The organism is Dyadobacter jiangsuensis (assembly GCF_003014695.1).
GTDB lineage: Bacteria > Bacteroidota > Bacteroidia > Cytophagales > Spirosomataceae > Dyadobacter > Dyadobacter jiangsuensis.
In genome coordinates this window covers 57,672-115,342 of the sequence record NZ_PYAS01000013.1, presented here as the reverse complement: position 1 = coordinate 115,342, position 57,671 = coordinate 57,672, and the positions used below count along the sequence as shown (strand labels likewise).

Here is a 57,671-nt window from a genome sequence, read left to right as displayed (position 1 = left end):
CCGGAATGTCTCGTTAGCATCCCCGATGATCTGGGTATTCAAACTGTTGTTTTCGCTGAAAGGACCTTTGCCCGTCCATGCCGTGCCGATATCACCGAAACCAACAATCTGGAAGTTTCGCAGGAAGCTGGACGTGATGGCACCGCGGTAGAGGTATTTCACCAGCGGGATTCTCAATTCCGCATTCAGCAACATATAACTTGTACCCGACAGCCTGTTAAGTTTAAAACCACGCAGGTTCGTAGCAAAATCAGCGAAGAAAATGTCGCGGTTGTCGCGCTGGAAATTCAGTGGGTTATCTCCGCTGCGGTTCTCCTTCCGGTTGCCTAGCCAGTTTTCCATGCCGCCCAGGATATTCTGCTTAGGCGCGCGCCCGCCTGAATGGCTAGCCGCCGCACGCACTGCCAGGATCAGATCGCGGTGGATTTTCTGATAGTGCCGGAAGTCGAGGCTCACGCGATTGAAACTCTCGTTTCCATTGCTCAAACCCTGGTAGAGGTCGTAACGCAGCTTGAAACGCGTTCCTTCCATCATATTCATACCGTTCACACGGGTGTTATCAAACACAAACTCGCTGCGCACGCCTCCGTAATTCGACGACAGGTCCGGATTAGGCAGCAGCACGTCGATCATTCTCGTAGACGTGAACATCGGCGATACCGAGAAACGGCTCGTGGTTGAGAAAGGATAAGACGCCGTGAACATCAGTTGGTTGAACCGATATTTCTGAATCAGGCCCTCCGAGTCATTGTACAATGTTTTTCTGTCCACTCGCAAGCCGAAATCGATGCGGTAGGTATTGTTGTTGTATTCGGCAAACAAATCGCTGTTGCGGAAGTTGGACGAAATGAAAAGCCCGGCCTTGATGACATGGTTTTCGAGCAGGTCGTTCATCGAAATGGATTGCGCGTAGCCAAATCCCCGAATCGGATCAATGCGCCAGTCAGAACTTGCATCATTGGTAATAAACAACCCTTTATAATTGTATGGCCCTTTGATCGCGATATTTTCACGAACCGCCTTTGTGCGCGAGGCTACGCCAGGCGTTGTAGGGAAGTTTCCACGGTTTCTTCTCGATTCAAAGGATTTCAAAACATCTTCATCGAACTCATAGTTATCCGTATCCACCTCGCCGTCTTTCAAGGCCAGTTTCTTCGGCTGATCTCCCTGCGCGGCTTTCGCAGCCGAATCTGTTTTTACCGCATTGGTTGCAGCGCCGTTGGCAGAAGCTCCTGCGCTGGCAACGCTCAATGATGGCGGGTTAACCGTAGCATTAATATCAAATCCATTTTTAAACGCAGCGGTGTAGTAGCCGTCATTCAAATAGGTATAGGCCAGCGCTCCGCCCGGCGCTTTCAGATTCACGTCAGCATTACGGATGTTTTGAATGTAGTTGGTCAGCTGCGAGCTGGATTGAGATGCGCGGTTATACTTATAAAGATTATTGACGCCCTTTCCATTGGACAGGTAAACCACGTCGTTCTCGTCGGCATACACCGGTGTTATCTTGGTTTTGCCTTCCGACTCCACCAACTTGACAATGTTTTCTGAGCGCGGCGTTCCGTCGTGTTCGAAAAGCGTATAGGAAGGCGCAATGGATTTGAAGTTTCCTTTATCTCCTCTGCCCAGTGAATCTACTGGCCGGTTGGAAGAGAAAACCACCCGGCGGGAAGAGCCCTGTATAAAACGTGGGGAAAGGTCATCATAAAGGTCATTGGTGAGCGGCAATGCAGAAGCCCGGGCTACGCTGATAAGGAAAATGTCGTTTTGGCCAGCCTTATCAGCACTGACAGCGAGCATCGAACCGTCATGCGACACGTCCATATCGACAATCTGATCCAGTCCGCGGATATTGCGTTTTGTTTTAATCTTGATCTTTTTAGTACCTACATTTTCATAGCGGTACAGGTTCTTTTTGTCGTTTTCGTTAGCCAGAATTGTCAGCTCATTGTTTCTCGACCATCCCAAAAGCGGCGGCTGCGTTTTCATACGTCCACCGATAATATCCAGTTTGCCCTGGCGTACGACCTTTTTGGAACCCGATTCACTATCAAACAAATACACCCGGTAACGCCCGTTTTTGATCTCGCTTACCGCCGTGAATTTCTTATCCGGCGATACTTTGATCACCGCACTGGCATCGGTCACATTGAATTCGTTGAGCTTGTACTTCCAGGTAGGATTAGGATCCGAATAGAATTGCTCGGCATTCTTGGTCTGGTTCAGGTAATAGGCCCGCCAGTCGCGAAGGAATCTGTTGTAGGATTGCACACCAAGCGTACTGGTGATACTGGTTTGCTCGGTGCGGATAATGCGGGTGAGGTTGAGAATGTCGGAGATTTTATCCTTCCCATAACGCTCGGCAATGTAATTCCAGATTGAATGCCCGATCAGCGTCGCGTCGTCGCCCGTCATGAGCGTAGGCTTACGGATGTTGCGGTTTTTGAAGAAATCGCGCATGTAATCGTTCAGCTCCGGCGACCAGCCCTCCGCTATATAAGCTGCCGTTCCCGACATAAACCACTCCGGCAGCGTAAGCAGCAAGGAGCTTTGCAGCGCCTCTTTCATATTACCGCCATACAGCATATCATACACAAAAAGAAGGCTGATATCCCGCACGAGCTTTTTACGAAAACCGATCTGATCACCCGTATAAGCCACCTCCACACGCGACTGCGAGAGGTTAAGTTTCTGGTCCGAAAGGTTATCCAACACCGAAAGCCCCATGTTGCTCTGTTCGAGCTCCGCGGGTGAGTTGTACAAGAATATTTTTACACGATTATAAGGCGTCCAGCCCAGCACGTCGGTGATTTTATCAAATTCACTTTCTGCATATTGCGCCGTCAGTCTGGCAAGATTCGTGCCGCCCTGGTAGTGATAGATTTCAAAGTTGGTGGTCCGGAAGATCTTCCAGTTGAACTTCTTATACTGGACCCGGTTCTTTCCAAAAGTCTCCTGTGAAGGATAGCGCTGTGCTATTGAGTCGTTGAATAATCCAAAAACTGCTAAAAGACCGATCGAAAAGGTTAAAGTGTAAATATATCTTTTGCTCATATTGCTTAGGCTGACGTCAACGGAAATATAACGAAAAATACCTTTTTATATTCACTAGCGGGTTCAATTCTTTGCCGTAAATCAGGTGGTTACAAAACTCTTTTGCCAGGAAAGGCGCAAGCGTCACTCCCTTTGTACCTAACCCGTTGAAAATAGACACATTAGAAAATTCAGGGTGAATACCGATCAGCGGCCGCCGGTCGCGCACGGATGGGCGTATACCCGCCTGAGCGCCCGTTAATGTGTAACCGGTGCTTAGCAGGCCCTGCAATTTAGCTTCCAGTTCCTCCGTCGCGGCGCCCGTCACCTCCCAGTCGAGCGGGTTCCACGAGTAGGTAGCCCCCACTTTCATCCTATTTTCAGCCACCGGCAATGCGAATATCCCCTGGTTAATGATGTACGATTTCAACGGAACCTCCGTCGCAATTTCCAGGATTTGTCCTTTTACCGGGGTAAAAGGCAGCCAGTTGAACCAGCTGTTCTCCAATGCAAAAAAACCCTGGCAAAAAACGACCGTTTTGAACCGCTTGCCCTGCCATTCGATACCCTCTTCTATCCGCAAAAGATCGGCTGCATCGAATGCGGCCTCTACATATAAATGTTGTTGTTGAAAATACGAGCGGCTGGCGTCCAGCAACGCGGGCAGATCAATCCAACCCGATTGCACCACTTCCAAACCGCCGAAGTCCGCATTTACATAAGGTATATCACGCCCAGGATCGGGGCTACTGGCTATGTAGGGACTAATGCCGGGATCGGCTGTTTGTGCGAGGTAGGTATTTTGCTCCTCGATCGACCGGAAAGGCCGGTAAATCGGAGTGAGATGCATGAATTTACGGTCCAGTTTTTCTTCCAGGTTTCCGTAAAAAGTTCTGGCATAAGGAAAAAGGTCATCAGCCAGCCAGGTCTTAACCAGCTTTTTACCCGTCAACGGGTTAAAAATACCAGCCGCAACGCGTGACGAAGAAGGCATGGATGAGTCGCCGACGATTTGGAAGCTCTTCCCCGCATCGTGCAGGTGCCAGGCCATGGACGTGCCGCCTATCCCCTGGCCTATTATCAGGTATTCGTAGTCAAATGGGGGCATATCAGCTATTATCGGCAGCACGGCGTCTGAGCGACAGCCCGATTTGCTCGTCGGCCAGGCGCACCACCACTTCTACCTGCTCGTCGAGGGTCATGAATGAGTTGTCAATATAAATGGCATCCTCAGCCTGCCTGAGCGGGCTCTCGGTGCGGGTAGTGTCAATGTAATCGCGTGTTTTGAGATTTTCCAGGATCTCTCCCAGATCCACAATGTCGCCTTTTTCCATTAATTCCAACTGGCGGCGATGCGCCCGGATCAACGGATCGGCAGTCATGAATATCTTCAATTCCGCCTGCGGAAATACGACGGTACCAATGTCCCGGCCGTCCATGACAATACCCTTGGTTTTACCCATTCGTTGCTGCTGCGCTACCAACGCATGCCGTACTTCGGCAATGGCACTCACCTCACTTACCCGCTCGGAAACATACATTTTACGGATTTCGTCCTCGACATTCAACCCGTTCAGATACGTATCGTTGCGACCAAGCTCGGGGTGCCGGCGGAAGGAAATATGCACCTTCGACAAGGCATTTTCCACTTCCTTCGGATTGGTAAGACTAATATGATTCTGGATAAAGTACAGTGTAACAGCCCTGTACATCGCACCGGTGTCGATGTAAGGGTAATTCAATTGCTTGGCAACCAGTTTCGCCGTCGTGGATTTGCCACAACTCGAATAACCGTCGATCGCAACGATAATCTTGGGCATATTGGAAAGTGTAATTTTACAAAGCGTAAAAATACATTTTTAAAGCTCATTCCCCGGCTAGCTTCACAAACAAATGTTCGTCCAGAACCCAGTCGTTTTTGATAATGGCCTTGCGGTGAATCGCTTCCAACTTGTAACCGGCTTTTTCCAGCACGCGCATCGAAGCCGGGTTGGTCTCAAATACCCCTGCAAAGAGCCGTGTGATGGTTGTATTAGCAAAAACCCAGTCGGTCATTTGCATTACTGCGGCGGTAGCGATGTTGAGCCCCCAGTAAGGTTCGCCTAGCCAGTAGCCGATCTCGGCGTTGTTTCGGTGAATATCGTCCTGGCGCAGCACGCCTATTCCACCCACAAACTCTTCATTGTAATAAATCGCGCGGTGAAAGCGCTCGCCATTTTGCCGGGCATTGCAGAAATCGATCCAGTAATGAGCGTCTGAGAGCGTGTAAGGCGACGGAAAATTGTCCCTTACCTGTGCCACAACATTTTTGTTGTTGGCCAGCTGCGCCATCCTTTCGGCAATATTTCTGGTAAATGCTCCGAGCGTTACCTGTTGATCCATATGAAACTATTCGCCTTCGAGCAGGAAGATCACCATGCTGCGCGCCCCGTGCGCGCCGATCACCAGCGATTGCTCAATATCAGCAGTTTTTGACGGGCCTGCAATAAAACAGCCCCAGCCCAATGTGTCCTGCAAGCGTACGTAGGCCTCATGCATATTGTCCACGAGCGCATTACGCGGGATCACGAAAGCGAGGTTTTGAGTAATAAACGGCAGCACCCTGTGCGGCAGATACTGGTCCGAAACCCAAACGGCCCCATTTTCAGCCACACCAAACTCGGCTTGCACAATGGCTATTTCAACGGTTTCCAGCTCATGCGGATCAGAAACGTTGAGACTGAAATCTGCCCACGCACTCAATGCCGGAATCGTCGTAGCCCGGTTGACCACCTTTCCGTAAAGCTCTTCCGCCTTTTGCGCGAGTTCTTCCAGATTTTTCACCACGATTACTTCGGTGTAAATCAGAGAAAGCATTTCGCGGAACTTGTCTTCCGTATTCTCAAAATTGCTGGCAAATGTCGTTACAGCGGGCAATGCGACTTCCTCGGGTTTGTTCTGCCGGATCTTCGCCAATATGTTATCTCGTGAGCTCATCGTCTAATTTTTTCTGTTGCGGACATACCAGTCGCGGAAACTTTCCTTCGGCGGCTCAGGCATATCGCGCTGTTTGTACCATGGGTTCAATGCATTGTTGACCATGAATGGCATGGCCCGCATAACCGTCCGCCCCAGCCTGCCCGACCATTGGTAAAACCGCGGCGCGGCAAGCACCGTCGACATCGCGCGGATGCCGATTTCTTTGCTTTTAGGCACATAACCTTCTTTGGCCAGCACCTGCCGCCATTTGTAAAGTTGGTCGTGAATATCAATTTTCACCGGGCACACATTCGAGCAGCTACCGCATAAAGTACTGGCAAATGGCAAGTCGGCATTCTTGGTCATGTCCAGGTTCGGCGCGAGAATAGAGCCGATCGGCCCTGCGACAGCATTATGGTAGCTATGCCCGCCGCTTCTACGGTAAACCGGGCAGGTATTCATGCAAGCCCCGCAGCGGATGCATTTCAATGAATTCCTGAAATCTTTTCTTCCCAACTGCGTACTCCTTCCATTATCTACGATTACAATATGCATTTCCTGCCCCTCGCGCGGCTTTTTGAAATGGCTGCTGTAAGTGGTGATCGGCTGGCCGGTGGCACTTCGTGCGAGCAAGCGTAGGAACACACCCAAGTGTTCCTGTTTCGGAATAATCTTCTCAAAACCCATGCAGGCAATGTGAATGTCGGCCAAATGCGCGCCCATATCGGCATTACCTTCGTTGGTCGAGACTACAAAACTGCCCGTTTCGGCCACGGCGAAGTTCACGCCCGTCAATGCGGCGCGGCGGGTGAGAAACTTGTCGCGCAAATGCTGGCGTGCTGCCTCGGTAAGGTATTGCGGGTCGGTAGCGCCTGCATCGGTACCCAAGTGTTCGTGAAAAAGGTCGCCGATATCCTTCTTTTTCAGGTGGATAGCGGGGAGTACAATATGGCTCGGCGGCTCGTTGCGGAGCTGCACAATACGTTCGCCGAGGTCGGTATCGATCACTTCGATGCCGTTCTTTTGCAGGAACTCGTTCATATGGCATTCCTCGGTGAGCATCGACTTGCTTTTGACCATCTTGTCGATCTTATGCTTCTTCAAAAGCCCGAGTACGATCTCGTTGTGCTCGGCCGCATTGGCCGCCCAATGCACCTGCACGCCGTTTTCCTTTGCTTTTTGTTCAAAAGAAATCAGCAGCTCGTCGAGGTGCGAGAGCACATAATGCTTGATACCCGACGCAGCTTCGCGCAGCTGCTCCCATTCGGGCAGTTGTTTGGATGATTTATCGCGCTTCTGACGGACGAACCACAGGGTTTCGTCGTGCCAGTTTACGTAAGGTTCGTCTCTGTTGAACACTTCGGAGGCGTCCGCGTGCTCCATTACTGTTTTGGACATAGCTGCCTTAACAATTAGATAATGGTATTTAAAGAAGAATAAGATTTGTACTTTTCACATTCGTTGCATTATTTCAAGTTTGCAGTTTGTTTAATAAACAACTTTTTACAAATCGAAAAAATGCTATTTTCTTGTATTGCAATATCTTATACTTTTGAATCAACAAAGTTTTTCGATCGGGGCATCGGAGTCTGAACTAAGTTCAGTTTAACTTTTTTTAGACATTAAATTATAACTCCTATGAAAACCAAAAACACTCTTATTATCGCAGCCATTACAGGTTTGCTTCTATCAGGATCGGCATTTGCAGCAAATGCCCAGGACAACTTCGCTACCGCAGATAAAACTGAAAATGCTTCTACCAAGCTGACCGTTCTGCAGGTTAAACCATTGCAATTCCGCGTTTCTTATAATAATCCAATTTCAAAGAATGTAGTCGTACGTATTCTGGACAATGAGAAGAATGTGCTTTTCTCAGAAAACCGTAAAGTTGAAAACAACTACCTGAAATACTTCGATTTATCAACCTTGATGGACGGTACTTACACGTTCGAAATCACGGATGGTAAAGAGAAGACTGCACAATCGTTTGATATTTTGACTACAACCAGCCGCGTTGTTTCTTCAATCAACTAATAACGGGGCGCTTCTCAGATTCCATCCCAGCGCATAAACTTTGTATACACCGGGGCTCAATGTACGGGCTCCGGTTTTTGTTTTTTAATTCCCGCATTCAGGATCTCCGCGATGTGCATCACCTGCACATTGGAATTGCCGCGTTTGAGAATGCCACCCAAATGCATCAGACAGCTCATATCCGAGCCGGTAATGTATTCCGCATGATGGCGGATGTGATCGGCTACGCGGTCTTTTCCCATCTTCACCGACACTGCTTCTTCGCTCACACAAAACGTCCCGCCGAAACCGCAGCATTCGTCCGTACGGTCGAGGTCGATCAGCTCGATGCCTTTCACTTGCTTTAAAAGCGATACCGGCTTCGAGTAGGGCGCCGCATTCAGCTCCGACATTTGGGACAAATGCAGCCCACGCTGCCCGTGGCAACCCTGGTGTAAGCCCACGCGATGCGGGAACTCGGCTTCGATCCTGTCTATCTTCAAAACATCGGTCAGAAATTCGACCAATTCGTACACCTTCTTTCTAAGGACTTTCGATTCGTCGGCCTTGTTATCAGCCTTCAAATGATCCTTGATATGCAGCACACAGCTCCCCGACGGCGATACGATGTAGTCGCAATCCTTGAAAATATCATAAAAGAGATTGTCGCACGAGCGTGACAAATGTTCGAATCCGGAGTTGGCCATCGGCTGACCGCAGCAGGTCTGGTTCAGCGGGAATGTTACCGTACAGCCCAGTTTTTCAAGCAATTCGAGCGTTGCGATCCCTACCTGCGGATAAAACTGATCCACATAGCACGGAATAAATAATCCGATCTTCCAATTTGAGTAATTCATTTTCTACCAAAATTCAATGGTGGCCTGAATGGGATAGTGATCAGAAACGTCCGGATAATTTCGGATCACCTTGTAGTTTTTGACGCGAACCTTGTTGTTGAGCAAGGCAAAAATATAATCGAGCCGGTCGCCCGGTAAACCTTCGTTCCAGGTCTGCATCTGCGATCCACGGGCAGCGTCCTGCCAGTTTCTGCGGAACGAAAAGTAAGGCTGTTCATTCGGTCGGGCGCCCATATCCATGCCCAAAAGCACGGGCTGGACGCTGTTGACGAGCATTTGATTGATATATGCGGCCTGTAACGCACGGTCCATAACGGATGCATATTCGAGCCGGGAGTTGCAAAACCGGAAGGTAACCGACCTCGACAGTTTGATCAATCCACATTGCAGTACTTTCGGGTCGGCACCCGCCGTCCTCGGTAAATGGATGGTCTGTGTTTTTTCAAACGGCCAGTTCGAGAGTATACCCACCCCCTGCGTCCCGTTTTCATTGGTATCCGCCACGGCGTAGGCATAGTACATGCCTGTCTGCGCGGCGATCTGCCTGAGTTGGAACTGCACCTTTCCCTTATCTGTCAGGCTGTCGACCGCCTGTAAAGCCACAAGGTCCGGGTCATTCTCCTTGATTATCCTTAAAATATCTCTCAGATTCGACTCCTCCTGGTTATTCAGCCCATGGCGGATGTTGAAACTCATCAGCTTCACTTCCACAGCCTGGCGGGGCTGCGACGAAAGCAATGCAAATGATAAAATAAGGATGGATAATGCGTAAAATAGTCTACTCAACCTGTTCGAATGCTAGTTCATACTACGACCTTTATTCTTAGAGGGCAAATATCTGTTCCATTAACACCCACTTTTCGCCTGGTTTCGCGGTGGGCAATGCTTGTTGGTATTTCCACATGAGCTGCTCCCATTCCTGTACTTTCGGATTGTCGGCGTCCATCTGGGCTTTTGTTTCAAAACTAAAATCATCCTCGGTTTCCATGATCATGAACAACCGGTTTCCGATGCGGTAAATATCCATCACGGTAATACCGGCACTGGTTATGCTCTTATGAATTTCCGGCTGGATCTTTTTGTGGTACCCCTCGTATTCCGCGATCATCTGCGGGTCGTCCACCAGGTCCACCGCAAGGCAATATCTTTTCATAATACTATTTAAATGTCGAGGTTATAAAAACGCCTCGCGTTGTTTCCCATTACGTCGCGTACTTCATCGTCAGAGAACATGCTCAGATAGTCGGTCAGAATTCCCTTCGCGCCTTCGTACTCGCCCGCGACCAGGCACACCGGCCAGTCGGATCCGTACATAATGCGTTCCGTACCGAACGCTTCGAAAACGACGTCGAGATAAGGCCGGAAATCGGCTTTCTCCCAATGCATCCAGTTGGCTTCGGTAACCATGCCCGATACCTTGCAATGTACATTCGGCAGCTCTGCGAGCCGGCGAATGTCGTCGGCCCATGGTTGCAGCTCCTGCGCTTTGATGAGCGGCTTGGCAATATGGTCCAGCACGAAATGTACATTCGGCAGCTTTACCGCAAAGTTGAATGCTTCTTTCAACTGGTTTTGGTAAATGAGAATGTCGTAAGTAAAATCAAACGCGACGAGCTGCCCCACTCCTCTGACAAACTCGGGTTGCAGCAAAAAGCCTTCGGGTTGCCCCTGTGCCACGTGCCGGAAACCTTTCAGTTTTTCAAACTGCGAATACCTTTCGAGTTGATCATACAAGTTCTCAGCCCGGAGGTCAACCCAGCCTACCACACCGGCCACGAAATCGTTCGCCTCGGCCAGATGCAGGAGAAATTCTGTTTCCGGATCGGTTTGCGAGGCCTGCACGGCTACACATCCGTCGACTTTGTTCGCTTTCAGGACGGGCGACAGATCCTCCGGCAGAAAATTCCGCCGGATAACCTGCATATCAGGCGTGATCCACGAATCACGTTCCTCATCAAATATCCAGAAATGCTGGTGCGCGTCTATTGTCATATACTTCTTACTATACTGGTAACTTGGTTCGGGTTTGTCAGGGGTTGTCATTCATTGTTAAGAGTTGTCAGGTGTGGTCATTCGTTGTCATTCATTGTCAAGAGTTGTCAGAAATTGTCATTACAATACCGGCTGTCTATACCTGACAACACCTGACAACGAATGACTACTAATGACAACACTTGACCACAAATGACCATCCTTGACTATTAACGACCATAAACGCCGCAGAATCCCTTACACCGTCGCCTTCCAGGCAATCGCTTCCTGCTTTTGTGAACCCAGTTTTTCAATACCCAATTCTACCACATCACCAGCTTTGAGGTAAACAGGCGGCTTCATGCCCAATCCCACGCCTGCCGGTGTACCGGTGGTAATCACATCTCCCGGAAGCAGCGTCATGAACTGGCTCAGGTAGCTTACCAGGAAAGGAATCTGAAAAATCATATCTGACGTGTTGCTGTCCTGGATTTTCCTACCATTCAGGCTTAACCACAGGTCCAGAGCGTTCGCATTGCCCACTTCGTCGGCAGTTACCATGTAAGGTCCCAGTGGCGCGAAGGTATCATTGCTTTTACCTTTCACCCATTGTCCGCCGCGCTCCATTTGGAACGCCCGTTCCGAATAGTCGTTGTGAACTGCATAACCAGCCACGTAATCCAATGCATTGGCCTCGTCCACATAGCTTGCTTTTTTACCGATTACCACCGCCAGCTCCACTTCCCAGTCGGTTTTCTCCGAATTTCTAGGGATAATCACCTGGTCGAATGGACCGCACAATGCAGTGGTTGATTTGAAGAAAATGATCGGCTCTTTCGGCAGCTCCGTCGCTCCCGATTCGTAGGCATGTTTGGCATAGTTCATACCAATACAAACAATCTTGGAAGGACGTGCCACGCAGGAACCATAACGGAAACCTTCCTCCACTTTCGGTGCGGAAGCCGCATTAGTGTCCAGCCAGGCCGCCAAACGCGCGATACCGTCGGTCGCAAAGAATTTTTCGTTATAATCTTCACCAAATGCCGAAACATCCAGTTTCGTACCGTCGGCCAATTCTACGCCCGGCTTTTCATTTTCAAATGCACCAAATCGAAAAAGTTTCATAATATATAGTCTGGCGTCGGGTAATGGGCCGTCGGCCTGATTAGGTTATAGGGTTATATTAATTATTCAATTTTTCAAAACCGCCGTCGATCAGATAATCGCAACCGGTGATAAATCCTGCTTCGTCTGAGCACAGGTATAATGCCAATGCACCGATTTCCTCCGGCTTCGCCATACGGCCAATAGGCTGGGTTTTGGACAGTTTTTCAAACATTTCCTGCTCTTTTCCCGGGTAGTTTTTGGAAATAAAACCATCCACGAACGGTGTATGCACACGGGCCGGCGAGATGCTGTTGCAGCGGATACCGTCGGCCAGGTAATCGCGGGCCACCGACAATGTCATGGAGTAAACCGCACCTTTTGCAGTAGAATAAGCAAAGCGGTCGGGTATTCCTACTGTTGCCGCAATGGAAGCCATGTTCAGAATCACCCCTCCGCCATTGGTTTTCAGGTGCGGAATGGTGGCCATCAGGCAGTTGTAAACGCCTTTGACATTGATATTAATCACCCTGTCAAAATCGATTTCAGCGGTAGTGTCCGCCTTACCTATGTGCGCGATCCCCGCATTGTTGACCAGGATATTGATTGCATGCTTCGCCGCAATGGCGTTGATCGCGTTCACTACATCTGCTTGTTTGGAGATGTCCAGTGCGTGTGCCTCCGCCTGTCCGCCTTCCGCCGTGATTTCACTCACTACCTGGTTGGCCAGATCGATATTAAGTTCCAGAATGTGCACATAAGCTCCCTGTTTTGCGAAAGTTTTGGAGATCGCTAGTCCGATCCCGCTCGCTCCGCCGGTTACCAGTGCTGTTTTTCCTGCTAGATTAAACATAGATAGTTACTTCTTTAATATTAGCTTCTTTGATAGCTGTCTTTATGCTTTTGAACAAAGGCTTTTGCTTTTCTTTTGCTCTGGATCCGGGGGTTAAAAACCCCCGGCAATAGATTTTGCTTCTTTCTAAGAAATTTTTGCTACTCTAGTACCGTCGGTTTTAACCGACGGAAAAGAGTTAGCGGTTACGCCGGTTCGGGCTATTATAGCGAAACGCCGCGTTTCCAGGGGATAAAATCGTCCTGACCGAGTTGCTGCGCTTTGGTGAGTTCGCCGCTGGCTACCTTGATAACATAATCCAGAAGTGCTTCTGCATTCTGCTCAATGGATTGCGTACCATCTACTACCGGCCCGCAATCGAAGTCGATCACGTCGGGCATGCGCTGGGCGAGCGCGGAGTTGGTGGCCACTTTCGCTACCGGGCAGATCGGGTTACCCGTCGGGGTGCCGAGGCCGGTGGTGAACAGGATAATGTTCGCACCTGCGGCGGTTTGACCCGTAGTTGCTTCCACGTCGTTGCCAGGCGTGCACACCAGGTGCAAACCTGACTCCGTTGCACGTTCGGTGTAGTTCAAAACGTCGGAAACGTAGGCATTACCACCTTTTTTTGCTGCTCCGGCTGATTTGATGGCGTCGGTGATGAGGCCGTCCTTGATATTACCCGGTGAAGGGTTGAATGCAAATGCGGAACCTACTGCCTCAGCTTTGCCGGCGTAGTCGCGCATTAGTTTTTCGAATTTCGCGGCTTTTTCTTCGGTCACACAGCGGTTGAGCAACTCCTGCTCTACCCCATTCAGTTCAGGGAATTCCGCAAGAAGCGTTTGTCCGCCCAAACCAACGACCAGATCGGACAAATGACCCAATACCGGGTTGGCTGAAATACCCGAGAATCCATCCGATCCACCGCATTTCAGACCTACTGAAAGTTTGGAAAGCGGCGCATCCGAACGTTCGAATTCATTGATTTTGGTCAAGCCCATGAAAGTTTCCTTGATAGCACCCGACATAAGCGAGTACTCGGTGCCCTTCTGATGCTCGAATGCAAAGAACGGCTTATTGAAATGCGGGTCGCGCTTGCGGATTTCGTCTTCCAGCGTTTTCAGCTCCGAGTTCTGACAACCCAGGCTCAGTACCGTAATACCTGCCACATTCGGGTGCACGGCATAAGCTGCGAATAGCGAGCACAATGTATTCGCATCCAGACGCGTACCACCGCATCCGCCTTCGTGCGTGAGGAACTTAACGCCATCCACATTCTTGAACGGTCGTTCCGGTTTCCTTTTTGCAGCTGGCGCGTCTACGAAAGTTTCCAGGTTTTTGATCGTGCGCATATCGCCCTGCTGATACAAATGCAGGAACTCGCGTACCTGGTCGCGGTACATATCGGTTTGCGCATAGCCAAGCTCGCGCTCGAATGCGTCCTTCATGATCAGTACGTTGCGGTTTTCGCAGAACACCAACGGTACCACGAGCCAGTAGTTATAAGTCCCTACGCGGCCGTCTTGGCGGTGGTAACCTTTGAAAGTCCGGTTTTGCCAGTGGCTTACATCCGGCTGGGTATAAGAATACGGCTGGCGATTAGCAGTACTGTAATCGTGCGCGTCATGTTTCAGGTTGAATGTCGTAATCGGCTCACCTTTTTTGATCGGCTGGGTAGCCCGGCCTACGAGCACGCCGTACATGATGATGGCGCCGCCGGTTTCGATATCCTCTGTGACAAATTTATGCTTGGCCGAAACGCCGTATTGAAGATTGTAGAGATTCCCCTCGTACGTCACGTCCGAGCCCGCGGGCTGGTCGCGCAATGCCACGATAACATTATCGGAAGGGTGAACTTTCAGAAATTGGGACGCCATATTAATGTTCAGGTGAATGGTAATCTGGTATATTCCACTGGTTTTCAATGATGCCAAATAGAATATATCAGCAAAACAACAGAATTATTTGAATACAATGAACTCAGACATTAGCAAATTTTTCAACTATATTGGCATATATTTCTCTTTAACGGTTTTAATCATGTAATTATTTGTGAAACCGCAGCTACTTAAAGTCCCAAAGGGCTTACAAAAGTCTTTCAGTATCCGCCGCGACGTGGTACTGTACTTTTACAACCGATGGCATTACCACCCTGAATTAGAGCTCATTCACATCGAACAGGGCTCCGGTACGCAATTCGTAGGCGACAATATCCGGAGTTTTCAGAGCGGCGACCTGCTGCTGATCGGCCCCAACCTTCCACATTACTGGCGCTGCGACGAAAAGTACTTCCAGCGCGGCAGCCAGCTTTATGCACAGGCTACCGTCGTGCATTTTTCGGAAGAAATTTTTGGTAAAAACTTCCTGGCGCTACCCGAAAACAAGTCCATCCACGATTTGCTCGTGAAAGCGCGGCTTGGGATGAAGATACTCGGCGAAGGCACCGATAAAGTGAAAACGCTTTTGCACGAGCTACTCAACCAGACCAACGGCAACCCGATTATTTCCTTAATGCAAATACTCGAAACGCTGGCTCACTGCGAGGAGATCAATATCCTCTCCAATACACAGTATCAGAACGAGTACGACCAATACGATACCGACCGTATCAACCATATTTACCAGTATTCGATCTCCAACTTCCAGAAGAAGATTTCGATCGAGGAAATCGCCGAGGTAGCCAACATCAGCCCGCATTCATTTTGCCGGTATTTCAAAAGCCGCAGCCGCAAGACCTACTCGCAATTTTTGCTTGAACTCCGGATCGGTCATGCCTGCAAACTGCTTTCCGAAAGCCGCATTCCCGTGGCGCAGGTTTGCTTCGAAAGCGGTTTCAACAATTTTGCCAACTTCAACAAATACTTCAAACTCCACACCGGCAAAAGCCCGATGCAGTACCAGAAGGAATTTCGCAAGATTCCCATCTCCGGCCATTTGCCCGCATTTAACACAACCTTATGAAAGCCAACCTGATCAATATCTTCGAGAAGACCATCCGGGAAGCCGAAATCCGCATTTCGGAAAAGCGTATTTCCCAAATCGATATCATCGGCCCCGAGAACCCTTCCCTACCCTATATACTGCCCGGCTTCACTGATGCACACGTGCACGTGGAGAGCTCGATGCTCACACCCGCCCAGTTTGCGAGGCTCGCGGTGGTACATGGGACGATCGCGACGGTGTCCGACCCTCACGAAATCGCGAATGTGCTGGGTGTGCAAGGCGTAGATTTCATGATTGAAGACGGGAAACGCGTGCCGTTCAAATTCTGCTTCGGCGCTCCTTCGTGCGTTCCTGCTACGATTTTTGAAACGGCCGGTGCCATCGTGGATGCAGATCAGGTAGGCGAACTGCTGGCCAGCAATGATATCGGTTATCTCGCGGAAGTGATGAATTTCCCGGGGGTACTCAATGAAGATCCCGACATGATGGCGAAAATCAATTGGGCAAAACGCTATAATAAGGTAATAGACGGCCATGCGCCAGGCCTTCGCGGGGAGACAGCAAAACAATATGCGGGCTACGGCATCAGCACCGATCACGAATGCTTCACTTACGTGGAGGCGCGCGAGAAAATCGATTATGGGGTAAAAATCCTGATCCGGGAGGGCAGTGCGGCCCGGAATTTCGAGGCGTTGATTCCGTTGATAGACGAGTTTCCGGACCGTATTATGTTCTGCTCCGACGACAAGCATCCCGACAATCTCGTTGAGGGACATATTAATGTGCTTGTCAAACGGGCGCTCGCGCTCGGATACGACTTCTGGAATGTATTGCAAGCCGCGTGCATTAACCCCGTAACTCATTATAGACTGGATGTAGGATTGCTACGCAAAGGTGACGCCGCTGATTTTATATTAATTGATAATGCAAATGCATTCAATATCCTCGAAACCTGGATCGATGGCGAACTGGTAGCGAAGGACGGAACCTCACTAATCCCCGATTTACGCAGCGCGCATCCCAACCGTTTTGAATGCGGGCTCAAAATTGCTTCGGATTTCAAATATCCGGCAAAAAATTCTGAAACGAGGATCAGGGTGATCGAGGCAATGGATGGTCAATTGGTTACAAATGAGTGGATAACGGACGCAAAAATTGTTGGCGGTGCAGTAGTACCTGACCTTGAAAAAGACGTATTGAAGGTGGTGGTCGTAAACCGCTATTCGCCTGCGCCGCCTGCCATCGCATTCATCCGCAATTTCGGATTGAAGCAGGGCGCGTTGGCCTCGTCGGTCGCGCATGATTCGCACAATATAATAGGTATAGGGTGTGACGACGAAAGTATTGCGCGGGCTGTGAATCTGGTCGTTGAAGCGCGGGGCGGATTGTCAGCTGTGGGAGCAGGATCGGAGCATTTGATCGGGCTTCCGATCGCCGGGTTGATGACCGACCGGAATGGATATGAAGTGGCCGAAAGTTACACGAACATCGATCGTTTTGTAAAAAACACGCTCGGGTCAACATTAAAATCACCGTTTATGTCGCTGTCTTTCATGGCATTACTGGTGATCCCCTCGCTAAAACTAAGCGATAAGGGCCTTTTTGACGGGGAAAATTTCAAGTTTACCGCGCTAACGTTATAAAAAGCAGCGATTTTCAGGAAATAGTATCATTAACCTTTGAAATATAATTTTATGATGAAAATATTTTTAAAATATGTTTTTTTATAAATATATTTACAAGTGTAATAATGACATTATTCACAATCATTCCTAACCCCAATTCCAAATCCTTTCCAAACAATGGCTCACCTACGCTACAAGCAAGAAGAAGAACTCTGTTTTTGGGATCAGTTCAGAAAAGGCGATGAAAATGCCTACGCATGCCTCTACCGCTCTTACGTTCACATTCTTTACCAGTACTGTTCGCAATTCACGATCGACAAGCCGCTCATCAAGGATTGTATCCACGATTTGTTTGTAGAGTTATGGAGAAACCGCATGACGCTCGGTGACACCACCTCGGTTCGCTTTTACCTGATGGCCTCCATCAAACGCAAATTGGTCCGCCATTTGAATGCACAACAAAAGCATACCAGCAATGAAGATATCCCGGTTGAGTACTGGCATATCAACACCCCGTCCCACGAGAACCACCTGATTTCGGAAGAAGAGTTCGAATCTACCAACCAGCACCTGAATGTGGCCATCAACGGCCTGCCACGCCGCCAGCGCGAGGCGATCTTCCTCAAATTCTACATGAACCTTAATAACCACGAGATCGCAGATTTGATGAAAATAAATATACAATCGGTGTATAACCTGGTTTTTGGTGCGTTGGGTAACCTGAAAAAGCAGATGACGCTCGACAGACTGACTTTTTGATAGGGGTCTGTTTAAACGTTTAAATACATTCATAGAAAGCGTGGCGAACAATGCCGCGCTTTTTTTGTGTTAAATTTGCCTTACATTGACAAGCTAAATTGCGACACTTCACCCATGAACACCATTACCACGCCCCTCGCCGAACGCCTTCGCCCGCGGACCCTCGACGATTTCGTAGGGCAGGAAAAGTTACTCGGCCCTAAAGGACCATTGCGGAGGGCCATTTTGCAGAATGCGATTCCCTCGATGATTTTCTGGGGACCTCCCGGTGTGGGGAAAACTACCCTCGCTTTACTCATTGCCGAAACCACCAAACGGCAATTCTACAACCTGAGCGCGATCAGCTCCGGTGTAAAAGATCTGCGTGAAGTACTTGCCCGTCCTTCCGGCTTGTTTCCGGCAATTCTTTTTATCGACGAAATCCATCGCTATAATAAGAGTCAGCAGGACGCATTGCTCGGCGCGGTAGAAAAAGGTCAGGTTACCCTGATTGGTGCTACGACCGAAAACCCGTCATTTGAAATCAACTCCGCATTGCTCTCGCGCTGCCAGGTTTATATTCTCGAAGCATTCGGAGAAAAAGAATTGAAGGATCTCATTGCCCGTGCGCTGGAAAAAGATCCGTGGCTGAAAGAAAAGAATATCAAATTCAAGTCCTATGATGCATTAATGCGCCTTTCCGGCGGTGACGGCAGGAAGCTGCTGAACTTGCTGGAGTTGGTGGTACTCGGCAAAGGTGACGCCAAAAAAATTGAAATCACCGACGAGTGGGTGACCGAGGTCGCCCAACAGAATATTGCTCGTTACGACAAGTCGGGCGAGCAGCATTACGATATTATTTCGGCATTCATCAAGTCTCTCCGCGGTAGCGATCCTAACGGTGCGGTCTATTGGATGGCGCGAATGATCGTCGCGGGTGAGGACCCGTCGTTCATTGCCCGCAGGATGCTCATTATGGCCTCTGAGGACATCGGGACTGCTAACCCGACAGCTATGATCATGGCTAACGCCTGTATGCAGGCTGTGAATGTGATCGGCTATCCCGAATGCCGCATTATTCTTTCCCAAACGGCCGTTTACCTTGCCACATCCCCGAAAAGCAATGCAAGCTACATGGCGATCGGCGAGGCGATCGAGGCTGCTACGCGCACGGCGCACCTGCCCGTGCCCCTGCACTTGCGTAATGCGCCTACGAAGCTGATGAAGCAAATCGGTTATGGAAAAGACTACAAGTATTCGCACGATTTTGAAGGAAATTTCGCGAAACAGGATTTTCTTCCCGACGAGTTGAAAGGGACGAGATTCTTCGAACCGGGCAGAAATGCACGGGAGGAAGAGATCAGGAAAAAGTTGCAATACTGGTGGGGCGATTGGTATGGCTATTGACCGTCGCGTTTCCTACGCTTCTCTTCGAATTTCTCGAAGGACAAGTCCGGCGTGGATACGTCCGGCGTGGATACGTCCCGCGCGGATACGTCCCGTCCGTGTGGATTTTTTAGGTCACTTTCCAGTTTTTGAGCCAGCTTTTTGAGGTTTTCCTCTGTTTCCTTGCGCTTCACGTAATCGGCAAGCGACTCCTCGCTCCCATTTTTATAGTTATCCGGGCGAGTTGAATCGGGGTGTGATTGTTCCATATGTTGAGTCGAAATGAATATTGACCGGCAGATGTACAGAATAACTGAACAATGCAATTGTAAAAGAGCAAACTTTCCGGAACATTGCAATGTAAAGCAGACACAAAATGTGCCTATTACCATTAACTTGCTAAAAATGTCGAACCAGCTTTATATGATCCCCGAAAGCATTTCCCTCATTGAAAGACAACTCCTGATCAATCAATGCAAAATCCTCTCCGCTATTGGAAACGAAAAAGAGCGTGAGTTGTATGAAAAACGAATTGAAATACTGGAAAAGGGCTATACAGGCCTGTATCCCAAGGTGTTTAACAACTTGTACGAAGAAGTCCCGTTGAGCGTCTACAACGAAATTTCCGATATCATGAAGATGTACAGCCGCATCAATGATTCCATTCGTTTGTTGCCCGAAGCCGATAAAGAAGCGCTGGATCTGGCATCTCTGGAATTCGAAGGGTTCGATCAGGATAGCGGCATGCATTACTATATGATGTCATATCTTGTTGACCGAATGGATGAGCATGGTGAGTACAAAGGCCGCGAATTAAAGTCGCACAAAAGCAATTCACTGATCAAATACAACCGCATGCTTTCGGTGTATTTCGACTATGAAAATGTAAAAAAGCAGCAGTATTCTGTGTCTGATTTGCAAAACTTTATCGATCAGGTCAAAACGATAGTGCTTGATACTCAGGCATGATCAGCCACTCCTAACCGTATAGTAAATACATGCTGCACTACGGCTACAAAAAATATTATTTCGTAAACAAAAAACAATGTTTTGAATAAAGAAATCATTAAGTTTGTATCGAAAACCCGTCAAAAGGTTTTCAATAACGTTGAGTAAAATCAAACATCCCGGTTACTTTGTAACTGGGATGTTTTCTTATACTCCTATCTTAATGTAGCTGCATTTTACGAAGTCTGTTGGCATTGCGTTTGAGGAACAAACGGTCGCTTACGGAATAGTGGGTATGGGCGCTTCTCTTTTTCAGTTCAACGACCAGCCAGAACCCACCAGCTGCCGCACCTGCCAGGGCGATCATCGCCAGGATCGGTGCCAGATTGTAGAGGTTTTGAAGTAACTGTGCCATGGTATCCGCTGTTAGTCAGGTTCAGCGGATAAACTTAAATAATCGTACCAACCGGTTTTCACCGCAAATGCTACATTCTCGCACTGAGCACTTTCACGTCACATCCCACCACCGAATTGTTGACATAACCCACACTCAGCCCTGATACTTTTGCTGATTTTTTAGCAGGAACAGGCGTTTTGATCGTAATAACCTTGGACGTTACGACGGCTTGCACGTCGTTGAGGTATTTAAACTCCACTTCTACACTTTTTACCGGTGAGGCGGATGTGTTTTCAATCACCATATTGTGGATTGCAAGCCCTCCTACCTGATGCCATTCGTTGTTTGTGACGTGTATCTGAGCAGCCAACTCCTCCGACCCGCCAATGCCCGCCTGCAACGAATCGCCCGAAGTCAGCACTTTTGTTTCTGTTTTGACCTGCTCCTTCGGTTTCAGAAAATCGAGTTGCTTGTAGTAGTATAGAATGTAAATAAAGACACAAACCGGAATAATCGCACTGGCCCATTTCAACACCGGAATCAGGACCTTTTTGAACTTGCTCTTTTTACCTCTTTTGCTAGGCATATAACTAACGTTGATAATTGGGGTACTTCAAAGCTCAAATATACCGCTCTACGGTTTCAAAAAAAGTAGTAGTCGTCCCCTTTTTGAAATCCTTATAAAAAACAAACCGCTGACTTATCGGCCAGCGGTTTGTTTGTGTATCGTGTGAGACAGGACAATTACTGTCTTACAAATCTCTGTGAACTTACAGTTCCGTCGGTATGCGTAACCTGTACCACATACGCGCCTGCTACAAGGTTGCGGGCATTGAGTCCCGAAAGCAATGCATTCGAGGCTTCTAATACTACCTTTCCGGCAGCATTTACCACCTTCACCTGGCTTACTTTGCTCCAATCTCCAACGTTGAACGTCAGATTTTGCGAAGCGCTCACCGGGTTAGGATAAACCAGTGCAATACCATTGAAATTCAGGTGTTCGATATGGCTGTAAGCGAATGTCTCGTCGCGGTCGACCATTTTCAGGCGGTAGTAGTTATCGCCTCTCAAAGGAGTCGCGTCCGCGAAAGAATAATATTGGTTCACTTTGCTTTCGTTGTGTGAAGACAAAGAGCCGATTTTCACCCAGTTTTTGCCATTCTGGCTGCGCTCGATATCGAAGCGGTCGCTGTTGGTTTCCTCCGAGGTAGTCCAGGACAGAGAAGATGTCTGACCTTCGGACAAGGCTTTGAAGCTAACCAATGTTACAGGCAAAGCCTTCTCGATCACAAGACGGAAGACAGTAGTATCGGTCTGCCCGAAACTATTGGTGGTCTCAATATCGAAATCGTAAGTTCCATCCTGGCCCGTAACCGGCGTTCCTGACAATGTTCCATTCGAGTTCAAAGTGATCGTGTTCGGCAGCGACCCAGCGAGTACACGGGCATTTTGCGTAACATTAGACAACGCAAAAGTGTAGTTTGCTGGCACACCGCAATTCAGGCTGAATCCTGGCTGACCGTTTCCAGCCACAGCAGTAGTAATGCTAACGTTCAAAGGATCACCCACTCTGGTTGGAGGAAATACACCGCCGGTCATAACAACCGGAGGACGCGAGCCTAATTCGTGGATTCGAAGCCCAGTGAACAGGTTCGCATTCAAAATAGTCACAGATGTTACCTTGATACGGTCGTAAGCGGAGCCGGGCACAAATCTGATAGTTGCCAGTCCGTCATTGCCAAATAGGGTCAGAAGATCCAGATCAACTAGCAGATTTTCTACCGTTTGCGGCGTACCTACCGCTGTCTCACCCAGATAGGCCTGGAAAACGATATTTTCCAAAACACCAAGGTTGAGCAATGCAGATGGTTTGGAGATCGTAGCGACTACCTCATTAGTTCCAGGAGAAGTTTTACCCAGAAATACTGTTTGTGAAACCGTTGAAGCCAGGGCTACTGCTCCGTTCTGAAGCAGTGAAAAGTTACCTGCGCTTACGTCTCCGTCAATTGCACGTTCAGGATTTTGCAATGCTTCCGTCAGAGTTAGCGCAATGCCTGCTGCGTGGGGATTCACGCCTGCGAAAGCAAATGAAGCTGCGTCACAGGGAGCGAGCACCAGATTCTCATAGCTCGCTGCATAATCGATTGTCATAGTGATGCGGCCCAACGCAACTCCTAATAACTGACTTGTTGAATTATCAAAATTCAATCCCACCGTCACACTGGTATAGGAGTTCGTGGGCGTAATCGCGATGAACAATTCTCCTGCTGCATTACGCACCAGTTCCTGCTTGGTAACCCCTCCATTTGAAGAAACCGAAATCGTCTGGTTTTCGAGTAATCCCAGCGCATTGAGCAATGAGCTCAGATCCAGGTTCAAACCTGTTTGTGTCAGGCTATTAATACGCACGTAAGTAGTTTTGCCCGCCGGGATTGACGACCCAAAGTTCAGTACCAATGCCGCATCACTCGAATGCGTTACACTCACTCCAGGTAATACGTTGACAACCAGACCAGCAGCAGATATCGTTGCCACTGTACTATTGGATGCTCCGATGGCATTGTCCTTATCGTTAACATAGGATGTTGCGAGTGCTTCCGAATTCACGTCTGTGCTGGTACTCGTAACGTATTGCTGAGCAACTGCACCGTTTGCCATCATGGAAAGCAGAAATACGCCCGCTTTCCATCGGGCTGAGCTCGACGCCAACTTTCTGGTTAAATAGCCGATAGAACTTTTCATAGTGATAGAAATTTTAGAATAGAAATAAACCGTTATGTGATTAATTGAACAGAAATTCAAGCGATTAGATAAAGAAAACCTCATCCCGACAAAACCGGTAGCATGGTATAATCCAATGTGGTGCCCCACCTGCACGCGCACGCAGATTCCTATACGCACGAGCGCCAGATAGTCTTTCTTGTGAAGGTGTCGTCTAACGAATAACCGGAGTGCCGGTCAAAAGAGATGAGCAAGTAATTTTTGTAAGCGTACTATGAAATGGTTTAAGAGTTGATGACTTTAAGAATATGGGTGAAAACAAGTACGTCCATTTAGTTATACTATTTTCTCAAACTAGATAGTACTTATTTGCAAATGTATTTATAAATGGATCAAAACAAACCCACATATTTTTAGTATGATTGTACCCCCAAAAATTTGGGGGTATAGAACTAATTTTATCCACGCGAGCGTTAAAAACTCACCGAAAGTTACTTCCGGCAAATAACTACTACACTCCAATCGCTGGCCTATTTGCATTATATTCGAGTATTTTGTGTAGCTGAATTGATTATATCTTAAAACGACAAATATTTCGAGGCATTCGCTCTTGCCACTATAAATATCAAATGATCGAATTGTACAAAATCCGGGTATCAAATTAGGTTGTATAATACTCAAAAGTAATTCTATGAATATAGTTTTAGTAGATGAACACCTTCTTCTCGCTGATGCCCTTCAAAATTTGTTGAAGCTGATACCTGAGGTGGAAACGGTTGAAGCATACACGGATGGCAAAGACTTTCTAACCCAAAGAAGCGGCACGCCGCCTGATATCCTGGTTATGGATCTCGCCCTCAACGGTCAGAATGGCCTCGAATTGCTCGACGTGTGCCGATCGACGTTACCAAGGGAATTGAAAGTGATAGTGCTGTCGACGGTCACTGATGCGCAAACCGTCAAACACACCATCCGTCGTGGAGCGAACAGTTTTTTGTCAAAATCAACGCTTTTTGAGGAATTCCGGGAATCTATTTTTCAGGTGCGGGCAGGAAAACAGTACATTGGAAAAACCATTCGGGATGCCCTGATCAACAGTGTTTTCACGGAGGAAGAAGTGGTTATGCATCTCTCTCCAAGGGAAAAAGAAGTGCTTCAAAAGGTCTGCGGGGGGCACACGATCAAGGAAATTGCCTACGAGCTAAAACTAAGCGCCCATACGGTGCAATATTATCACCGCAGCGTTATGGACAAGCTGAAAGTACGCCGCACCACCGATCTCATCGTATATGCGATGCAGCACGGGCTATACATCCCGGAGGCCAGGTAGCAAGTCATGCCGCCCAGCCTCCGGTTACATTTTATTGTCGGGCCGCAAGATGGCCGTAGAAATCAGGAAGCGGGTTTAATGTAGTATTCTTCCGCTGATGCCAATAAGGGTAGATCGGCGACTTTTCACTCGCTGCATCGAGACGTTTCACCTGTTCCAGCGTGAGGTTCCAACCCACTGCATCAAGGTTTTGCTTCAATTGTTCCTCATTCCGCGCACCGATCACAATATTGCTGACAGTCGGGCGCTGCAACAGCCAGTTCAGTGCCACTTGCGCAACGGTCTTTTCCGTTTCAGCAGCTACTTCATCGAGCACGTCGATCAGGTTAAAGAAAAAGTCCTCCGGTATGGCAGGCCCTTCCCCGCCTCCCTGAGCAATACGCCCTTCCGGCGGAAGCGGTTGATTTCTGCGGTATTTTCCTCCCAGGCGTCCGGCCGACAGGGGGCTCCACACGATCGTCCCCACCTTCTGATCGACACCCAACGGCATCAGTTCCCACTCCAGCTCCCTGCTCAGCAATGAATAATGCGCCTGATGTGCAATGTATTTCGCCCAACCATACCGCTCTGAAACCGATAGTGATTTCATCAGGTGCCAGCCGGAAAAGTTTGAGCAAGCGATGTAGCGCACTTTTCCGGCGCGAATCAGGTCGTTCAATGCACTGAGGGTTTCCTCTACGGGCGTCGTGCCGTCGAAGCCGTGCATATGGTAAACATCAATGTAGTCCGTTTGAAGCCTGCGCAGACTATCCTCGCAAGCCTTGATCAGGTGAAAACGCCCTGAACCTGACTGGTTCGGCTTATCCCCCATTCTGAATGTCGCTTTTGTGGAAAGGATAATCTTATCGCGCAGCCCTATGATCGCTTTACCCAGGATTTCCTCGGATAAACCTTGCGAATAGACATTGGCCGTATCGAAAAAATTAATTCCGGCATCCATACACAGCCCCACCAACTTCGTTGCTTCATCGACCTGCGTATTGCCCCACGCCTTGAAGAAATCTCCCGTACCGCCGAAAGTACCGGTACCAAAGCTAAGCACCGGCACCTTCAAGCCCGATCCTCCCAGTTGTCTGTATTCCATTTGCGTTGTTGTTAAAATGATAAAACGCGGCCGGCATGGCGCGACCTGCTCGACCGAAATAAAGGATAAAATCCTCAAACATCAAGTCAAAAAGCCCTTTTGTGCACATCAGGACATAAAAAAAGGCCGGACGCGTCCGGCCTTTTGCCTCAATCGTACAATCAGGAATCCGCCAGTCTCCCAGGAACTGTGGCGATCTTGGCTGTTCGTTTAGTTAGGTTGGTTATCCACTATGAATTGCGCGTATGCTCTTTTAATCTCTCTCAAAAAAATATCTTCCCTGAACCTCAGGGAAGATATCTACATTATTTACTCAACGTTCCTCTATTACCTAACCTTTAACTGATGCAACAGGATGTCTGATTTGCCGTTGCCTCAGCCCCCAGTCCAATAATATGATTCAAATATCAGCATAGGATCCGGACCTCACGAAATTTGATGTGCAAAAGGCCTTTTTGGATGAATATTCGGAAAAAAGGGCCTGTTTTGATGCCCGAAACGCCCTTCTTATTATCTTTAAAAGATATTTTTTATAGCAATTTGAATTTCCTGACTTAATAACCTAACCATGAACCGTAGAGAAGCTGTTCAAAGAATAACCTTCCTGTTGGGCGGCGCGATTTCAGCACCGCTTATGGCCGGTATCGCAGGCGAGCGTCTGAATTTCGGCCCATCCCTCGAAGTGTCCGATCAGCAGGAAGCCCTGCTTGCGGAAGTTGCGGATGTGATCATCCCTACCACCGGCACACCGGGCGCCAAAGCCGCCGGCGCCGAGAAGTTTATTGTTCGCGTGATGCGTGACTGCTACCCGATGGAAGATCAGAAAAAATTCTACGATGGTCTTGCCAAAGTGGATGCGCTTGCCAAAGAAACCTACTCGAAAGACTTCGCAGCGCTGGACGCCGCTCAGAAAAACGACATTATCAAAAAGACCACCGTTTCCGACAAGCCTTTCTTCCTGCAAATGAAGGGGCTCACCGTTACCGGCTATTTTACATCCGAAATCGGTGCGACACAAGCACTCGATTACCTGCCGATTCCAGGCCGGTTCGAAGGTAGCTGGCCCATGCCCAAAGGACAAAAAAGCTGGGCACTTTAATCCGGAGACATTTATTTGGAAAGCGACAGCAGGCAACGCATGACCTCCTGGCTACTTCCTGACATTCCAAACTCTATTAGAAATGGCGAACCTTAATATTGACGCAAAAAAAGACATCACCTACGACGCCATCGTGATCGGCTCCGGAGTTTCCGGCGGCTGGGCGGCGAAAGAACTAACCGAAAAGGGCCTGAAAGTGCTCATGCTCGAAAAAGGCAAGAACCTGGAACACGTTACGGGCTATGAAAATGCACTGAAAGCCCCCTGGGAAACACAATACAACGGCCGCCTCACGGTCAAACAAAAGGAAACGCACCCGTTCCTCTCGCGCGATTATCCGTACAACGAAATGACCGAAAAGTACTGGATGAATGACATGGACCAGCCGTACGAAGAAAAAAAGCGCTTCGACTGGTACAGGCCGAACATCGTCGGCGGGAAATCCATCATGTGGGGACGGCAGTCGTACCGCCTGAGCGACCTCGACTTCGAAGCCAACCTGAAAGACGGCATCGCAGTCGACTGGCCGATCCGTTACAAAGACATTGCCCCCTGGTATTCCTACGTGGAAAAACACGTGGGTATTTCAGGCGAAAAACTAGGTTTGCCGCAGTTGCCCGACAGCGACTTCATTGCGCCGATGGAAATGTACCATGTTGAAAAAGAAGTGCGCAAACGTCTCGAGAAGGAATTCCCAGGCCGGGTGATGACGATCGGACGCGTTGCTAACCTTTCACAACCAACCAAGATTCAGCTCGATGGCGGCCGCGGCCCGTGCCAATACCGCAACCGCTGCTCCTATGGCTGCCCTTATGGTGCCTATTTCAGTACCCAATCGTCGACTCTGCCACCCGCGATGAAAACCGGACGCCTTACGCTGCGCCCCGATTCAGTCGTTCGCGAGATTATCTATGACGGTAAAAAACAGGGCGGTCGCGCTACGGGCGTACGCGTGGTCGACTCTGTTACCTTGCAGGAGCGCGAGTTTTTTGCCAATATCATCTTCGTTTGTGCGAGTGCATTGGCATCCACTGCATTGCTCCTCAACTCTACTTCCGACCGTTTCCCGAACGGAATGGGTAACGATTCGGGCGAGCTGGGCCACAACCTGATGGACCACCACTTCCGCACAGGCGCGAGCGGTACCTGGGAGGGCGATCTCGACAAATATTACTTCGGCCGCCGTGCAAACGGCATATATGTACCGCGTTACCGCAACGTCGGCAGCGATAAGCGTGATTACCTGCGCGGGTTCGGCTACCAGGGTGGCGGTGGTCGCCAGGGATGGCAACGCAATATTGCCGAACTGGCATTCGGTGCCGACTTCAAAGAGGAGCTTACGACTCCGGGCAACTGGACGATGGGCTTCGGAGGCTTCGGCGAAACATTGCCATACCACGAAAACCGGATGTACCTGAACAAGGACAAAAAAGACAAATTCGGGATTCCTGCGGTTGTTTTCGATGCCGACCTTCGCGAAAACGAGAAAAAAATGCGCAAGGACATGATGAACGATGCAGCCGAAATGCTGGAAAAATCGGGCCTCAAAAACGTCCGTACTTACGACAACGGTTCATATCTGGGTATGGCTATCCACGAAATGGGTACCGCCCGCATGGGACGCGATCCTAAAACTTCGGTTTTGAATGGTAACAACCAGCTCCACTCGGTGAAAAACGTATTCGTTACCGACGGTGCGGCTATGACCTCCGCCTCGTGCGTAAACCCGTCGCTTACCTACATGGCGCTTACGGCGCGAGCGGTGGATTTCGCGGTGAAAGAATCCAAAAAGAAAAACATCTGATGGTGTGTTCAGAGGCCAGGTTTTTACTACCTGGCCTCTTTTTTTACATCCATTCTAAGGCAGTCCAGTTTTGAGAGCTGCTATTTTTTGCAATATTTTGCAATTTTCTGCAAAATCATATTTCTTTGTAGAAAATCCACGCTTACATTAATGGAAGAGAAACTGAGAATCAGCGCAGCCCGGAGAGCAACTTTACTGATATTTCTAGTATGCGGCATCGGCCTATCTAGCTGGGCACCGATGGTCCCTTTTGCCAAAATCAAACTAGGACTGAACGACGCCGACTTGGGTGTAGTCCTCCTGGCATTAGGAGCAGGGGCAATTCTGACGATGCCGCTCACCGGTTTGCTGATCAATAAATACGGTAGCCGTACGGTAGCTATCGTTTCGGCATTGGTGATTGCGTCTCTCCTTCCATTGCTGCTAATGGCGAGCTCTCCTTACCAGCTTGCCGCCGCATTGTTCGTATTTGGTGCGGGAATCGGTTCTATCGACGTTTCCATGAATGCGCAAGCCGTAGTCGTCCAGGAGCGGCACGGCAGCCATATTATGTCGTCCTTCCACGGAATGTTCAGCCTCGGCGGACTTATGGGCTCCATTGGGCTTGGCTTTTTAATCAAAGCAGGGCTCTCGCCGACATACGCAGCCGTTGCCATTTCCGCTTTACTTGTATTTATTACAGTAACCCAGTCGCGGTACCTGCTGCCCCATTCCGAAGAAGCCAAACTGGACGGAACCAGCTTCGTCCTGCCCAAAGGACCGGTGGTACTGCTGGGCATTATGTGTTTCATTCTTTTCCTTGCGGAAGGCTCCCTGCTCGATTGGAGTGCCGTTTTCCTGCAATTTTCGCGCGGTTTCGATCCCTCATTCTCCGGGCTTGGCTATGCCGCATTCTCTGTGGCGATGGCCATTATGCGCCTCACCGGTGACGGCATTATCCACCGACTAGGCCCTGCAAAAGTAGTCTTTTACGGCACCTTGCTGGCTGGTGCGGGCTTCATTGTAGCAGTTACGATTCCCTCCGCCATTGCCGCATTAGCCGGGTTTGTGATGGTAGGATTAGGTGCGGCCAACGTTGTACCGATCTTCTTCACCGCCGCCGGACGCATTCCCAATGTTCCCCCGTCCATCGCCCTGTCGGCCGTTACCATTCTCGGTTATTCCGGTCAGCTTGCCGGTCCAGCGCTGATTGGCGTACTCGCTGAAATCACTTCGCTATCCTGGGCGCTCGGGCTGGTGGGTGTACTCCTGTTTTTCGTCGCGTTCGGCTATAAGCACCGGGATTAGAATGCCTCTCCGGTGAACAGGTAAAAGCCCGGGCCGTCCTTGGTAAAGCCGACGTCCAGCCGGAGGTAAATATCCTTTTTGGGAAACAACAAATACCGCAGCCCCACGCCCCCGGACAGCCTCGCACGTGCGGGCGTGAGCGAACCGATTTTAGGCCCGACCACTGCCGCACCCGCAAACACCGCTCCGCCAAACCGCTTGCTAAACCCGAACGGCAACCAGCGATGCTCTACCTGCGTCGCCAGCATGTTATTGTCGCGGTAGCGGCCGTAGTAATAGCCCCGCATGATCATTTCCCCACCCATCAGCGCCATCTGATTAAACGGTACATTACCTGTAAGAAAGTTGCCGTAAACCTGCCAGGCCAGCACATTGCGCTTCGTCAGCGGGTGCGAGCTGCGGATATCCAGGTTAATTCCCTGGAAATTATGATGGCTGCCTACCGATTGGTTGTATTTCAAAAACGACAATTCGCCGAAAAAGCCTTTGCGCACATTGAGTACATTATGGCGGTTATCGTAAACCAGTGCCAAGCCTAGCCCAATGTTACGCGTACCATCGCTACCCAGCGGCTCGTCGTAAACGTGGCCTTCCGGCTGACGGAATTCCGCGTTGTACAATTGTTGATAGTCGATTTCCGGGCCAATGAAGAGATTTTTCCGGATCTTCCGCAACACGCGCTGCCGGAAAAGCAGGTAGTTGGCATCGATCAATGCCGGTTCCTTGTCCGGCGTGGTGTGCCCTATTCCATAGTACAGCAATGGAAAACGCTGAAAACGCGTCCTGCCAAGGAAGAACCACTTGTCTTTGTCCCCATAAATCGCATTATCGAGCCAGATGCCGTATTGCCCTTCCAGCGTAATGAACGTAAATGCCGCCACCTCACTCAGGCGATTGAGGGTGTCGCCTTTGGCCTGAAACAGCAGGAGCGACGATAAGCCGACTTCCACGCTCGTCTCCGGGGCATAGCCCAACGTAGGGTACACGCGAAAGCTGGATTTCCCTTCCCCGGTCGTGTCGGAAATCGTCTTTTGTACAAATCGTTTGAACCATCCCTCCTGCGCGGATACGGGCAGGGCGGGCGTAGCTATCGAAAGGATCAGGATGAAGAGGTAATTCCTGTTCAATGCACTGCTGTTTAGGTGAGCGTATATTTCATAGCATTTATATAAAAATCAATCCGCAGGCATCAAGTAGATGCGATGTAGCCCGGCTCTTTTCCACCAAATCATTCATTTTGGTATGAAAAGCCACATTCTACTCCTTTACTTTCTCTTCAATGTAAGTTCTCTCCTGGCACAAAACAAGGCCGACCTCTGGTGGAAAAGGAACAATCTTAGGGTGATTCAGATGAACTTGCCCGCCTACGAGGCCGCGACTATCAACGCCGATTCCATTGTAGCCGACCTCGTCGCCTGCTCTGCCAACACGCTGTTGATCAACGCGGGAGGCATTATGGCCTTTTACCCAACCCAACTGGATTTTCACTACCGGAACCCTTATTTGAAAGACAATAATGTCCTCGCCGATATTGTACGCAAATGCCACGATAATCGCATTAAGGTAATTGTCCGCTTCGATTTCAGCCGGGTACACGAGCGCATTTTCAAACAGCATCCCGACTGGTGCTACATTTCCCCGAAAGGCGAACGCATCATCAATACCGATATGTATGTGGTCTCCATTAATGCTCCCTATGTGCAGGAAAAGGCATTCAAGATTATTGAAGAGGTGATCAACACCTTCCCGATCGACGGCATTTTCCTGAATATGCCCGGCTATCAGGTCAATAACCCCTACGAAGGTAAATACCATGGCATCGATCAGAACGAATATGATAAAAAGCGCTTTGCCGAATTCAGTGGCGGTAAGGCGCTACCCACCGAAGAGAATAAGGCTGATCCGCTTTTCCAGCAATACCTCGGATTCAAAAAAACGACTGTGGAAGATTGGTCGGAAAGGCTGCACAAGCTGGTGAAGTCGAAAAATGAGCAGATCGCGATCTGTACCTATTCCGATAGGTTTGTGGACATTATCCGCCACGAATCGCAGAGCATGACGACTCTCCCCTATTGGCCTTACACTGCCTCCGACAATGTCGGCAATGCGGTGAATTCGTTTCCGGACCACATTATCAGCAATGCGAGCATCCAGCAAATCTCCTTCCAGTCGCGGTACAATGCTGTCGAGCCGGAGGAAACCCGGATAAGACTTTACGAGAACATCGCCAACGGATCGGGCCTGGACATGAGCATGATGGGCGACATGCGCGGATACGAGGACGAACGCAGCTTTCCCGTTTTCAGGAAAGTATATGGTTTTCATAAAAAGAATGAGGCCTATTTCGGCAAATACCAATCGGTTGCTCAAATAGCTGTTGTAGCCCCCGGCGCCTGGCCGAATGGCGAGCCCATGCAGGAATACCGCGGCATCCAGTTGATGCTCCGTGAGGCACACATTCCATTCGATATCGTGGAGGACGGTCAGATCGCCAATCTGGAACAGAAAGTGAAGGGCTATAAGCTGATCATCCTGCCGGAAATCACTTACCTGAAACCGGAGGCCATTCGAATACTGAAAGAAGCCAGCCAGCGAGGTACCCACCTGATCGCCACCAACCGGGCATTGTTTGATAGTCCCGAAACCTTACAAGCGCTTTTCGGCGCAAAAATCGAGAAAAAGGACAACGACGGTGCCGGAAATTACCTCGTCCCCGACGACCGGAGTATTTTCAAAAGCTTCAAGGGGCAAAACATGCTTTTCTGGAAATTCAATCTCGGCTTATATGACCTCTCGGGCGCCGACCGGAAATTGCTTCCTGTTTTAGCGAAAGGCCGCCCGGGCCCGCCCGAAATCATCGGTGGTCATGATGCTACCGGATACTATGCACTGGGTATCAAAAATCATCCGAACAGTAAAGCAGCACTTTTCCCGATTAACCTGGGTAGGATATACTACATGCACGGCTACCAGGAGCATAAGAACCTTTTGCTGGATATGATCGACCACATGCTACCCGAAATCGCACAGAATTTCGAGACAAATGCACCAGCGCGGGTCGAAACGGTGCTGAAAAGGTTCACCCGCAATACCCCCGAAAATCAGGCAAAAAACACCCCTGACGGGCAGATTTTGCATTTAATCAACCTCACCGGTTTCAGCGGAAACACCTATTTCGAACCACTGCCTGTCAACGATTTGCGTTTCAGGATCAGGCTGGCGAAAAAACCGCAAAAAGTGTTTACATTGACGAATCACAAGCCTTTGAATTTCACCTGGAAGGATGGTACGATCATGTTCTCGCTCGCACGCCTGGCGGAGTTCGAAAGTATTGTGATGGAATGATAAACTAAATCAAACGCTACCCCATGAAACCAAGACTCGTACTGCGCATTGCTGCGCTGTGTATCCTCATTCACCTGATCGGGCATTTTTTCGGCCATTTCTCATGGAAGGAAACCCCTGATCCAGTCAAACAGGAGGTGATCCGGCAAATGACCGGCCCAAAATTCGAGTTCATGGGCGTTATGCGTAGCATGGGTGATTACTTCGAAGGTTACGGCCTCATACTCTTCGTCGTATATGGTATGTCGATCATGCTGATACTGTCTGCGGCGCGGTATGCCGACAGCAATCACGACATCGTCAGAACAGTGCTTACACCTATCGGGATCGGCTACGTTGCCATGGGAATTATCGAGTTCGTGTATTTCTTCCCGTTCGCCGGATCCATAAGTCTGGCCGCAGGGCTATTGGTGGTTCTGGCTATTTTCCTGAACGGCTAACTACAATTTGGGAGCGTCGGGCTTATGGGGCGCTTCTCCCGGATTAATGCCGCGGGTTTTCAGCTTGCGGCCATAAGTTTTACCATTGATCTTGACGTACAACACATCGGAATCACCTCCGCCGAATGTTAATTTGCCTGTCGCGCCATTAGGTGTAGGCAAAATAGCATTCACGCGGCCGGTCTGATCGAGGATTTGCACACCTGAATTCGTGGCTACATAAATCCGTCCATCGCGGTCACAGACAATGCCGGAGGCTCCTGCCCTGTTTTCAGCATCGGTCACATGCAGCCAGCCGAAACGTTGCCGGTATGCCAGCTTCCGGTTGGGTTGAACCTGTGAGGAATAGACCCAATGAGAAGTCGAGTCGATGGTGTAAACCAATGTTTGATCCGGGGAAAGAGCCGCGCCTACGGCTTTCAGCGTTTTCAGAGAATTCGCGCTGGAAGGCGTCGGCTTCCCCTTCATTGGAAATGCCTCCGCTGCCTCGGTCCAGCCCTCGCCCGGAATCAGCAGAGCCACTAGAAATGCATTTTGCGACTGCCCTTTCTTGACCGGCTCAGGCCAACCCTTCCACAAATAGCGCATTGCTTCCGGAAACAGCGACGTTCCCTGCTTACCATTATGACCGCCCTCGCCCCATTGATGCTTCACCTCATAACCGGCGAATGTCAGCGCCCGCAGCATGGTCTGATTAGCCATCCACCAGTCCCCGGCGTAGATATTCAGATCGTTGGCACCATCCTGCATGTAGATACGGATGGGTTTGGGCTCAAACTTTCTGAGCAATGTCGGATAACGGTCCGCGCCGCGCAGGCCCACATAAGTCCCAATCGCACTAAATACGCGTGAAAAAGCATCAGGGCGCTCCCAGGCGGCGGTAAAGGCGCACACCGCCCCACTGCTCGATCCGCCAATCGCGCGGTCGTTTCCATTTTTGGAAAGGTGGATTTGCCGGCCGTCGCTCGTTTTCTGTTTTTCGACTTCCGGCAGGATTTCTTCGAGAATGAATCGTGCATAAGCATCACCCAGGCCGTCGTATTCAAAGCTGCGGTTGAAACGATCGTTCGCCGTATTGGGATCGGCTGCTTTCACTCGCCCGTGCATCACAAAAACGCCGATTGTAACCGGCATTTCCTTCTCATGAATGAGGTTATCGAACACCGTTGGAGCCTTCCATTGAATACCGTCCTGATTCACATACACGCATGCGGGTGTATCAGGCTTGTATTGCGCAGGCACATACACCCAGTACTCGCGCCACGTACCCGGGAATATTTTGGATTGATCAAACACGAATTTCAAAACTTCGCCCTTAGGCACCCCGGAGTGCTCTTCGGAAGCAGGATCTACCAGATAGTTTTCCTCCGGGGCCTGGGCATTGACCCAAAAAGGCGTAAAAAAGCAGAACAGGAGCAGAAAATGCCTCATGCGGGTGTGTATTTAAATTGGAAAATATTTACAAATAGCTCAGCCACCACGTCCGCTTCCGCGCCCGGTACTCGCCGTACCATTTGCAAGGCCAGTACAGCGCCACCACGATCAATATCCAGATCAGGTAGGTTTGTCCAAGCGGATAACCGAATTCGTTCGGCCGGAATTTGAAGAAAAGACTGTCGTCGGTTGCCTGCTGCCACGTGTAGCCCGACAAGAAAACAATCGCCATCGTCATGATATGGATCACGTAAAAATGCACGAGAAAGAAAAAGAACGGCACTCTGCCATAAACCGTGCAAATGCGGCTGAATGCATTGTCTGTCTGTTCGGTAAGGGCCAACAGGATGAGTATCGGCCCCTGCGTCATGAAAGTAAAAAACAGCGAAGGCGGGTATTTGGTTACGTTCAGAAAAGACATGAAAGTCTTGATGCCGGTATCTTGCGTCGACCAGGGTGCAGGATCTCCATATCCGTTAATCAGCCTTAACACCACAAACAGCGCCGTGAGTACCGAGCCGATCAGGATAAGCAGCTTCCTGCGCCGCATGGGATCCGCATTGCGGTTGTACAACATCCCCAGCCCGTACCCCGACATCATGATGCCGGCCCAGGGAAATATCACGTACAGGAACACAATTGCTCCACCGTCGGGCCGCGGAAGGAATGTTCCCCTACCGGTAAAGAATATGCGCAGCAAGATGTCGGCCGTCGAGTTTTCCTGCAACTTCACATAATCCAGCAGGTTGTGGCCGAGTACCAATGCGAGGCCAAGTATCAGAACGGTTTTTGGCGACGCAAACCGCACAGCGATACCGAGCACGATCATCGCTCCCCCCAGCGCCCAGAATACCGCAAAAAAGAGTGTTTTGTAATAAATATCAAACGTAAATGCGAACGTCATAAACACCATTTCTACCAGGATGAGCCAGAATCCGCGCTTGATCAGGAAAGCCGACTTCTCCGCGGCCGTCTTGTTCAAACCCGATAAATAGGCCGACAGCCCCGAGAGCATCATGAACGAAGGCGCGCAGTAATGCGTGATCCAGCGTGTGAGAAACAATGCAGGCGTAGTGGTAGCAAGGTCGGTAGGGTCGCCGGTGGCGCCAGCGATATGGAAAAAGTCGCGCACATGGTCGAGGGCCATGATAATGATGATCAGGCCGCGGACAGTGTCGATCGACCGGATACGATTGGTGAGGGTGCTGGTGGCTGTGCTATACATGACTAATGCGAGTTGATGACAACTGTGCTAAGAAGCCACATAAATTACTGATTTACTGCCTATATACCTTCAACAAAAGGCAACAAAAATCCCGGCATTTTTCAACAAAGCGCTGAGAAATGCCGGGACCGTAAAAGCGGGATTTCCGTTACAGCAGAGCCGCTCCGAAAACGCCCGCGCTATCCCCCAATTTAGGTTTCACGATGGGCGTTGTTACAATTCCCTTGTTGAAAATATACTTGCGGATACGCTCGAATCCGGCGGTATAAAGCAGGTCGATATTGCCCACGCCACCACCGATCACGATCAGGTTCGGGTCGATTACGTTAATGAGCGTCGAAATGGCCCGGCCATAGTATTCGAGCAGACGCTCGATCGTTGCTTTGGCGTGCTCGTCGTTACCGGCGTGGTATCTTTCCAGCACGGTTTTCATCGATACCTTCTCTCCGCACAGTCTTTCATAATGACGTTCCAATGCAGGCCCGGCAATCACCTGTTCCACACAGCCTGATTTACCACAATAGCATGGGTCGCCGCCCTCTTCGAGGATATTGTGGCCCCATTCACCGCCTATACCGTGATGTCCGCCGATGATCTTGTTGTTCACCACCAATCCGCCGCCTACTCCGGTACCCATAATGACCCCGAACACCACCTCTGCGCCGTGGTAATCTTTACCGGCACCCATCAATGCCTCTGCCAATGCAAAGCAGTTTGCATCGTTCGCCAACTCGCACGGCACGCCCAGTATTTTTTCAAGATCAGCCTTCAAAGGCATTCCGTTCAGGCAGGTGGTATTGGAGTTTTTCATTAGTTGCGAATCCGGTTCGAGCACGCCCGGCGTCGCGAATCCAATTTTGCGCGGACGCTCGCCTACCTGGTCCGCCACCATGTCGATCAGCTTCTTGATCTGCGACAGAATATGGTCATAACCGTTCACCGATTCCGTCGGCACGCGCATCCGTACCACTACTTCCAGATTCCTTTCGGGATCCAGCACTGCACATTCTATTTTAGTACCTCCTAAGTCGATTCCCCAGAGTTTCATTGTTGCGTTTTATTTGACCGCCGACCGATGACCGCCGACGGCCGAGTTATGTCTATGATGTGTTGCTATTATTTGAATCTGATGTTGAAATGCCGCCGCAGATCCGCGCGCCGCAATCGGCGGTCAGCGGTCGGCCGACGGTGGTCACTAGTGCGATTTGTAAAACTTATATCCGAACAGGAAGATCACAGCATAACAGATGATTGGCAGATAGTAGGCATGCGCCACGTTGGTTTCTGCCACGGCGCCCATCAGGAATGGGAAGAATGCCCCTCCCGCTACACCCATCGCGATAAACGACGAGCCTTGCTGTGTATGCGCTCCAAGGTTTTTCAAACCAAGGCTGAAAATCGTCGGGAACATGATACTGAAGAAGAAGTTAAGCATCATGAGTGCGATGAACGACGGCCATCCCCACGCCTGTGCCACGATGAGGCACATCACGATATTACTGAATGCAAAAATGGCCAGCAATGTATTCGGAGCGATGAAACGCATCAGGAAGGTCCCTACGAAACGTCCTGCAAGCATCAGTGCCATGAAACCGATCATGTAGTTGGCTGCCACCGCATCGGAGAAGCCCATTTTCTCATGACCGTAGTTGATGAAGAACGCCCAGGTTCCCCCTTGTGCAGCCACATTGAAGAACTGTGCAGCCACAGCCCACACGAAATGGCGGTGCTGAAACAACGATTTACCAGGCTCCGAATCCACGTTCACTGCGTCCGGGTCAATATCCGCCGCATGCGGATCGATGAGCGCGGGAACCTTTACAAATGAAAAAGCAAGGGCAATCAAGGCGATCACCGAACCGATCGCGATATAGAGATTCTTCACGGAAGTAAGATCAGTGCTGCCTTCCACGTGGTTACGGAAAAGGAAATAACCACCGATAGCAGGCCCAAGAATCGCTCCCAATGCATTGAATGCCTGCGCGAAGTTGATACGCTGGTCGCTCGTACGCTGATCACCCAATGAAGCCACAAAGGGGTGCGCTACGGTTTCAAGCGTTGCCAGACCGCATCCCAGGATGAACAGCGCAATGCCGAAGAAAGGAAAAGAAGCGGTGCTGGCAGCCGGAACGAACAGGAATGCACCGAGTGCAAACAGCGACAGGCCGAGCAATACGCCGTTTTTATAACCAAACCGTTTCATGAACAAACCCGCAGGAATACCCATGATGAAATAGGCCCCGAAAATCGCGAACTGCACGAATGCGGATTGTGTCTTACTCAGACTGAGTACTTTCTGAAAGTGCTTGTTGAGCACGTCGCCCATCGTAATGGCAATCCCCCAGAACATGAACAGGGATGTAACAAAGACCAGGGTAACAAGGTATTTTTTGTCAGTAAACTTGGGCGGGGAGGCGTGAACGGTGCCGGCAGACGAATGGTTGCTCATTTAGCTGAATAGTAAAATTAAATATTAGGTTCGGTCTATTTTTGCAAATGTAAATCAGAGAAATTTAAAAACTGTATCCAGTCGAACATTTTAACGTCGTGCCCGCCTGGCCGGATATGAAAGCCGATTTGGCCCGATACGGGCTGATTCAGCGCGGGAAACGGCACATCCGGGAAGCCGCTCGTCCCTAAAAACCGGTACACTGCATCCGCCGCCCGCGCGGTGGCGAACTCACCCTGCGGATCGGCATTCTTGTCGTCCTCGGCTGTGGCCAGGTAAACCGGTCGCGGAGCGATGAGCGAAAGGACAAAATGCTGATCGAACGGCAGCTCGGTATCTTTCCCTTTGTATTTACCCAAACTCCGGGCATACCAGTGCGGGAATACCGTGCATAGCCGGTTAATATCCTCTCCGATGCCTCGCCGGAACTGCTTGCCGCCACCCGCTCCCGATTCATTGCTCAGTACGGCGGCGAACCGCCTGTCCGTTGCACCGGCCCAGAGCGCGGCCTTGCCTAATCGCGAAAATCCGAACACCGCCACCCGTTTCGCATCGATATTCCGATCGGTTTCGAGGTAGTCCATTCCCCGGCTCAATGCCCACGCCCAGGCAGCAACAGTGCCGAAATTGTCCTCGCGCTGCTGCAACTCCGGGTACAATGTGTGTACGCCCGTTTGAAATGCAAACTCCTTCCGATCCGAAGCGGTCTCTTCACGGTAAAGCGTCACGAGCGCATATCCGCGCACGAGAATGCTGTCCACTGCCCACTGCGAGGCATTCACGCCCCGGCAGGCATCACCTGCCTTGCCATCGGCCGAGCAAGGGAACATGCCGCTCTTTTCTACCCAGGCGGTCGTCAGTTTAATACCGGGATCCGCATGAATGGCCTGATTGCCGATGAAATTAATCCCGATAATGGCCGGTACCGGATGTTTGACCTGATTGGGGATGTAAATGAGCAGATCAAACTGCGCTTCCTTACCTTTTTCGGTGATATGAACGGTCACCTGTTTGCGCGTCGCTTTGCCGCCTAATGCATCCTTATCCAGGTCAAAAACTTCGAAACGCATGTTTTTGGGCCTTTCAGGCGCCTTGCCGTACATTTCATGCGTCATGATTTCAAGGATTTCCTTCCTCCTGCGCTCCCACTCCCTGACCGATTTGACCTTTTGGCCGCTGTTAAACGTAAATGGATCAGGCAACGCCCGATTACCCTCCTGGGCAGATAATATTTTGGGCAAAACAATCAGGCAGACTGCCAGCGCGAGAACAGAAACCCTCATAATAAGCAGGTTGTATTATTTTTTACTGAAATAGGTATTCATAAAAAGGAGCTGATGCTGCACGGCATTCTCCCAGTACGGCCAGTTGTGTGCGCCCGGGCGGGAAATGTAATCGTGCGGAATTTTGCGGTATTCGAGTTGCTTGTGCAGGTTTTCGTTTACACCATAGAAGAAGTCCTCCGTACCGCAATCGATAATGAGCGAAAGCGAGTTAGGAGTTAACAAATGGAGCATGTTGATCACGGTGTTCTTCTCCCATCTTTCGGGCTGTTCGGCATAGCTGCCCAGTCGCTTGGCCATATCCCAGTTATTCGGAAAAGGACGGATATCCACGCCGCCGCTCATGCTTCCGGCGGTGCCATACACATCCTGGTGCTTCAATGCGAGGTACAAAGCTCCATGACCACCCATACTCAGCCCGGTAATGCCGCGCCCTTTGCGGTCTTTGATAGTCTTATAATTTTTATCGACATAGGAAACCAGCTCTTTGGAAACATAAGTCTCAAACTGCGATTGCGGATCCACCGGGCTATCCCAATACCAGCTGCTGAAACCGCCGTCGGGACATACGATGATCATATTGTAATGGTCGGCGGCTTGTTGGATACCCGGCGCCTTGGTGATCCAGTTGGCGTGGTTACCGCTGTAACCATGCAGCAGATAGACTACCGGGAACTCCTTACCGGAATTATATCCAGCCGGCCGCACCACGACCACCTTGAGATTTTTCTTCATCACTGCGCTATTCACCTCCACGGTGTCGACCTGCGCCGCGCTAACCTGACCTAATGCAAACAGAACAAATGCTAAGAGTGACAGAAATGCTTTTTTCATTTTGTAGAGTTAAAAGGGAATTGAGAGAATGACGACAACAGATAGGCTGCCACCGCAAGTTTTGAGAAAATTTTCTACAACTGCATGGCGCAAGGGCCTTAAACCCCGCAAATATTGTAGAAACCGGGGAAATATCCCGTTTTAGCGCCTTGGAAAGTGGCTGGCATTTAAATTGATATAATCCAGTTATCTCTAAAATAACTCTAACTCAAATATTTTATAACAATGGGAAATCTCCTGTATACCATAGCCGTGATCCTCGTGATCCTTTGGCTGATCGGCTATTTCGGCTTTGCGAGTTTTGGATTAGGAAATATCATTCATATTCTGCTGGTGATCGCCGTGATAGCGATTATCCTCCGCGTAATACGGGGCGACAGGGTCGTCTAACGCAGCATCCATTCAGCACAATGAGCCCGGGACGTTAGTTTTCTATCGTTCCGGGCTTTTGTTTGCGGCAATATGGTTACAAAACCCTAACTTGAGGTAGCCTTTGCACGATAACCCCATAATCTATGCAGTTAATTTTACTCAAAAGCCGCACGCTATTGTTACTAATCATGCTGGCAGCTGTTTCCGGCCGCCTGCTGGCGCAGACCTACGTCGGGAATGTGGAATTCACCAGCCAGAGCGCGCTGAATTCCTGGGAGTCGCAGTGGAAAACGGTAACCGGCAATATTTACATAACGAGCCTCGCGAGCGATGTCGTCACCAGCCTCGCTCCCTTGCAAAATATTACCAGTGTGGGGGGCGCCATCATCATTGCCGAAAACCATTCGCTAACCTCGCTGAACGGCCTCGGCCGACTCGAAAGTGCCGGTATGGTAGAAATATCGTTCAATGGAGCGTTGAATAATCTAGGCGCCCTGGGCGCGCTCAAGACGGTCACCGGCACGGTGAATATTGTCGGCAATGAATCGCTCACTACGCTCACGGGGCTAGCCACCAGCCTCACGATCGGCGGCGACCTTACCATTCGCAACAACCCGATCCTGTCAGTATGTAATGCCACACCTATTTGCAATTATCAGCGCACGCATCCGGCCGGTACTTACCTCAACGTATCGGGCAATGCGGGTATGTGTTACGATGAAGCATTCCTATATTCTGCCTGCAACGGCCCGTTACCGGTAGTTCTGACCGAATTTGACGCGATAGGTGAAGGATCTTCCGTGCGCCTGAGCTGGGCTACGGCGACCGAAATTAATGCATCCCATTTCGACATTGAGCGCAGCACCGACGGGCGCGTTTGGCAACAAGCGGGGATCTTGCAGGCCAAAGGCGAAAGTCTGCAAAAAGAAGCGTACTCTTTTTCGGACAATTACCCTTTCACAGGGGAAAACCTTTACCGTCTCCGCATGACCGACCGCGACGCCACCTACTCGTATAGTCGTATACGGAGCGTGTACGTACGCGAGGCACCAGCGCCCGCCTACCCGAACCCGTTTTCGGCAACGCTCTCGCTTTCGTCCCACCATACGGGCACGACGGACAACATCGAACTCACCGACGCTCGGGGGAAAGTGGTTTATCATTCCGATGGCCCCGCACCGGCGAATATCACTACTTCACAATGGCAAACGGGTACTTACTTACTCAGAATCACAGACAAGCAAGGGCTCTCCCGCCAGTTCAGAGTTGTTAAAGCCGAGTGATTTATAGCAAATCTTTAATCCTTACCCACACATTTTCGGCCAGTATCTTGTGCCCTTCGGCCGTGGGATGAATGCCGTCGGCCTGGTTGAGCTTCGATTCGCCCCCTACGCCTTCTAGCAGGAAAGGAATAAGGGTTACCTCATTCTTTTTCGCCAGATCAGCGTATACATCCCTGAATTCGGTGGCATACTTCTGGCCCATGTTCGGGGGAATCTGCATACCGGCCAGCACGCGCTTGGCGTCGGGGTATTTGGCTTTCACCTTATCCAGAATTTCTTGCAGGTTTTTTCGCGTTTCGGACACAGGGATGCCGCGCAAGCCATCGTTACCGCCCAGTTCCAGCACAAACACATCGAGCGGTTGTTTGAGCAGCCAGTCAATGCGGCTATTACCTCCGGAAGTGGTTTCACCGCTCACCCCTGCATTCACGACCTTGTAATTCAGACCCAGTGAATCGATCCGCTTTTGAATGAGCCCGGCAAAGCCCTGCGAAGGATCATCCAGGCCATACCCGGCCGTGAGACTGTTGCCAAAAAACACGATGATCTTCTTCTTAGCAGCCGGCGTTTTTACAGCAGTGTGAGTAGTATCTGCTTTCTGGCCGGACTCTTCTTTTTTTCCCCCGCCACAGGAAAACAGCGAGGCGGTCAGAAGGGATAATGCTAAAAATGTATTGAAACGACGCATATCATTCATAATCTTCATTCAAAAGGAATGGATTTTATAGTTTAAAAAGGTATACCCGGCCATTCATTCTCAAATAAAAACCGTTTAAACTATATTTATGAGAAACAATAACTGAAAAGAGCCAAATTAGGTCTTTCGCGCTCGGACTACGCGCCCCGGAGTACCACGCAAACATAAAAGAAAAACGATTGATGAATACCATACTCGATCTGCACGACGTCAGTAAAATATATAAAAGCGGTGACCGCACCCTCAAAGTCCTCGACAATATCAGTTTTTCCATCGAAACAGGCTCCACAGTCTCGATCGTTGGCCCTTCCGGCAGCGGTAAAACGACGCTCCTCGGCCTCTGTGCCGGGCTCGACCGCTCAACAGCCGGCACGGTAGAACTGCACGGAACCAGGCTCAACGGCCTCAACGAAGACCAACTGGCCGCTGTTCGTAACCAGTATGTGGGTTTCATTTTTCAAAACTTCCAGCTCCTGCCGACCCTCACTGCATTAGAAAATGTGATGGTTCCTATGGAGCTGCGGGGTGAAAAGAATATCAAATCCCGCGCGCTCGACCTGCTTGATAAAGTGGGCCTCGCCGAACGCGGCCACCACTACCCTACCCAGCTCTCCGGCGGCGAACAGCAGCGCGTATCGCTGGCACGAGCATTCTCCAACCAGCCGCAAATCCTGTTTGCTGACGAACCGACCGGTAACCTCGACGCGGAAACCAGTGAGAAAGTCGTCAAACTGCTTTTCGACCTCAACCGCGAGGCGGGTACCACGCTCGTGGTCGTCACGCACGACCTCGAACTCGCTGCCAAAACCCAGCGCATTATCCGCATCAAAGGCGGCAAAATAGTGGAGGCCAGCTAACCGTGAATTTCCGATGAACTCCAATACTTTCAACCTTTCGTGGTTATTGCAAATGGCCTGGCGCGACAGCCGTAGAAACCGCGCCCGGCTGGCCTTATTTATATCGTCCATTATCCTCGGTATTGCCGCGCTCGTGGCCATTTACTCGCTCGGCGACAACCTCCGCGACAATATCGACAACCAGGCCGCTACGCTGATCGGTGCGGACCTGTCGATTTACAGTGGCAAAAAAATCGAGGGAAAAGCCTTGGCGTTCGTCGATTCGCTGGGTAAAGTACGCTCCGAGGAACGCGCATTCGCCTCCATGGTGTATTTCAACAAAGGCGGTGGAAGCCGATTGACGCAGGTGAAGGCGCTCTCCGGCGATTTCCCCTATTACGGCAAGCTGGAAACCATTCCGGTTTCCGCCGAAAAGACTTTCCGGAACCGCCAGGAGGCGCTGGTTGATCAAACCCTGATGCTGCAATACCGCGCACAAGTCGGAGATTCGATCCGGATTGGTGAAGTCACTTTCGCCATTGCAGGAGTGCTTGAAAAAGCGCCCGGCGCGACCGGAGTTACTGCCTCTGTAGCGCCCGTTGTATACATTCCGATGCGCTTTCTGGATCAGACAGGCCTTATGCAAAAAGGCAGCCGGGTCGGTTACAGGTATTACTTCAAATATCCCGCGAAAACGGATGTCGAAAAGATGGTCAACACGCTCGAACCGAAATTCGAGAAATACGACCTTGATTTCAATACCGTCCAAAGCCAGAAAGAAGATACCGGCCGGTCCTTCCGCGATCTCACACGCTTTCTCTCGCTGGTAGGATTCGTGGCACTCCTGCTCGGGTGCATAGGCGTAGCGAGCGCCATTCATATCTATGTGCGTGAGAAACTGAACTCCATTGCGATACTCCGCTGCCTGGGCGTAAAAGCATCGCAGGCATTTCTGATTTATCTGATTCAAATCGCGGGTATCGGGCTCATCGGCACCGTGCTCGGCACCATACTGGGAACGGTCATCCAGCAGTTTTTACCTGTGGTATTGAAAGATCTCCTTCCATTTGATCTTACTACCGACATCTCATGGCCTGCCATCGGGCAAGGGTTGGCGATCGGTGTGCTCATTTCCATACTTTTCGCATTGCCGCCGCTGGTATCCATCCGCAAAGTGTCCCCACTGAATGTACTGCGCTCTGCTTCGGACGCGTCCCATCCCGAACGCGACGCCGTAAGCTGGGCATTGTACGGGCTGATTGTCCTGTTCATTTTCGGGTTTTCATTCCTGCAAATGCAAACCTGGGTGCAGGCACTGGTATTTACTGCCAGCATTCTCGCTTCATTCCTGATCCTATTTGGTATCGCCAGCCTGCTGATGTGGCTTGTACGCAAGTTTTTCCCTACTTCATGGAGCTACCTCTGGCGCCAGGGCCTGGCGAATTTGTACCGTCCCAACAACCAAACCACCATTCTGATCGTGTCGGTAGGCCTCGGTACTTCGCTGATCTGCACGCTCTTTTTCATTCAAACTATCCTGCTCACCCGCGTGAAGCTTTCGAGCAGCGGCAACCAGCCAAATATGGTGCTTTTCGACATTCAGAGCCATCAGAAAGACGGCGTGCTGGCAATTGCAAAAGCCCAGCATGTACCTATCAACCAGAGCGTCCCCATTGTGAATATGCGCCTGGAAGAAGTCAATGGCAAAACCGCCGCCGATTTCGAAGGCGATACCACCGCCGAGCAGTCACGTCGCATTTTCGGCCGCGAGTACCGCGTCACTTTCCGGGACTCCACTACTTCTTCCGAAAAAATCACCAAAGGCAAATGGCAGGGGAAATACGATAAATCCTCCGAGCTGATTCCTATTTCCGTGGAAGGCGGGTTCGCAGAGAGAAGCCGCCTGGAACTTGGCGACACGCTGGTTTTCAATGTGCAGGGCACCATTATGCCCACCGTTATTGCCAGCTTCCGGGAAGTCAACTGGAGTGAGGTCCGTACCAATTTCCTCGTCGTATTCCCCACAGGCGTGCTCGAAGATGCGCCGCAATTCCACGCCATGCTCACGCACGTACCCAACCCGACCGTCTCCGCACGGTTCCAGCAGGCGTTGGTAAGGCAATACCCCAACATTTCGATCATCGATCTTGCCCTGGTGCTGCGTGTGCTGGACGATATTTTCAAGAAAATCGGCTTCGTGATCCGCTTTATGGCCGGTTTCAGCATTCTTACCGGGCTGATCGTCCTCATTGCGTCCGTCATGATCAGTAAATACCAGCGCATTCAGGAAAGCGTCCTCCTCCGGACATTAGGTGCGAGCCGGAGGCAGATATTCGTCATTACCTCGCTCGAATACTTCTTCCTGGGTGCGCTGGCAGCATTCACCGGCATCCTCATCGCCCTCGTCGGAAGCTTCTGCCTTGCAAAATTCAACTTCGAATCCGAATTCAAACCCGAGCTCGGCCCCGTGGTATTGATATTCCTTTTTGTCTCTTTGCTAACCGTAATCATCGGTTTGCTCAACAGCCGCGGCATCCTGTCCCGACCGCCTTTGGAGGTATTGCGGCAAGATGTTTAAGTGTTTAATTTTCGGTATATTTATATTGAAAATTAAACTACACACACTTGGAATTTGACATTAATGGCAACTTGACGACTTACGAGATTATTTACACCGACTGGGCTACATTTAAAGCTGAATTTGTGGACGCTTTTCCCCGATCAAGTACGAGGCAGGTGATTTTCCAGAGTTTTTCTGTATACATGGAAAAACTGGTCACTATCATTGGCACGGATTTCCATCAATGGATAGACGGGAGCTTTGTTACCAGGAAACTTAATCCCAATGACATTGATTTTGTGACATTTGCAAATGCAAAAACTTTTAGCCGAAACGAGCATGCGCTTAGCAATTTGAGAGAATACAGTCGAGAACAAAGTCTCCACCTTGACGGGTACTTTGTTAAAGATTACCCAACCGATCACAAGCATTTTATTCGCTCTTATCTGGATTCTAAGCAGTGGATTCACGAGTTTATTAGAGACTCCCGAAAAGGACAATCGAAAGGATTTGTACAATTAGATTATTGAGTCATGAAACCACAGTCGATAATAGAACTCGAAGAATGGGAGTCGCGCGTGTCACGGCTCATAGGACTTGTAGCAATCACTAATCAAACTCTGCAAATGCATCGCGAATCAGGCGATTCATGGTTAATGATCAAACAATACGAAGAGCTCTTGGCCGAACACCAGCAAGAGCTGGATCAACTCCTGAAAACGCATGGGCTAACCCTGAAAGTTGTCCCGGCAGACAGCGCCGCTTAACCGTCCCTCTTTTCTCCGTCTTCCCGCTACTACATTTTCCAACCCGCGTCCTATCCGCGCACGGCGATTTAACAATTCCTTAAAACCCATTCCTTCATTTATTCTTCCTCGTAATGCCAATTTTGGCTCGAAATGCTGCTTAAATGCAACTTTTCCCATCCCGATTAGACTTTGGGGTGATTTAAAATCACTATTCCTACACCGCAAAAAGCAATATTAATTTCATCCAATTTAATCTTCATATTTTTTCAAACGTTTGCACAGAATTTCAAACGTTTGCATTGACTATAAAGTAATTACTATTAATTATCTTAATAATACAATACGTAATCTTGTGGTTCTTAACTCCCAAATTTTCCTCTATGACTAAAAATCTCTTCTGCCTCAACTTTCTATTCACTGTAAAATCCAATAATCCACGACTATGAGAAAGACTTCGACTCTATCAGTCAGGACCGGAATAATCAGAAACTGCCTTATGCAAGTAACGGCCGTGTGCGGCCTCCATGCCATTGCCGCAGCTGAAATACCCGTTCCCGAAGGCCAGCCCAGAAAACATGTTGAAACCAACATGAATACATTGCAGGAGGTTACCCTCACCGGAAAAGTGACGACCGAAGGTTCTTCCGAAGGTCTGCCCGGCGTTACCGTAGTGATCTCCGATGCCAACGGCAATAACAAGCAAGGTGCAACAACCAACGAATCAGGCTCTTTCAGTTTTGCAAAGCTGCAAACAGGCCAGCTGTACAACCTGGAATTCAGCTACATCGGCTTTGAAAAGCAATCCATTAAAGACTTCCTGCTTACCGAAAGCAATGCCAATTCCATTGAAATAAAGCTCAAAGAATCGGCTTCCAACCTTAGCGAGGTGGTAGTAGTTGGTTATGGTGTCGCTACGAAAAAGGACATTACCGGTTCGGTGAAATCACTCAAAAGTGCCGAGTTTAACCAGGGTATCATCAACTCGCCTGAACAATTGCTGCAAGGAAGGGTGTCGGGCGTGAACATCACGTCGGCTACCGGTGAACCGGGCGGCAAGACCAACATTACCGTTCGCGGTCCGGGTGGTGTGCGTACGGGTAGTACGCCATTGTTCGTCGTGGACGGTATGGCACTCGACAACAGCGGCACAGGGGGTGATGCAAACCCGCTCAACTTCCTGAACCCGCAGGATATCGAATCGATCGACGTGTTGAAAGATGCTTCGGCCACAGCCATTTACGGAGCACGCGGCGCAAACGGGGTTATCCTCATTACCACCAAAAAAGGCAAGACAGGCCAGGCGAACGTTACGTACTCGGGAAGCCTCGGCATCTCGAATGTGGCCCGTCCGCTCGACGTACTTTCGGGACCTGAGTTCCTCGCGGAAGCCGCGAAATTGGGTGCTACCGTAACCGATGGCAAAGCGAACACCGACTGGCAAAAAGAAATTTTCCGGACGGCTACTACGCACAACCACAACATATCCGTTGGCGGTGGCAGCGAAAAAATGACGTACTACGCTTCATTCGGAGCCCAGAAGCAACAAGGTATCCTGAAAAACAGCCAGCAGAACCGCTACACAGGCCGTGTGAATCTCTCCCAAAAACTGTTTGAGGACCGTGTGACGCTCGATTTCAACCTGAATGCGACGAATACCAAAAACACGCGCCCCAACAACCAGGGTGTAATAGGTAGCGCCCTGACGATCAACCCTACGTATGCGCCCTATGACGCAAACGGACAGATTGTTCAATACCAGGATTTTACCAACCCTTTGTTTACCCTGCAACAGTACAAGGAAGAGCTGACTACCAACCGCGTACTTGCAAGTATTTCGCCTTCGGTGAAGATTATCGACGGGCTGGTTTACAAGCTGAATTTCGGCATTGACAATTCTACGGCTACCCAGGATAAGCAATTGCTGCCGAGCACGATCCCGGCGGAAATCGGACGTCTGGAAACCTACGGCCTGCGCAATACCAACAGGCTGATCGAAAACTACCTGACTTACACGTTGAATACGAAAGTGCACAGCCTGACGGCGTTGCTCGGTCATTCCTACCAGCGCATTTTCATTCAGAGCAGGAATTTCAGCATCAACAAGTTCCCGATCTCGGACATCGAGCCGATCTACAACCCGGGCCTGGGACAGGATCTTTCATTGACACTGAACCAGCCAGGCGGTTTTGCCACTATCAATGAGCTGCAATCCTTCTTCGGACGCGCGAGCTACGGTTTCAAAGACAGGTATTTGCTCACCGCGACATTGCGTATCGACGGATCCTCGAAGTTTGGTTCTAACAACAAATACGGATCTTTCCCTTCATTCTCGGCAGGTTGGAGAATCTCTGAGGAACCTTTCATGAAGTCCTCGCCATTCTCGGAACTGAAACTCCGCGCGGGTTGGGGATCGACGGGTAACCAGGAAATCCCCTCCAAAATTACCCAGGCGAGGTTCACATCGGTGGTTTCAGGAACAGCCAGCTATCCATTGGACCCAGGTACCAACTACCCTGGCGGAACAACTTACACACGTCTGGCTAACCCCGACATTCAGTGGGAGGTTTCCAAACAGACTGACTTAGGTCTTGATTTCGGCTTGTTCAAGGGCGCATTAACCGGAGAAATCGATTACTTCAGAAAAGTATCTGAAAAAATCCTCCTCGAAGTAATCCCGGCCGATCCTGTTCAGCCTGCCGGTACCTTCTGGACCAATGTGCCTAACATGCAGATTATCAACCAGGGATTGGAGCTTGACCTGAATTACCGCAATGCGCTCGAAAACGGCCTGAAATATTCATTCGGTGGAAACATTACTTTCATCAAAAACCGCGTGGAGCACTCGCCTTACACCGTAATTCCGTCAGGTTCCGCGCAGGGATCAGGTCTGACTTCGGCGACCATCAACGGCTACATCAACGGCGAAGCCATCGGTTCATTCTATCTGAAAGAGTTTATCGGTTTTGATGAAAAAGGCATCAGCAAGTTCCGCGACGTGGACGGCAACGGCATTGTTAACGACGCCGACCGGATCGTGGCCGGTACCGCATTGCCTACGCGCATGTACAACTTCAATGGAAATATCAGTTTCAAAGGCTTTGATCTGACCGCTAACTTCAATGGTGTTGCGGGCAACAAAGTGTATGACAACACCGCCAACTCCAACTTCTACAAACTGAAACTGTCGAAAGGCGTGAATGTAACGCCGGAAGCGCTTGCATCGCCGGAGGAATCGATCAATAACTCGGCAGGAGTTTCCACGAGGTATCTCAAAAACGGCGCTTACCTGAGACTGAACAACCTTGTGTTGGGTTATAATCTCAATACTGCCAAGCTTGGCATCAACAGATGGGTACAGACAGCCCGCATTTCGGTAACAGGCCAGAACCTGGCATTGTGGACCAAATACAATGGCTACGACCCGGAAGTTAACAACGACCGTTCGATCGCCGGTATTACCTCTTACGGTATCGACTACCTGAGCTATCCGAAAGCGAAAACCGTCATTTTCTCGATCAATCTCGGCTTTTAATTATTGACCCATGAAGAAGAAACTATCAACCATATTTGCGGTAACCGGCCTGCTGATGCTCAGCAACGCCTGTACCGATCTGAAAGAACAAGTGCTCGATGAAACGCTCACGGCAAAACTTTCGGAAGAAGAAACAGTCAACGGACTGCTGGCGCCTACTTATGCATTGCTGCCCAACCTTTTCCAGCACACCACCTATTTTGCATTGCAGGAAATCTCCACCGACGAGGCGATCTTACCCTACCGCGGCGGTACCGACTGGGGCGATAACGGTATCTACATCGCATTGCACGGGCACAACACCACCAGCACCGACCCTAACGTAAACAACACCTGGAACCAGCTGGTACAGTCTATCTCCCGGTGTATTACAGCTATCGAAGGTCTCAAAACCGCTACTTCACCCAACGCGGCACTGTACACCGCCGAGGCCCGTGGTATGCGCGCCTATTACAACATGGTCATGCTCGATTTGTTCGGTATTGCGTTTGTGAAGGATGATCCGGGAACCACTTCCAAGATTATCCGTGGTGACGAGGCCGTCAAATACATCGAAAGCGAATTGCTGGCTATTGAGCCGACGGTACAACCAAAATCTGTGGTGGGCCCCGGCCGACTGAACCAAGCCGCCGTTTGGAGCTTGCTCGCGCGCCTGAACCTGAATGCAGCCGTGTACCGCAACATCTACGGCGCCACGTTTGATTTCAAAGCCGAGGATATGGATAAGGTGATCCAGTACACCGACAAGGTGATCAACTCGGGCCAGGCAAAACTTTCGGCTGATTATTTCGCAATTTTCGGGAATAACAACCATACCAACGACGAGATCATTTTCGCCGTCGACCAACGCGCCGAGCTGAACGGACACAACCGTATGGCCTACTTCTCGATTTCCGGCGACCAGTTCCCGCTGGCTGAGTTCCCCGCCGCGAACGGTACCGACGGCCCTGGTATCACTTCCGACTTCTATCAGACGTGGGTGCAAGCCTATGGTGCGGTGGATCCCTCTCGTGACCCGCGTTTTTACCAGCAAAACATGTCTATTTACACCAATGCCGCCGATACCTGTGTTGCTGACGCCGATTACAAAATCAACCGGGGTATCCTGAGAGGCCAGCAATATGGTGCATTACGTGTGAATGGTGCGTTCCTCCGCTGCCCAGACGGCAAGCTCAAAGTAGGAAAACTGAGTTATGTAACGCGTAACCGCGCCGATTTGCCTGTAAGTTTCAGCGAGATGATCGACTTCACCACTGCCGGAAGTAACTACAACACAGGCTACCGCGTAGAGAAATACGAGTTCAGCAGCAAGTCGAACACCGGTCGTAACCGTGGCGAGGCCGATATCGTGATCGCACGTCTGGCGGACATTTATATGATGCGCGCCGAAGCGAAACTCCGCAAAAGCAATGACGCCGCCGGAGCCCTTGCTGACGTGAACCTTGTACGTGCTTCACGCACGAAAACGCTCGCGCCGCCCGCATTGACCAGCATGACCCTCGACCTCCTGTTCCGCGAACGCGGTTTCGAGTTTTACTGGGAAATGCTCCGTCGCCCGGACATGATCCGTTTCGGCAAATACGAAGGCCAATGGACCGAAAAAACCAACACCGACGTGAAGAAACGCATCTTCCCGATCCCGCAAACGGCTATCGACGGCGCATCGAATTTGCCGGGGTATTTGAAGCAGAATGATGGGTATTGATATTTGAGTAAAGAAAGAAAAGCCGGTCGGGGGATGCTCCGACCGGCTTTTTGTTTGGCACACCCCAATATTATTCCAAAGGCTCCGCTACTTCCGCGCCTTCGCTCAATTCCCTTTCGACGGGCTGATCTCCGTAGGTATTGACAAATGTCCGCTGCACGCGCGAAGACTTGATGAGGTACGGAATCCATATCGCGGAGAAAAACATTACCCTGCCGATTGAGACGATTGTATTGTTGAGCTCGCCGGCTACCCTATCGCCAACCAACGCATAGGTAAGGCAGGCGTCAAGAATAACGCCCAGCAAATTGATCCCCAGATAGTAGATATAGAGTATCGGAAATGAATCCCGCTTTTTAAAGAATAGAACAGCAACCAGTACCGCATAGCCGATCATCGCACCATTAAAGCAAAGTTCGAAGACCAGTAATCCACGGTAAGCCGTCGAAATGAGCACGCCTTTGGCTTCCATCACATTCCAGTGAGTCAGGGAAACATAAACCGGCAGTTGCTGGCCCACGAACTGAAACAACAGCGTCATCGGCGCAAATCCAACGGAAATTGCCAGCAAAATCAACCAGCCTCCCAAAATTGTCTCCGACTCATGGTAGTGCCGGTAACCTGGCGAATATTGATATAACCTCTTGAAAAACGTAACTGCAAATATGCCGACGGCAATCAATAGCCCCACCATCCAGCCGTTAATGTCGGATAAGTCGAACCCGCCGGCCTTTGGCTCCGTCAACTGATATTCAAGGTTTTCGACCAGCTTGTCCATGTCCGCCTTAAATTGTTTGGCTTCCGACACCGGCACATGGTCTTTCAGTGTCTTGAAGTGATATTTGAGCTGCCAGGTATATTCTTGGGGAAGGTATTTCGATTCAAAGCTGATGATGTAGGAACCGCGTTTGATTTCCCATTGATCCGCCAAAATAGTCCTCGCGTCCGGCATATGTACGTTAATCGTATAATTCTGCTCGGACGGAAATTTAAGCGATACAGGATCCTTCCTGGGGCGGCCCGGCAGAATGTTCAACGTCGTGTACAGGGTCTTTCCAAACACGTCGAAATAGAACTTGTTAGTGGCGCTATCAAGCTTCCATGGATTTTTAAGAGAATACCGCTCGACCAGGGAAAAGCTGTTGCCCTCTCGTTGGTCATAGTATTCAAGGGTATCGGTAGCCTCCACTACGGCGTGCTTGAAAAGGTCTTTGTAAAAATTGAGATAATGCTCTTCCATTTCCGACACGTCTCCTTCCTGAAACTGCGCCCTAAAATCGTCGGCATCGCCTTTGTAATAGGCCGTTTTCACCTGTATACTGCCTTCCGCAGTCGAATCGCCGCTAGCTGGCAAATAAATGTCTTCTACAATGTCGACATTACCTGGATTATGGTCGGGAATAGTGACCAGATGAGCCTGGCCGCTTTGGAGCAGCAGGCCTTTTCCGTATGGCGGGCAATACATTTGCGGAACCGCACCGCCCTGCAAGGCCATCGTGGCATCGATGAATGCAAAACTGAATTCGTTGTCCTTACCGCTCTTTTCCTGCACGCGTACCCGAGCGATCACGTGATTGAAAGCCGGAGGAGAAGGCAGATTTTCGTCTACGTGCGAGCGTTTGTAGGAATCGACCAGTACCGGATCACATTCGATGCCGTTCGATCGCAAAATAGCACACAGGAGGAATACTTTATCCTTACAATCGCCATATCGCTGGGCAAATACATCTTCCGGTTTGTGGGGCCGATGCGAATTTTCACCGGTTTCAATACCCAGATAGCGGATCTCATCCTGAACGAAACGGACAGCTTTTCCGATGAACTCCAATGTGCTCTCACTTTGTGCTTTCCATTCGTCCACCTTCGCTTTCAATGCGCCCGCAGGCGCAGGTACCTGGTAGAAATTCAGCCCCCAGTCGACAACCTCCTTCCAGGTTCCGAATTCCGTTACCTGCACTAACGGCTCTTTGCCATACCATCCCGGGACATTGTCGTCGTAGGAGTTGTTTTTCACATTGAGTGCATTCCATTCGTACAGCACATTCCCACCGGCATTCCGGTTGTTTCTTACGGGAGGTTTGTTAAAATCCTTGAAATGTAACACCCTGCCAGCCGGTGAAAGAATGGAATTGTGAATATGGGCGATGTAATCATAGGCATTGAAATAGAGGAAATCCGAGTACTTGTTCATGAAAACCGGGTTCCAGCCGGTCGTAGAATAGGCTACGTCGATCCGGTCGCCCTTTCGGATGTCTTTCAACACCAGCGAGGCAGAATGATAGCCGTTGTAAATGAACCGCTGCCGCTCGGATTCCACCGGCATAACCTTGAAATCGCCCTGCTTCAAATGCGAAATGCGTTGCCCTGCCCGCCAGACAGTCACCTCATGAAAGTCCACCCGCTCGTAAGCCGGATCGAATGTAACCGAAATCTCCGACCCGTTCTGAATGCCGCTTTCGGATACAATTTGCCGCACGAAACGCTGGTAAGTGCTCTTTACCCCGAGGTTTACCTGCTTGTCAACAAAAGAAAGATAATACCCTCCCGAAATGTCTTTCGCGGACGGTGCCTTCCCGCCCGGCGTAACGGGCACCACCCACGAAGGAACAGGTTTGATACCAATGGGAGGAGCTGCCCGGAGTTCGCCCACGCACATAGCAAGTACACACAATACGGACAGGAAGAGTCGGATTGAAGGGAATGTAAAAGTCAAGTTAATAAATCAGATAGAAGAGTTACAGATAGGCTAAGCTATTGATATTTCTTCAAAGTATCTGGTAGCTACAAACTATTTATTTTACAAAAAGCGATTCGCCGAGGATGCTTCAAATCCGCAGCGAAGACTCCCGGATCACCAGTTCCGACGGCAGTACAATGCTCTCCGGCGCGAAATCCCCCGACCCGTTCAACTGATTGAGAAACAGACGCGAAGCCTCCATTCCAATTTTCCGGCCCGGGCGATGAACCGTGGTAAGCGACGGGAAAGTGTAGGCCGAAATGGGAGAATTGTCGAATCCGACGAGTCCGATATCCTGCGGAATGCGAAGCCCTTTGTCTTTGGCCACACGCATGGCTCCTATCGCCACCTGATCGTTCACACCGAAGATCGCATCGGGCGGGGATGCGAGTTCGAGCAGTCGCTTCGTGGGTAGAATAGCGCTTTCCACGTTGAAATTTGTGTTGATGATCAGGTCCTCGCGAATAGGCATGTTATATTTTTTGAGGCAATTGATATACCCCTTGAAACGCTGCTCCGACACGGTCAGACCGTTAGGGCCTTTCAAATGTGCAATTTGCTTGTAACCTATTGAAATCAAATGCTCTACCGCAGCAAATGCACCGTGATAATCGTCCACGGTGGCCCGGCTTGTTTCGAAATCTTCATACTCGCGGTCGATGAAAATGAGCGGGGTTTTGCGTTGGATTACGCTTTCGAGATGTTCGTAGTAACCTGCGTCATAAGTCTCTTGCGACACCGACAGGAATATCCCTTCCGTACGGTTGGAGAGCAGCTTGGACAATGATTCCTTTTCAAGCAGGTAACTCTCGTTGGTCACACAGATATTGAGCGTGTAGCCCATCGGCTGCAACACGGTATGCAAGCCTTCGATCACTGCCGTTTCGTAGTAATTGCTGATCGTCGGCACTACCACGCCCAGCGACGCGGTCTTTTTATTGAGCAGGCTCAGCGATACTTCATTACGCTGATAACCTACCTCTTTGGCATATTCCTGGATGTTTTTACGGGTGTCTTCGTTGATGGCCGGATGGTCGTTGAGTGCGCGGGAAACGGTGGACGGAGAGCACCGGAAACGGCGTGCAATGTCTTTGATCGTAACAGGACGTGAGGAATTCATGAGTTGGAATATAGCAATTAAATCTTTGAAATTTTTTCAAACGTTTGCATTCGATATTAACATATTTACATTTTGTGTTTAATTTATACAACACTATCATTGTGCAAATGTAATGGATTTACCACAATGAGTAACCTGCTGATCAAGCCCCAAACACACGACAAGACCTATCATTCCCTCACCGCCGAACAGGCCGGATGGACGTACCTGAACTTCGAAGCTAAAATACTGGAAGCAGGCGAACAAATCGTGGGAGATACGGGTGAATATGAATATTGCTTTGCGCTGCTGGGCGGAAATTTCAAAGTAGAAGCCGCCGGGCAGGTCTGGGAAACGGGCAATGGCCGCAAGGACGTATTCAGCGGGATCGGACATGCGATGTACCTCTCGCGCCGCACGCCGTTTGTCCTTACGGCCCAGTCTCCGGGTACGGACATTGCGATCTGCAAAGTGCTGTCAGACGAAGATCATCCGCCGCGCATGAAACGCCCCGAGGAAGCGGCGATTGAATACCGCGGCGGTGATAATGCCAACCGCCAGATCAACAGCCTGCTCGAACCGGGCTTCGGCTGCCACAAGATCGTTTGCGTGGAAGTGTACACGCCTTCGGGCAATTGGAGCTCGTTCCCCGCACACAAGCACGACGAGCGCAAAGTAGCAGAGGACGGAACTTTGCTGGAAGCGAATCTCGAAGAAATCTATTTCTATAAAATCGATAAACCGCAGGGCTACGCGATCCAGCAGGTTTATACGGAAGACCGCTCGCTCGACGAGATTATCCGCGTGAAAAACAACGAAGCGGTGCTCGTTCCCAAAGGTTACCATCCGGTAGTGGCTGGCCACGGCTACAATGTGTATTACCTGAATTTCCTCGCCGGAAGCGACCAGTCGCTTGCCAACACGTCCGACCCCGACCACGACTGGATTTACGGAACCTGGA

Annotated in this window: 49 protein-coding genes (2 of these 49 cut by a window edge); 21 read left to right on the top strand and 28 right to left on the bottom strand. The window is 50.0% G+C overall.

All coding sequences use genetic code 11. The annotated features are described in order from the left end of the window. The 6 genes in view from CLV60_RS24455 to CLV60_RS24430 are tightly spaced (at most 46 nt apart) and all read right to left on the bottom strand, a layout consistent with a single transcriptional unit that may run on beyond the window. Positions 1-3,054, bottom strand: the 5' portion of a protein-coding gene (locus CLV60_RS24455) for a hypothetical protein (protein ID WP_106598012.1). The gene continues 162 nt to the left of window position 1, outside the view; only the first 3,054 of its 3,216 coding nucleotides appear in the window; its start codon is at positions 3,052-3,054; the stop codon falls past the left edge of the window. 16 nt (positions 3,055-3,070) lie between these two features. Then, positions 3,071-4,141 (bottom strand): NAD(P)/FAD-dependent oxidoreductase, encoded by a 1,071-nt coding sequence (locus CLV60_RS24450; protein ID WP_106598011.1) that lies wholly within the window; start codon positions 4,139-4,141, stop codon positions 3,071-3,073. Between the two features lies 1 nt (position 4,142). Continuing rightward, on the bottom strand, positions 4,143-4,853 hold the full coding sequence (cmk, locus tag CLV60_RS24445; protein ID WP_106598010.1) for a (d)CMP kinase: 711 nt from the start codon (positions 4,851-4,853) through the stop codon (positions 4,143-4,145). A gap of 46 nt (positions 4,854-4,899) precedes the next feature. Continuing rightward, on the bottom strand, positions 4,900-5,415 hold the full coding sequence (locus CLV60_RS24440; RefSeq protein ID WP_106598009.1) for a GNAT family N-acetyltransferase: 516 nt from the start codon (positions 5,413-5,415) through the stop codon (positions 4,900-4,902). 6 nt (positions 5,416-5,421) lie between these two features. Continuing rightward, positions 5,422-6,009: a LutC/YkgG family protein gene (locus CLV60_RS24435; RefSeq protein ID WP_106598008.1), complete on the bottom strand. Its 588-nt coding sequence runs from the start codon at positions 6,007-6,009 to the stop codon at positions 5,422-5,424. 3 nt (positions 6,010-6,012) lie between these two features. Then, entirely contained in the window at positions 6,013-7,389 is a 1,377-nt protein-coding gene (locus CLV60_RS24430; RefSeq protein ID WP_106598007.1) for a lactate utilization protein B, read from the bottom strand. Positions 7,390-7,629: 240 nt separating this feature from the next. Here CLV60_RS24430 and CLV60_RS24425 point away from each other — a divergent pair, with 240 nt between their 5' ends. Beyond that, a complete protein-coding gene (locus CLV60_RS24425; RefSeq protein WP_106598006.1) occupies positions 7,630-8,025 on the top strand; it encodes a T9SS type A sorting domain-containing protein in 396 nt (131 codons plus the stop codon). 56 nt (positions 8,026-8,081) lie between these two features. Here the strand turns inward: CLV60_RS24425 and CLV60_RS24420 are convergent, their stop codons facing one another. The 7 genes from CLV60_RS24420 to CLV60_RS24390 all read right to left on the bottom strand — a co-directional run bounded on the left by CLV60_RS24420 (position 8,082) and on the right by CLV60_RS24390 (position 14,645). Next, a complete protein-coding gene (locus tag CLV60_RS24420) occupies positions 8,082-8,861 on the bottom strand; it encodes a (Fe-S)-binding protein (RefSeq protein WP_106598005.1) in 780 nt (259 codons plus the stop codon). 3 nt (positions 8,862-8,864) lie between these two features. Then, positions 8,865-9,647: an endonuclease/exonuclease/phosphatase family protein gene (locus tag CLV60_RS24415; protein WP_229211111.1), complete on the bottom strand. Its 783-nt coding sequence runs from the start codon at positions 9,645-9,647 to the stop codon at positions 8,865-8,867. 37 nt (positions 9,648-9,684) lie between these two features. Next, entirely contained in the window at positions 9,685-10,014 is a 330-nt protein-coding gene (locus tag CLV60_RS24410) for an L-rhamnose mutarotase (RefSeq protein ID WP_106598004.1), read from the bottom strand. 8 nt (positions 10,015-10,022) lie between these two features. Beyond that, positions 10,023-10,853 carry an amidohydrolase family protein gene (locus CLV60_RS24405; protein ID WP_106598003.1) on the bottom strand — a complete coding sequence of 277 codons (831 nt, stop codon included), beginning with the start codon at positions 10,851-10,853 and terminating at the stop codon, positions 10,023-10,025. Positions 10,854-11,090: 237 nt separating this feature from the next. Continuing rightward, entirely contained in the window at positions 11,091-11,957 is an 867-nt protein-coding gene (locus CLV60_RS24400; protein WP_106598002.1) for a fumarylacetoacetate hydrolase family protein, read from the bottom strand. 58 nt (positions 11,958-12,015) lie between these two features. Beyond that, a complete protein-coding gene (locus CLV60_RS24395; protein WP_106598001.1) occupies positions 12,016-12,789 on the bottom strand; it encodes an SDR family NAD(P)-dependent oxidoreductase in 774 nt (257 codons plus the stop codon). Positions 12,790-12,992: 203 nt separating this feature from the next. Beyond that, positions 12,993-14,645, bottom strand: a complete 1,653-nt coding sequence (locus CLV60_RS24390) for a UxaA family hydrolase (protein WP_106598152.1) — start codon at positions 14,643-14,645, stop codon at positions 12,993-12,995. A 175-nt stretch (positions 14,646-14,820) separates the two neighbouring features. Here CLV60_RS24390 and CLV60_RS24385 point away from each other — a divergent pair, with 175 nt between their 5' ends. The 4 genes from CLV60_RS24385 (at position 14,821) to CLV60_RS24370 (ending at position 19,481) form a co-directional block, all read left to right on the top strand. Then, on the top strand, positions 14,821-15,729 hold the full coding sequence (locus CLV60_RS24385) for an AraC family transcriptional regulator (protein ID WP_106598000.1): 909 nt from the start codon (positions 14,821-14,823) through the stop codon (positions 15,727-15,729). Further along, positions 15,726-17,354 (top strand): adenine deaminase, encoded by a 1,629-nt coding sequence (gene ade, locus CLV60_RS24380; protein ID WP_106597999.1) that lies wholly within the window; start codon positions 15,726-15,728, stop codon positions 17,352-17,354. Before CLV60_RS24385 ends, ade begins: the two co-directional genes overlap by 4 nt. 159 nt (positions 17,355-17,513) lie before the next feature. Next, a complete protein-coding gene (locus CLV60_RS24375) occupies positions 17,514-18,095 on the top strand; it encodes an RNA polymerase sigma factor (protein WP_015815162.1) in 582 nt (193 codons plus the stop codon). A 114-nt stretch (positions 18,096-18,209) separates the two neighbouring features. Further along, on the top strand, positions 18,210-19,481 hold the full coding sequence (locus CLV60_RS24370) for a replication-associated recombination protein A (protein WP_106597998.1): 1,272 nt from the start codon (positions 18,210-18,212) through the stop codon (positions 19,479-19,481). Here the strand turns inward: CLV60_RS24370 and CLV60_RS24365 are convergent. Continuing rightward, a complete protein-coding gene (locus CLV60_RS24365) occupies positions 19,475-19,729 on the bottom strand; it encodes a hypothetical protein (protein WP_106597997.1) in 255 nt (84 codons plus the stop codon). The two genes, CLV60_RS24370 and CLV60_RS24365, sit on opposite strands and share 7 nt — an antisense overlap. A 136-nt stretch (positions 19,730-19,865) precedes the next feature. On the opposite strand from CLV60_RS24365, the gene CLV60_RS24360 reads away from it, so the two are divergent. Next, a complete protein-coding gene (locus tag CLV60_RS24360; protein ID WP_170118855.1) occupies positions 19,866-20,429 on the top strand; it encodes a YfbU family protein in 564 nt (187 codons plus the stop codon). 199 nt (positions 20,430-20,628) lie between these two features. Here the strand turns inward: CLV60_RS24360 and CLV60_RS24355 are convergent, their stop codons facing one another. The 3 genes from CLV60_RS24355 to CLV60_RS24345 form a co-directional block, all read right to left on the bottom strand. Then, entirely contained in the window at positions 20,629-20,823 is a 195-nt protein-coding gene (locus CLV60_RS24355) for a hypothetical protein (RefSeq protein WP_106597996.1), read from the bottom strand. A gap of 70 nt (positions 20,824-20,893) precedes the next feature. After that, complete coding sequence (locus CLV60_RS24350; RefSeq protein WP_106597995.1) at positions 20,894-21,391, bottom strand: hypothetical protein; 498 nt, start codon at positions 21,389-21,391, stop codon at positions 20,894-20,896. Between the two features lie 158 nt (positions 21,392-21,549). After that, positions 21,550-23,547 (bottom strand): T9SS type A sorting domain-containing protein, encoded by a 1,998-nt coding sequence (locus tag CLV60_RS24345; protein WP_106597994.1) that lies wholly within the window; start codon positions 23,545-23,547, stop codon positions 21,550-21,552. Between the two features lie 670 nt (positions 23,548-24,217). Between CLV60_RS24345 and CLV60_RS24340 the strand changes: the two genes are divergently transcribed. After that, entirely contained in the window at positions 24,218-24,856 is a 639-nt protein-coding gene (locus CLV60_RS24340) for a response regulator (RefSeq protein WP_106597993.1), read from the top strand. Positions 24,857-24,887: 31 nt separating this feature from the next. On the opposite strand, the gene CLV60_RS24335 is transcribed toward CLV60_RS24340, so the two are convergent. Next, a complete protein-coding gene (locus tag CLV60_RS24335) occupies positions 24,888-25,940 on the bottom strand; it encodes an aldo/keto reductase (protein WP_106597992.1) in 1,053 nt (350 codons plus the stop codon). 568 nt (positions 25,941-26,508) lie between these two features. On the opposite strand from CLV60_RS24335, the gene CLV60_RS24330 reads away from it, so the two are divergent. The 3 genes from CLV60_RS24330 to CLV60_RS24320 all read left to right on the top strand — a co-directional run bounded on the left by CLV60_RS24330 (position 26,509) and on the right by CLV60_RS24320 (position 30,130). After that, on the top strand, positions 26,509-27,039 hold the full coding sequence (locus CLV60_RS24330) for a gluconate 2-dehydrogenase subunit 3 family protein (RefSeq protein WP_106597991.1): 531 nt from the start codon (positions 26,509-26,511) through the stop codon (positions 27,037-27,039). A gap of 82 nt (positions 27,040-27,121) precedes the next feature. Beyond that, positions 27,122-28,843 carry a GMC oxidoreductase gene (locus tag CLV60_RS24325; RefSeq protein WP_106597990.1) on the top strand — a complete coding sequence of 574 codons (1,722 nt, stop codon included), beginning with the start codon at positions 27,122-27,124 and terminating at the stop codon, positions 28,841-28,843. 150 nt (positions 28,844-28,993) lie between these two features. Then, a complete protein-coding gene (locus tag CLV60_RS24320) occupies positions 28,994-30,130 on the top strand; it encodes an MFS transporter (RefSeq protein ID WP_106597989.1) in 1,137 nt (378 codons plus the stop codon). On the opposite strand, the gene CLV60_RS24315 is transcribed toward CLV60_RS24320, so the two are convergent. Beyond that, complete coding sequence (locus CLV60_RS24315; RefSeq protein WP_106597988.1) at positions 30,127-31,257, bottom strand: BamA/TamA family outer membrane protein; 1,131 nt, start codon at positions 31,255-31,257, stop codon at positions 30,127-30,129. The two genes, CLV60_RS24320 and CLV60_RS24315, sit on opposite strands and share 4 nt — an antisense overlap. A gap of 115 nt (positions 31,258-31,372) precedes the next feature. On the opposite strand from CLV60_RS24315, the gene CLV60_RS24310 reads away from it, so the two are divergent. Together CLV60_RS24310 and CLV60_RS24305 are read left to right on the top strand one after the other, a co-directional pair. After that, complete coding sequence (locus CLV60_RS24310; RefSeq protein WP_106597987.1) at positions 31,373-33,475, top strand: alpha-amylase family protein; 2,103 nt, start codon at positions 31,373-31,375, stop codon at positions 33,473-33,475. Between the two features lie 23 nt (positions 33,476-33,498). Further along, positions 33,499-33,915, top strand: a complete 417-nt coding sequence (locus tag CLV60_RS24305; RefSeq protein ID WP_106597986.1) for an LIC_13387 family protein — start codon at positions 33,499-33,501, stop codon at positions 33,913-33,915. Here CLV60_RS24305 and CLV60_RS24300 read toward each other — a convergent pair whose 3' ends face one another. The 6 genes from CLV60_RS24300 to CLV60_RS24275 form a co-directional block, all read right to left on the bottom strand. Continuing rightward, positions 33,916-35,346, bottom strand: coding sequence for an alpha/beta hydrolase-fold protein (locus tag CLV60_RS24300; RefSeq protein WP_106597985.1), 1,431 nt, complete (start codon positions 35,344-35,346; stop codon positions 33,916-33,918). 28 nt (positions 35,347-35,374) lie between these two features. Further along, complete coding sequence (locus CLV60_RS24295) at positions 35,375-36,574, bottom strand: acetyltransferase domain-containing protein (protein ID WP_106597984.1); 1,200 nt, start codon at positions 36,572-36,574, stop codon at positions 35,375-35,377. 148 nt (positions 36,575-36,722) lie between these two features. Beyond that, complete coding sequence (locus CLV60_RS24290; RefSeq protein ID WP_106597983.1) at positions 36,723-37,622, bottom strand: ROK family protein; 900 nt, start codon at positions 37,620-37,622, stop codon at positions 36,723-36,725. A 147-nt stretch (positions 37,623-37,769) separates the two neighbouring features. Then, positions 37,770-39,023 (bottom strand): L-fucose:H+ symporter permease, encoded by a 1,254-nt coding sequence (fucP, locus tag CLV60_RS24285; RefSeq protein ID WP_106597982.1) that lies wholly within the window; start codon positions 39,021-39,023, stop codon positions 37,770-37,772. A gap of 35 nt (positions 39,024-39,058) precedes the next feature. Further along, positions 39,059-40,306: an alpha/beta hydrolase family protein gene (locus CLV60_RS24280; RefSeq protein ID WP_106597981.1), complete on the bottom strand. Its 1,248-nt coding sequence runs from the start codon at positions 40,304-40,306 to the stop codon at positions 39,059-39,061. 15 nt (positions 40,307-40,321) lie between these two features. Continuing rightward, positions 40,322-41,140 (bottom strand): alpha/beta hydrolase, encoded by an 819-nt coding sequence (locus tag CLV60_RS24275; RefSeq protein WP_106597980.1) that lies wholly within the window; start codon positions 41,138-41,140, stop codon positions 40,322-40,324. Between the two features lie 225 nt (positions 41,141-41,365). Here CLV60_RS24275 and CLV60_RS24270 point away from each other — a divergent pair, with 225 nt between their 5' ends. Then, entirely contained in the window at positions 41,366-41,530 is a 165-nt protein-coding gene (locus CLV60_RS24270) for a lmo0937 family membrane protein (protein ID WP_015815140.1), read from the top strand. 125 nt (positions 41,531-41,655) lie between these two features. After that, positions 41,656-42,795: a T9SS type A sorting domain-containing protein gene (locus tag CLV60_RS24265; protein ID WP_106597979.1), complete on the top strand. Its 1,140-nt coding sequence runs from the start codon at positions 41,656-41,658 to the stop codon at positions 42,793-42,795. Position 42,796: 1 nt separating this feature from the next. Here CLV60_RS24265 and CLV60_RS24260 read toward each other — a convergent pair whose 3' ends face one another. Continuing rightward, on the bottom strand, positions 42,797-43,501 hold the full coding sequence (locus CLV60_RS24260) for an arylesterase (RefSeq protein WP_374755655.1): 705 nt from the start codon (positions 43,499-43,501) through the stop codon (positions 42,797-42,799). A 173-nt stretch (positions 43,502-43,674) separates the two neighbouring features. Here CLV60_RS24260 and CLV60_RS24255 point away from each other — a divergent pair, with 173 nt between their 5' ends. The 6 genes from CLV60_RS24255 (at position 43,675) to CLV60_RS24230 (ending at position 52,874) form a co-directional block, all read left to right on the top strand. Then, positions 43,675-44,349 (top strand): ABC transporter ATP-binding protein, encoded by a 675-nt coding sequence (locus CLV60_RS24255; RefSeq protein WP_106597978.1) that lies wholly within the window; start codon positions 43,675-43,677, stop codon positions 44,347-44,349. A gap of 13 nt (positions 44,350-44,362) precedes the next feature. After that, complete coding sequence (locus tag CLV60_RS24250; RefSeq protein ID WP_106597977.1) at positions 44,363-46,906, top strand: ABC transporter permease; 2,544 nt, start codon at positions 44,363-44,365, stop codon at positions 46,904-46,906. A gap of 47 nt (positions 46,907-46,953) precedes the next feature. Beyond that, a complete protein-coding gene (locus CLV60_RS24245) occupies positions 46,954-47,418 on the top strand; it encodes a DUF6932 family protein (RefSeq protein ID WP_106597976.1) in 465 nt (154 codons plus the stop codon). 96 nt (positions 47,419-47,514) lie between these two features. Further along, positions 47,515-47,655, top strand: a complete 141-nt coding sequence (locus CLV60_RS34305) for a hypothetical protein (RefSeq protein ID WP_170118854.1) — start codon at positions 47,515-47,517, stop codon at positions 47,653-47,655. Positions 47,656-48,133: 478 nt separating this feature from the next. Next, positions 48,134-51,169, top strand: coding sequence for a SusC/RagA family TonB-linked outer membrane protein (locus CLV60_RS24235; protein WP_106597974.1), 3,036 nt, complete (start codon positions 48,134-48,136; stop codon positions 51,167-51,169). A gap of 10 nt (positions 51,170-51,179) precedes the next feature. After that, complete coding sequence (locus tag CLV60_RS24230) at positions 51,180-52,874, top strand: RagB/SusD family nutrient uptake outer membrane protein (RefSeq protein WP_106597973.1); 1,695 nt, start codon at positions 51,180-51,182, stop codon at positions 52,872-52,874. Between the two features lie 70 nt (positions 52,875-52,944). On the opposite strand, the gene CLV60_RS24225 is transcribed toward CLV60_RS24230, so the two are convergent. Beyond that, entirely contained in the window at positions 52,945-55,524 is a 2,580-nt protein-coding gene (locus tag CLV60_RS24225) for a DUF3857 domain-containing protein (RefSeq protein WP_170118853.1), read from the bottom strand. Positions 55,525-55,699: 175 nt separating this feature from the next. Then, entirely contained in the window at positions 55,700-56,731 is a 1,032-nt protein-coding gene (locus CLV60_RS24220; RefSeq protein WP_106597971.1) for a LacI family DNA-binding transcriptional regulator, read from the bottom strand. Between the two features lie 126 nt (positions 56,732-56,857). Between CLV60_RS24220 and iolB the strand changes: the two genes are divergently transcribed. Continuing rightward, positions 56,858-57,671, top strand: the 5' portion of a protein-coding gene (gene iolB / locus CLV60_RS24215; RefSeq protein ID WP_106597970.1) for a 5-deoxy-glucuronate isomerase. The gene runs 50 nt beyond the window's last position; only the first 814 of its 864 coding nucleotides appear in the window; it begins with the start codon at positions 56,858-56,860; the stop codon falls past the right edge of the window.

Bases quoted from the DNA above. Each gene is read 5' to 3' on its own strand.
- CLV60_RS24450 (WP_106598011.1), bottom strand. From the start codon at position 4,141: ATGCCCCCATTTGACTACGAATACCTGATAATAGGCCAGGGGATAGGC.
- cmk (WP_106598010.1), bottom strand. From the start codon at position 4,853: ATGCCCAAGATTATCGTTGCGATCGACGGTTATTCGAGTTGTGGCAAA.
- CLV60_RS24440 (WP_106598009.1), bottom strand. From the start codon at position 5,415: ATGGATCAACAGGTAACGCTCGGAGCATTTACCAGAAATATTGCCGAA.
- CLV60_RS24435 (WP_106598008.1), bottom strand. From the start codon at position 6,009: ATGAGCTCACGAGATAACATATTGGCGAAGATCCGGCAGAACAAACCC.
- CLV60_RS24430 (WP_106598007.1), bottom strand. From the start codon at position 7,389: ATGTCCAAAACAGTAATGGAGCACGCGGACGCCTCCGAAGTGTTCAAC.
- CLV60_RS24425 (WP_106598006.1), top strand. From the start codon at position 7,630: ATGAAAACCAAAAACACTCTTATTATCGCAGCCATTACAGGTTTGCTT.
- CLV60_RS24420 (WP_106598005.1), bottom strand. From the start codon at position 8,861: ATGAATTACTCAAATTGGAAGATCGGATTATTTATTCCGTGCTATGTG.
- CLV60_RS24410 (WP_106598004.1), bottom strand. From the start codon at position 10,014: ATGAAAAGATATTGCCTTGCGGTGGACCTGGTGGACGACCCGCAGATG.
- CLV60_RS24405 (WP_106598003.1), bottom strand. From the start codon at position 10,853: ATGACAATAGACGCGCACCAGCATTTCTGGATATTTGATGAGGAACGT.
- CLV60_RS24400 (WP_106598002.1), bottom strand. From the start codon at position 11,957: ATGAAACTTTTTCGATTTGGTGCATTTGAAAATGAAAAGCCGGGCGTA.
- CLV60_RS24395 (WP_106598001.1), bottom strand. From the start codon at position 12,789: ATGTTTAATCTAGCAGGAAAAACAGCACTGGTAACCGGCGGAGCGAGC.
- CLV60_RS24390 (WP_106598152.1), bottom strand. From the start codon at position 14,645: ATGGCGTCCCAATTTCTGAAAGTTCACCCTTCCGATAATGTTATCGTG.
- ade (WP_106597999.1), top strand. From the start codon at position 15,726: ATGAAAGCCAACCTGATCAATATCTTCGAGAAGACCATCCGGGAAGCC.
- CLV60_RS24375 (WP_015815162.1), top strand. From the start codon at position 17,514: ATGGCTCACCTACGCTACAAGCAAGAAGAAGAACTCTGTTTTTGGGAT.
- CLV60_RS24370 (WP_106597998.1), top strand. From the start codon at position 18,210: ATGAACACCATTACCACGCCCCTCGCCGAACGCCTTCGCCCGCGGACC.
- CLV60_RS24365 (WP_106597997.1), bottom strand. From the start codon at position 19,729: ATGGAACAATCACACCCCGATTCAACTCGCCCGGATAACTATAAAAAT.
- CLV60_RS24360 (WP_170118855.1), top strand. From the start codon at position 19,866: ATGTCGAACCAGCTTTATATGATCCCCGAAAGCATTTCCCTCATTGAA.
- CLV60_RS24355 (WP_106597996.1), bottom strand. From the start codon at position 20,823: ATGGCACAGTTACTTCAAAACCTCTACAATCTGGCACCGATCCTGGCG.
- CLV60_RS24350 (WP_106597995.1), bottom strand. From the start codon at position 21,391: ATGCCTAGCAAAAGAGGTAAAAAGAGCAAGTTCAAAAAGGTCCTGATT.
- CLV60_RS24345 (WP_106597994.1), bottom strand. From the start codon at position 23,547: ATGAAAAGTTCTATCGGCTATTTAACCAGAAAGTTGGCGTCGAGCTCA.
- CLV60_RS24340 (WP_106597993.1), top strand. From the start codon at position 24,218: ATGAATATAGTTTTAGTAGATGAACACCTTCTTCTCGCTGATGCCCTT.
- CLV60_RS24335 (WP_106597992.1), bottom strand. From the start codon at position 25,940: ATGGAATACAGACAACTGGGAGGATCGGGCTTGAAGGTGCCGGTGCTT.
- CLV60_RS24330 (WP_106597991.1), top strand. From the start codon at position 26,509: ATGAACCGTAGAGAAGCTGTTCAAAGAATAACCTTCCTGTTGGGCGGC.
- CLV60_RS24325 (WP_106597990.1), top strand. From the start codon at position 27,122: ATGGCGAACCTTAATATTGACGCAAAAAAAGACATCACCTACGACGCC.
- CLV60_RS24320 (WP_106597989.1), top strand. From the start codon at position 28,994: ATGGAAGAGAAACTGAGAATCAGCGCAGCCCGGAGAGCAACTTTACTG.
- CLV60_RS24310 (WP_106597987.1), top strand. From the start codon at position 31,373: ATGAAAAGCCACATTCTACTCCTTTACTTTCTCTTCAATGTAAGTTCT.
- CLV60_RS24305 (WP_106597986.1), top strand. From the start codon at position 33,499: ATGAAACCAAGACTCGTACTGCGCATTGCTGCGCTGTGTATCCTCATT.
- CLV60_RS24300 (WP_106597985.1), bottom strand. From the start codon at position 35,346: ATGAGGCATTTTCTGCTCCTGTTCTGCTTTTTTACGCCTTTTTGGGTC.
- CLV60_RS24295 (WP_106597984.1), bottom strand. From the start codon at position 36,574: ATGTATAGCACAGCCACCAGCACCCTCACCAATCGTATCCGGTCGATC.
- CLV60_RS24290 (WP_106597983.1), bottom strand. From the start codon at position 37,622: ATGAAACTCTGGGGAATCGACTTAGGAGGTACTAAAATAGAATGTGCA.
- fucP (WP_106597982.1), bottom strand. From the start codon at position 39,023: ATGAGCAACCATTCGTCTGCCGGCACCGTTCACGCCTCCCCGCCCAAG.
- CLV60_RS24280 (WP_106597981.1), bottom strand. From the start codon at position 40,306: ATGAGGGTTTCTGTTCTCGCGCTGGCAGTCTGCCTGATTGTTTTGCCC.
- CLV60_RS24275 (WP_106597980.1), bottom strand. From the start codon at position 41,140: ATGAAAAAAGCATTTCTGTCACTCTTAGCATTTGTTCTGTTTGCATTA.
- CLV60_RS24270 (WP_015815140.1), top strand. From the start codon at position 41,366: ATGGGAAATCTCCTGTATACCATAGCCGTGATCCTCGTGATCCTTTGG.
- CLV60_RS24265 (WP_106597979.1), top strand. From the start codon at position 41,656: ATGCAGTTAATTTTACTCAAAAGCCGCACGCTATTGTTACTAATCATG.
- CLV60_RS24260 (WP_374755655.1), bottom strand. From the start codon at position 43,501: ATGAAGATTATGAATGATATGCGTCGTTTCAATACATTTTTAGCATTA.
- CLV60_RS24255 (WP_106597978.1), top strand. From the start codon at position 43,675: ATGAATACCATACTCGATCTGCACGACGTCAGTAAAATATATAAAAGC.
- CLV60_RS24250 (WP_106597977.1), top strand. From the start codon at position 44,363: ATGAACTCCAATACTTTCAACCTTTCGTGGTTATTGCAAATGGCCTGG.
- CLV60_RS34305 (WP_170118854.1), top strand. From the start codon at position 47,515: ATGCATCGCGAATCAGGCGATTCATGGTTAATGATCAAACAATACGAA.
- CLV60_RS24235 (WP_106597974.1), top strand. From the start codon at position 48,134: ATGCAAGTAACGGCCGTGTGCGGCCTCCATGCCATTGCCGCAGCTGAA.
- CLV60_RS24230 (WP_106597973.1), top strand. From the start codon at position 51,180: ATGAAGAAGAAACTATCAACCATATTTGCGGTAACCGGCCTGCTGATG.
- CLV60_RS24220 (WP_106597971.1), bottom strand. From the start codon at position 56,731: ATGAATTCCTCACGTCCTGTTACGATCAAAGACATTGCACGCCGTTTC.